This window comes from Niveispirillum sp. FG148, assembly GCF_057809655.1.
Genome location: NZ_JBMDKJ010000010.1, coordinates 115,343 through 173,013, shown reverse-complemented (window position 1 = coordinate 173,013; position 57,671 = coordinate 115,343). Strand labels below are relative to the sequence as shown.

The following is a 57,671-nucleotide window of genomic DNA, read 5'->3' as shown; positions in this document are numbered from 1 at the left end:
ACGCACGCCCAGGACCGACATGCTGATCCCACCTGCGGCGATATCCGCCGCTTGAGCTGAGGGAGATTGGTATGGAAGACGAGGTGAACCGGGCTGCCCAGGCTAGGAAGGGCAGCCCCTTTCTCAATACCGCACAGGCTGCTTTCTATGTCGGCCTGTCGCACCGAACCCTGGAAAAGATGCGCCTGACGGGTGGTGGTCCGCGCTTTCGCAAGCATGGGCGATACGTTCGCTATCATATCGATGACTTGGATTCATGGTCGCAGGGCGAGCGTCGCGACAGCACCTCGGACAAGGGGGGCTTGTTATGAACAGCCTCCCGAGAGCTGGCCGTCGGCCATCGCGCCGGCGTCGTCTGCCACGCGCCATGCGCCACAAGGTGCTGATCCTGGCGGGCCTCGGGTTGGCGGCGCTGGGCTTCGCCAGCCTGGGTCGCCCGGCGCCAATCCTAGTGTGGAACAGCAGCGCATCGGCCCCTGTCGGCCTCTATCTGGTGCTGCCGGAAACCCGTTCACGCACTGGCGACATGGTCCTGGTCCGCCCGCCCGATGCCATCGCCGATCTGGCCGCTCGGCGGGGCTACCTGCCGCGAGGCGTGCCTCTGATCAAGGGGGTAGCGGCCGTCGGTGGGGACGAGGTTTGTGCCCGTGGCGACGAATTGTCGATCAATGGCGATGTGGTTGCGCAGCGGCTGAAGACCGACAGTTTGGGCCGCCCGCTCCCCTGGTGGGAAGGATGTCGCCACCTGTCGGCTGGTGAAATCCTGTTGTTGATGTCGGCCGCAGGCTCCCTGGATGGGCGCTATTTCGGGCCGATCCCATCGGTGCATGTCATCGGCCGGCTGGTGCCGTTATGGCGGCGCTGAGATTGGGTGGCGTGCTGCTGGCAATGGTGCTGGCAGGGCCCGTCCTGGCGGTCGAACGGTCGCCCTACGAGGCGGAGATGGTTGTGGCAGCCGAGCGTTTCGATCTGCCGGCGGCTTGGATCAGGGCCGTCATCAAGGTGGAAAGCGGCGGTGATCCAGGTGCTGTTTCGTCCAAGGGGGCGTTGGGCCTGATGCAACTGATGCCCGATACCTGGGCGGAAATGCGCGACCGTTACGGCATTGTCGGCGATGTATTCGATCCCGCCGCCAACATCATGGCGGGTGCCGCCTATCTCGCCGAGATGCGGGACCGCTTCGGCTATCCCGGCCTGTTCGCGGCCTACAATGCCGGTCCCAGCCGTTATCAGGCGCATCTACGCCAGGGCGTATCGCTGCCCGTCGAAACCAGCACCTATCTGGGCAGGTTGGACATTGTCGGGGCGGAGCGCCACGAGATCCAACGGCTCTTCATGCCCATGGGCACGGCGGACAAGCGCCTGTTCGTACCAATTTCCCGGCCATCGGACCGACATTGATGGTCCCCGATGCCCGGCATGAGTGGGGTTCTCTCATCTCGGTCAGGCCCATCGTACCAGCCAGACCGAGACGCCCGTCAAGGATGCGCGGTCCCCCCGAATTGCGGTGCAATTCGGCTCCCCCGCGCCCCGCTCCGCGGCGCCTTCGGCGTCCTTGACCGCCGCCTCTCCGGCTGAGGAGGGAACCCCGTCCTCGATGATGGGGACGCCAGCCAGGGAGGTTCCCATGTCCTTCATTGCAACGCATCCGCAGGCCGCAATCGACCGTTTCGCTGCCTTGGTCGATGACGTCCGGGTCGAGTTCGGCGAGGAAGGCCTGATGGCCAATGTCGAGCGTTTCATCAGTGCCGAACGGCCCGATTTCATCTGGGATGGCCGCTTCCAGGAGCATTATCTGGGCGAATGGATGGGCAATGATGACGGTGCAGAAGGCCTCTACTGCATCCTCATCCTGAGCCATTTCCGGGGCGAATTCATCGTCGCCAGCTGTGTTGTTGATGGCGATGAGCGTCTCCATTCGATGACCCGCCAGCGTGCCTATGCCACGCGCGACGCCGCCGAGAAGGCCTTCCAGAGTGCCGCATGTCGATAGGCGGCGCTGATCGGGGAGCGGCGGTTCAGGCCGTCGCTCCCTTTTTTTCCAGCATGAGAACGTAGAAGGGCGTGGATAAGCGCGGGTGCTGACCAGGGGCGCTGTAGGGCAAGATGAAGCGGTGGCGCCAGCGCCCCCGTAACCCTCTGTCTGCACATCCTTTTAGGGGTTCGGCGGTGGCGCCACGGCGGTTGGGCCGGTGCCATTCTGGCGCCATGGCCCCGGGATGCCCCATTTCAGCTTCGGATCGGGAGGTGCCGCGATGTTCGCTGACGATCATGATTTCCAGCCCCGTCTGGGCCGGATGCGCAGTGTCTCCGGGCGTCGCGGCAAGCGCTTCCTGAACCGGGTGCTGGCGGCGACCGTTCTGGCCAATGGCGGGCCGGTCAGCTTCAGGGCGCGGAAGACCCACTTCGATGGCAGTCGGATCGGGCGGGGTGCCGGCGTCGGCCGGGTGCTGGCATCGCGCGACCAGTTCGCCGCCTTGCGGCAGCGGCGCGTGATCATCAAAGCCCGCATCGTCAAACTGGCGGGCAAGGGCATGGCCGGCGCCCGCGCCCATCTGCGCTATATCCAGCGCGATGGCGTCACCCGTGACGGACAGGCGGGTCAGCTCTATGGAGCCGACCAGGACAAACTGGACGGACGGGCGTTCCTTGACCGTGCTGGCGTCGACCGCCACCAGTTCCGTTTCATTGTCTCGGCCGAAGATGGCGACCAGTACGACGATCTGAAGCCCGTGGTCCGCCGCCTGATTGCGCAGATGGAACAGGACCTGGACACGCGGCTCGATTGGGTAGCGGTCGATCACCACAATACCGGCCATCCCCACAGCCACGTCATCCTGCGAGGTAAAGACGAACGCGGCAAGGATCTGATCATCGCGCGGGAATATCTGGCCCAGGGCATGCGCGAGCGCGCCGCTGAGATCGTCAGCCTGGATCTTGGCCCCCGCACCGACCTGGAGGTCCAGGAAAAGCTGCGCCGGGAGGTGGAACAGGAACGGTTCACCAGCCTGGACCGGCGTCTGCTGCGGGACCGGACGCCGGATCAGCTGGTATCAGGCAGCGACGAGGACTCGTTTCAGCAGGCCCTGCGGACAGGCCGTCTGCGCAAGCTGGAACGGTTGGACTTGGCCGAGGACTTAGGCGCGGGACAATGGCGGCTCGCTCCTGACCTGGAAGCCACCCTGCGCCGCATGGGTGAGCGTGGCGATATCATCAAGACCCTGCATCTGGAACTGGCCGCGCAGAACCTGACCCGCGGGCCGGGTGACTTGTTTATCCACGACACAGGTATCGCCAATGCCCAACCCATCACAGGCCGTGTCATCGCGCGCGGTCTGTCGGAGGAGGTGAATGACCGACACTACCTGATCATCGACGCCACAGATGGCCGCGCCCACTATGTCGATATCGGCAAGGGTGAGGCGACGGAGCCAACGCCGGTCGGCAGCATCCTGAGTGTGGAGCCGCGTGCGACAGACCCACGCCCTATGGATCGCCGCATCATAGAGATCGCCGCTGCCAATAATGGCCGGTACATCATCGACATCCACCTGCGCCACGATCCCGCGGCCAGCGAAGCCTTTGCCGACACCCATGTCCGACGGCTGGAGGCGATGCGCCGTCTGACCAACGCCGTCAGCCGCGAGCCAGACGGCACCTGGATCATCCAACCCGACCACCTGGACCGCGTCGCCGACTATGAACGCACCCAGGCCCGATTTAACCCGGTCACCGTCCGGATGCTGTCCACCCTGCCGTTGGAACAGCAGATCGCCACCGACGGTGCCACCTGGCTGGACCGGGAGTTGGTTGCCAGCAACCCAGCGCCGCTGCGCGATGCTGGTTTTGGTCGAGAGGTCCGTGACGCCCTGGGCCGCCGCCGCCAATGGCTGATAGTCGAGGATCTAGCCCGCGAGGAACAAGGCCGAACCTTCTACCGTGCCGACCTGCTGGCGACCCTGCGGCGGCGGGAACTGATGCGGGTTGCCGGCCAACTATCCGACGAACTGGGCCTAACCTATGCCAACCTCTCCCGTGGCCAACCCGTCGAGGGCACCTACCGCCTGACGGTGACCCTTGCCAGCGAAAAGCTGGCCCTGATCGAACGCAGCCGGGACTTCACCCTGGTCCCCTGGCGACCCGTGCTGGACCGGCATCTTGGACAGCAGGTGTCAGGGACGGTCGGTGGGGATGGTGTGACCTGGAATTTCGGGCGACAGCGCGGCGGGCCAACAGTTGGTTAATGGTCCGGGAGGCCGCTGGGATGTGCGGTTTCTTGCCCCAACTGCGACCGGTCTCCCAGGAAAAATCTGCGCGGATGGGTCAATGCCGTCCTGCTGGGCGTGCAGGCCGTGTTTTTTGCTGGTGGCGTATGGCTTGCCGGGTTGCCTTCCGGAGCGGAAGATGTGTTGACGGCCATCCAATTGGGCTACCCGGTTGCTGCCTTCTTGGCATCGTAGCTGGGCGTATATGAGCGGGATTTTTCATTCCACGCGTCGCATCCATCATCCGAGGGGTTCTGCTCTCGGAGGCCCCCATGACCCCCACCAAACTGCTGATCGGCCAGATCCTGGTCGTGTTTGCTATCGTCATTCTGGGCGTCTGGGCTGCGACGCAATGGGCGGCTGCCATGTTGGGCTATCAGGCACAGCTCGGGCCCGCCTGGACTGTCATCGCCGGTTGGCCAGTCTACCGCCCGTGGCAATTGTTCGAATGGTGGTACTGGTATGAGGCCTATGCGCCGCATGTCTTCGACACGGCCGGCATGTTGGCCGGGGCCAGCGGATTCATGGGCTGTGCTGCTGCCATCATCGGATCGCTATGGCGTGCCCGGCAGACGCGGATGGTCACCACCTATGGTTCCTCGCGCTGGGCGACCCGCCGGGAGGTGGAGGGGGCGGGGCTGTTTCGACCGGCGGGGGTCTTTCTGGGTAGGTTGGGGGGACGGTACCTGCGCCATGATGGGCCGGAGCATCTCATGGCCTTTGCACCCACCCGGTCGGGCAAGGGCGTGGGGCTGGTGGTGCCGACGCTGCTGTCCTGGACCGGATCGGCGGTGATCCATGACATCAAGGGCGAGAACTGGCAGCTGACGGCGGGGTGGCGGGCGCGCTTCTCGCACAGCCTGCTGTTCAACCCCACCGATCCACGGTCGGCCCGTTACAATCCGCTGCTAGAGGTGCGTAAAGGGCCGGATGAGGTCCGCGATGTGCAGAACATTGCAGATATCCTGGTGGATCCAGAGGGGGCGTTGGAGCGCCGGAACCATTGGGAGAAAACCTCCCATAGCCTGCTGGTCGGTGCCATCCTGCATGTGCTCTATGCCGAGGAGGAGAAGACCCTGGCGCGGGTGGCGACCTTCCTGTCTGATCCCAGGCGCAGCTTTGCCCACACCCTGCGCCGGATGATGGCCACCAACCATCTGGGCACGCCCGATAAGCCCATTGTCCATCCCGTTGTCGCTTCGGCGGCACGCGAGGTGCTGAACAAGTCGGAGAATGAGCGGTCCGGCGTGCTGTCCACCGCCATGTCGTTCCTGGGTCTTTACCGTGATCCCACGGTAGCGGCCACGACGGCGGCCTGTGACTGGCGGATTGCCGATCTGGTGGATGCGCCAAGGCCTGTGTCGCTTTACCTCGTGATCCCACCCTCGGACATTTCCCGCACCAAGCCGCTGGTGCGGCTGGTGTTGAACCAGATCGGTCGGCGTTTGACTGAGCGGCTGGAAGGTGATCCCGCCAAACGGCGGCGGCACCAGTTGCTGATGATGCTGGATGAGTTTCCGGCGTTAGGACGACTGGATTTCTTCGAGACGGCGCTGGCCTTCATGGCGGGCTATGGCATCCGTGCCTACCTGATTGCCCAGAGCCTCAACCAGATCTCCAAGGCCTATGGCGAGAACAACGCCATCCTGGATAATTGCCATGTCCGCATCGCCTTCAGCAGCAATGACGAGCGCACGGCCAAACGCATCTCGGACGCGCTGGGCACGGCGACGGAACAGCGGGCGCAGCGCAACTATGCCGGCCACCGGCTGGCCCCCTGGCTGTCCCACGTCATGGTCAGTCGACAGGAGACGGCGCGGCCCCTGCTGACACCGGGAGAGGTGATGCAATTGCCGCCCAAAGATGAGCTGGTGCTGGTGTCTGGCTTGTCGCCGATCCGGGCCCGCAAGCTACGGTACTATGAGGACCGGAACTTCATGGAGCGCGTGTTGCCGGCACCAACCCTGTCGGACGGACCCTATGCCGACTGTCCCCCGGCCCGATCCGACGATTGGGGCGGACAGGTGCGCGGCATGGATCAGCGGCTTGCGGAGGATGACGAGGATACCGCCCTGGAAGAACTGACCGAGGGTGGCCTACAGCAGCAGCGTCATCCGGGGCTGCCCGAGGAGGGGGTGGCCAGACCGGTCGACCCTGACGGTGCTGACCTGTTTGGGCCTGCTGATGACGAGACGGATGTGGCGGCTGATAAACGCGCCATGGACCGTTTGTCGAATGTCGCTCGTGCCCATGCGATCAACGAAGGATCGCGCGACGATCTGCTGCCCAGCTTTTGACTGGGCGGGGATGGCGATGCCCGCTGGGTGGGGCATCGCCATCAGCATCAGCCGTTCAGCACATCCTTCAGCGCCTTGGCCGGCGAGAACTTGGCCTTGGTCTGGGCGGCGATGGTGGTCGGTGCCCCCGTCTGCGGGTTGCGGCCCTGACGCTCCGGCACCTGCTGGGCCGTGAACTTGCCAAAGCCAGCGAGATTGATCTCCTTGCCATCCTTCAGGCCCGTGGCAATGGCCCCCAGGATACGCTCCACGGCTTCCTTGCCGCTGACTTTCGTGCTCCCCGTGACCTCAGCCACGATGGCGGCCAGGTCGTCCTTGCTGATCTTTTCCGTCATCTCTCATCCCGTTCTGCGTTGCAGGCACCGACAGAGTGCCCGATTTCCAAGCCTTTACCCTGAATGAACGGCGTCTGACCAGTTACCTGGATGGACAGGGGGATAGTCGGCTTTGGTGCAGATCGCGCAAGAGCGTAGGTAACGGCCATAAGAGATTCCGCCGCTCTGTCCCACGCTTGGCACCAACGATCCTGACGTTGGAGCCGGGCCATGAAACCCCGCCATCACCTCTATCTCGATGACGAACTATCGACCCAGCTTGAGGCCCTGGCCGCCAAGCCGGGCACGACCAAATCGGCCATCGTTGCCGATGCTCTGCGCCAATACCTGTCCCGGCGGGGGGCCAATGGCATCGAGGAGGCCTTGCGCATCCGGCTGGACCGGCAGGGGCGGCAGTTGGAGCGGATCGAGCGTGATGTGCAGGTGCTGCTCGAAAGCCTGGCGCTGTATGTCCGCTACCAACTGACCGTCACGGCCCCGGTACCCGAACCTGACCGGGCTGCCCATGCCGTGGGCAAGGAGCGGTTTCAGAAATTCATCGATCAGGTGGGCCGCCAGATGGCCGCCCCCACCCGCACCCTGTCCGCCAGCCGGGAGGGCACAGCATGAGCCCCAAGCGCGAGGCGGACGAACGCCGCCATTCCATGCTGCGAACCGCCCTGGGGCCGGATATCGCCGCCGCCTTGGATAACCCGACCGTCACTGAGGTCATGGTCAATCCTGACGGGATGTTGCGCCTGGAACGGGCCGGGCAGGGGATTGCCGCCACCGGTATGCAGGTGCCGCCCGAGGAGGTGGAGCGGCTAATCCGGCTGGTGGCCTCGCATGTTGGTGCCGAAGCCCATGCCGACCGGCCCATTCTGTCAGCGGAGTTGCCTACGGGTGAGCGGTTCGAGGGGCTGCTGCCGCCCGTGGTGACGGCCCCCTGCTTTGTCATCCGCAAACCGGCGGCGCGTATCCTGACCCTGGCCGACTATGTCGCCGATGGCATCCTGTCGCCCTTGCAGGCCGATGCCCTGCGCCGGGCCGTGCGGGCGCGCCGTAACATTCTGGTGGCGGGCGGCACTGCGTCGGGCAAGACCACGCTGACCAATGCCCTGCTGGCCGAACTGGCCGAGACCACCGAACGGCTGGTGCTGATCGAGGATACGCGCGAGTTGCAATGCGCCGCCCCGGACTGTGTGGCGCTGCGCACGCGACCGGGCGTGGTCAGCCTGCGCGACTTGGTGCGCTCCACCCTGCGCCTGCGGCCCGACCGGATCATCGTGGGTGAGGTCCGGGGCGGCGAAGCGCTCGACCTGCTCAAGGCCTGGAACACCGGCCATCCCGGCGGTATCGCCACCCTCCATGCCAATTCCGCCCAGGCCGCCCTTTATCGGCTGGAACAACTGGCGCAGGAGGCGGTGGTCACCGTGCCCCGCCGCCTGATCGCCGAGGCGGTGGACCTGATCGTCCATATCCAGTCCCGCGGCGGTCAGCGTCGGGTGGATGCCATCGCCCGCACCGATGGCCTCGACGCCCATGGCGATTACCGGACCGTCACCTTGGGTCCGGCCGACCTTCAACAGCTTTAACAGGAGATCAATATGCGACCGTTCCGCGTGTCCCGTCTGCGTTCCCTGGCCTTTGCCGGCATGGCCCTGCTGCTGACCACGCCTGTGCAGGCGGCTGGCTCCGGCATGCCCTGGGAGGATCCCCTCCAGCGCATTCTGGATTCCGTCCAGGGCCCCGTCGCCAAGATCGTGGCGGTGATCATCATCATCACCACCGGCCTGACCCTGGCTTTCGGGGAAACGTCGGGCGGCTTCCGGCGGATGATCCAGATCGTCTTCGGGCTGTCGGTGGCGTTTGCCGCCTCCAGCTTCTTCCTGTCCTTCTTCTCGTTTGGCGGTGGGGCGCTGCTGCCATGAAGGACTTGCTCGAAGGTTTCACCGTGCCGCTGCACCGGGCGCTGACCGAGCCGATCCGGCTGGGCGGTGCCCCGCGTGCGCTGGCCATCCTTAATGGCACCATCGCCGCCGCCGTCGGTCTCGGGCTCCAGCAATGGCTGGCCGGGCTTCTGCTGGCGCTGGGCGGGCATAGCCTTGCCGTACTGGTCAGCCGCCGTGATCCGCACATCGCCGCCATCCTGGCCCGCCATCTGCGTCAAGCGGGAGGCTGGTCATGCTGAACCTGCGCGAATACCGCCCCCGGCCCGACCGGCTGGCCGATCATCTGCCCTGGGCGGCCCTGGTGGCTCCCGGCACGATCCTGAACAAGGATGGCAGTTTCCAGCGCACCCTGCGTTATCGCGGGCCGGACCTGGATTCTGCCACCGAGGCCGAACTGGTGGCGCTGGCCGCGCGCACCAACAATGCCCTTCGGCGGTTGGGATCGGGCTGGGCATTGTTCTTTGAGGCCGAACGGGTGCCGGCGTCGGGTTATCCCGACGGTACCTTTCCCGATGCCGCGTCTTGGCTGGTGGATCAGGAACGCCGCGCCGGGTTTGAACGGGAGGGTAGCCATTACGAGAGCGTCTACCACCTGACAATCCTCTATCTGCCGCCGCCCGACACACAGGCCCGCGCCAGCAGTGCTTTGCTGGATGGGGGTAATTCGTCTGTCGGGCGGCGCGATTGGCGGCGGGACCTGGATCAGTTCCAGCAGGAATTCTTCCGGCTGGCGGGGCTGCTGCAAACCATCCTGCCTGAACAGCATGATCTGGATGATGCCGAGACGCTGACCTACCTGCACGGCTGCATTTCCACCCGGCGGCATCCAGTCGCCGTACCGGATGTGCCGCTGTATCTGGACGGCGTGCTGGTGGATACGCCGCTCTTGGGCGGGCTGGAGCCGATGTTGGGTGACCGGCATCTGCGGGTGCTGTCGGTACTGGGCTTTCCTAACCAGACGCGGCCGGGCCTGCTGGATGGGCTGAACCATCTGGATTTCCCCTATCGCTGGGTCACGCGCTGGATCCCGCTGGACAAGGAGCAGGCCACCCGCGCCCTGAACCGGTTGCGCCGCCACTGGTTCGCCAAGCGCAAATCCATCGGCGCGCTGCTGCGGGAGGTGATGACCAACGAGCCCTCGACCCTGCTGGACAGTGATGCTGACAACAAGGCGATGGATGTTGACGAGGCGCTGCAATCGCTTGGCGCGGACCATGTCGCCTATGGACACCTGACCACCACGGTCACGGTCTGGGATACAGACCCGCAGGCGGCAGACGATAAACTGGCCGCTGTCGAGCGGGTGCTGACGGGGTTGGGTTTTACCGTCATCCCCGAGCGGATCAATGCGGTGGAAGCCTGGTTGGGCAGCCTGCCTGGCCATGTCTATGCCAATGTCCGCCAGCCGCTGGTTCACAGTCTGAACCTTGTCCATCTGATGCCACTGTCGGCCACCTGGGCAGGGCCTGCCCGAAATGGTCACCTCAATGGCCCGCCGCTGTTCCAGGCGGAGACCAGCGGAGCCACGCCGTTCCGCTTTTCCACCCATGTCGGCGATGTTGGACACATGCTGGTGGTGGGGCCGACGGGGGCGGGCAAGTCGGTGCTGCTGGCCCTGATGGCGATGCAGTTCCGCCGTTATCCCGGTGCGCAGGTCTATATCTTCGACAAGGGCAACTCTGCCCGAGCCGCCACCCTTTCCATGGGTGGCCGCCACCATGCGCTGGGACAGACGGGCGACCTGTCCTTCCAGCCGCTGCGCCGCATTGACGATCCCGACCAGCGGGCCTGGGTTGCCGATTGGATTACGGCCCTTTTGGACCATGAACAGGTCGTGGTGTCGCCAGAGATCAAGGACCTTGTCTGGTCAGCGCTGAACAGTCTGGCCGGAGCGCCGCCGGAACAGCGCACGCTGACCGGCCTGTCTCTGCTGCTACAATCCAACCCGCTGAAGGCTGCCCTTCAGCCCTACACGCTGGAAGGGCCGCACGGTGCTTTGCTGGACGCCGCCGAGGACGGACTGGACTTGGCGACCGTGCAGTGCTTCGAGATGGAGGCGTTGCTGCACCGGACAGGTGCCGTGCTGCCGGTCCTGACCTATCTTTTCCATCGGCTGGAGGAGCGCTTCACGGGCGCGCCCACCCTGCTGATCCTGGATGAGGCCTGGGTCTATCTCGACAATCCCGCCTTCGCCGCCCGTATCCGGGAATGGCTGAAGATCCTGCGCAAGCGGAACGTCGCGGTGCTGTTCGCCACCCAGTCGCTGACTGACATTTCCGGCAGCAGTATCGCCCCGGCCCTGATCGAAAGCTGTCCGCAGCGCGTCTTCCTGCCCAATGACCGCGCCATCGAACCGCAGGCCAGGGCCGTCTATGCCGCCTTCGGGCTTAACGACCGCCAGATAACCCTGATCGCTCAGGCCACGCCCAAGCGGGACTATTACCTGCAATCCAGGCGGGGCAACCGACTGTTCCAACTGGGGCTTGGGCCGGTGGCCAAGGCCTTCTGCGCTGCATCGGACCCCGCCTCCCCTGCGCTGATCGACAAGGTCCTGGCCGAGGCGGGGCAGGGCGGCTTTGCCGTCCCTTGGCTGCGTGCCAAGGGACTGGATTGGGCTGCGGAGCTTCTGGACCGCTATCGTGAGGAGTTCCGACCATGAGCGCCAAGCTGTTCGCGGCCCTAGTGGCCGTTACCCTGTTCATCGGCAGGGCTGAGGCCTTTACCGTCTATGACCCCGCCAACCATGCCCAGAATGTGCTCCAGGCCGCCCGTGCCCTGGAACAGATCAACAACCAAATCCGCACCCTGCAAAATCAGGCCACCATGTTGCAGAACATGGCCCGGCAGCTTCAGCGGCTGGATTACTCGTCCCTGGGCCAGATCACCAGCGCCCTGAACCGGATCGACGGGCTGATGATCCAGGCCGACAGTATCGGCTTTGACCTAGCGGGCAGCGATACCGCCTGGCAACGCACCTATCCCGGTACTTACCGCGATGCCGATGCTGCCAGCCTGGATCAGCAGGCCGACATTCAGTGGCGCAGCGCCAGGGCTGCGTACCAGCAGACCATGCGGGTTCAGTCGGGCATCGTCACGGCCATCCAGTCCGATGCGCCCCTGCTGGCCGATCTGGTCAATCGCAGCCAGGGGGCCGACGGCAGTTTGCAGGCACAGCAGGCGGGCAACCAGCTCCTGGCCCTGTCCATCAAGCAGCAGATGCAGCTGCAAAGCCTGATGGCCGCCCAATACCGCGCCGATGCCGAAACCCAGGCCAACATTGCCGAGGCCAATGCCATGGCGCGGGAACGCACCCGGCAGTTCCTGGGCGATGGCCGCGCCTATCGCCGCTGAGGACAACCATCATGGGCGACCTTGGCATCATTGACCGGTTCACGGAAACCTTCATCCGCTACATCGACAGCGGCTTTGGGCTGTTGTCGGGTGATGTAGCCTATCTGACCGCCACCCTGATCACCATCGACATGGTGCTGGCCGGATTGTTCTGGGCCATGGATGGCCATCACGACGTGATGCCGCGCCTGATCCGCAAGGTGCTCTATGTCGGCTTCTTCGCGCTGGTGCTGGGTAACTTCCAGGCGCTGTCGGAGGCTGTTTACAGCTCCTTTGCCCAACTGGGGCTGCGGGCAGGCAATTCAGGCCTCTCGGCCAGTGACCTGCTGCATCCGGGCCAACTGGCTGCCGTGGGGTTTGAGGCGGCCCATCCGCTGCTCAAGCAGGCAGAGACCATGATCGGGTTTCCCAAGATTTTTGGAAACGCGCTGCATCTCACCATCCTGGTGTTGGCATGGTTCTTTGTGGTGATCGCCTTCTTCATCCTGGCGGTGCAGCTCTTTATCACGCTGGTGGAATTCAAGCTGACCTCGCTGGCCGGGTTCGTGCTGGTGCCCTTTGCCTTGTGGAGCAAAACGGCCTTTCTGGCGGAGCGCGTGCTGGGCCATGTCATCTCGTCTGGCATCAAGATCATGGTCCTGGCCGTCATTGTCGGCATTGGCTCCAGCTTCTTTCGGGAATTCACCGAAGCGCTGAATGGCAAGGTGCCAGGCATCAATGAGGCGATGACCATGGTGCTGGCATCCCTGGCGCTGCTGGGGTTGGGCATCTTTGGTCCCGGTATCGCCGCTGGGCTGGTGTCTGGTTCACCCCAACTCGGCGCGGGTGCTGCGCTTGGGACCGCTGGGGCCGCCGCCGGCACTGTTTTGCTTGCCGGTGGTGCTGCGGTTGCTGGTGCCCGACTTGCCGGTGGGGCTGGTCTCTCCGCCGTGCGTGCGGGTGCCAGTCTCGGCGGTGCCGCTACAGGTGCCTACCAGTCTGCGCAGGCCGCTGGACAGTCGGGTGTGGGCGGTATCGCCCGTGCCGCCGGAGAGGCCACCTTGCGTAAGGCCAAGGATGCCGGTCATCGCATGACCGAACCGTTGCAGGAGGCCTATCAGTCCGGTCGCCAGTCCACCCATCCCGACCCTTCGTCTGAGACAGGTGGGGAGGGGGTAGGTGCCGCATCGTCTGCTTCCACCGACAACGCCCCGGCTTGGGCTCGCAAGCTGCGCGCCGAGCAGGCAGCCCGCGCCCGCCGCCACAGCACCGAACAGGCCATCAAGGATGGGGACCGGTCCAGCGGCAGCGCTGCCCCGTCCCTCGATCAGAAGGATGACTGACCATGTTCAAGCGCACCCTGCAACGTTACGGCATCATGCCGGAACCGGTGACACCTTATCAGAAGGCGGCCCAACTCTGGGATGAGCGGATTGGCAGCGCCCGTGTCCAGGCCCGGAACTGGCAGCTGATGGCTTTCGGATGTCTGGGGCTGGCCGTTGGGCTGGCGGGCATCGTGGCCTGGCAATCGGGCCAAAGCCGGATCATCCCCTATGTGGTGGAGATCGATCGGCTGGGCGAGGCCCGAGCCATCGCACCGGCGACCAGCGCCTATCAGCCCACCGATGCCCAGGTCGCCTATTACCTGGGGCGCTTCATCAGCAATGTCCGATCACTCTCCACCGATCCGGTGCTGGTGCGGCAGAACTGGCTGGCCGCCTATGATTTTGTCGCTGACCGTGCGGCCCTGTTCCTCAATGAGCAGGCCAAGATCAACGATCCTTTCAGCCGCATCGGCACCAACAGCGTGACGGTGCAGGTGACCAGCATCGTCCGCGCGTCCGATCAATCATTCCAGATCAAATGGACCGAGCAGCATTTCGAGCGCGGCAGCCTGGTCCGCACCGACCGCTGGACCTCGATCCTGGCGGTCAGTCTGCGGTCCCCCAGCACGCCGGAAGCCCTGGCCCACAACCCTTTGGGCGTCACCATCACCGCCATTGACTGGTCGCGGGAGTTCGACGCCCAACCCACGCCGAGGAACACGCCATGACCAAGCTGATCCTGCCGGTCCTGATGGCCGGGCTACTCTCCGCCTGCGCGGTCCAACCCAAGAAGCCGCCCGTCATCGCCTATGACAGCAGCGATTTCCGGGCTGCGACGGTTGAACCGGAAGGCCCGTTGCCGGTCCAAATCGTTGAGAAGCCCGTCCCCTTGCCGCTGCCCGGTCAGTTGCAACCTTTGCCAGCCGCGCCGACCGTTGTAACGCCCGACAATCGCCTCCCGACCCAGCGTGTCACGGACGCCAACAAGGCAGCCACGCTGGAGCCTACCCGCGGCGGCTATCTCAACGCCATGCAGGTCTATCCCTATACCGAGGGGGCCCTGTATCGGCTCTACGCTGCCCCGGAACGGGTGACCGACATCGCCCTCCAGCCGGGGGAAGCCCTAGTAGCCGTGTCCGCCGGCGACACGGTGCGCTGGATCATCGGTGACACGAGCAGCGGGGCAGGGGAGGCGAGCCGGGTGCATGTGCTGGTCAAACCGATTGCTGCCAGCCTCACCACCAACTTGGTCATTACCACCGACCGGCGCGCTTACCACCTGCTGCTGGAAAGCACCCTGCAGACTGCTATGGCCTCGCTGTCCTGGATTTACCCGCAGGATCAACTGCTGGCCCTGCAACGCCGCAACAGTCAGGCAGCGGCAACGCAACCCGTCGCCACCGGCCTGTCCTTGGAAAACCTGCATTTCCGTTACGCCATCACCGGCGACAATCCGCCCTGGCGGCCGCAGCGGGTTTTTGACGATGATGCCAAGGTCTATATCGAGTTCCCCAGCCGCCTGGACCAGGGCGAGGCCCCACCCCTGTTTGTAATCGGCCCCCAGGGTGAGGCGCAATTGGTGAACTACCGCGTCCGCGGACGGCACTACATCGTGGACAGGCTCTTCGCTGCGGCGGAATTGCGTCTGGGCAGTGAGCCGCAGCAGGTTGTGCGGATCGAACGCACGGACGGGAGGCCATTATGACGACGGCCCCTGCCGACACGAAGCAGCCGCCCGAAAAGTTGGAACTGCGGGCTGCCCCGCGCCGGGCTCTGCGCCTGCGACGTGGGGTGATCATTGGCGGCAGCGGCATTGCCACCGGTGCCATCCTGACCCTGACCATGTTGTCTCTCCAGACTCCGTCCGGTAAACACGACGCCGGGCGTCAGGAACTGGCCCAACCGACCAAGCCACCTGCACCGGAAGGTCTGGCTGGCCTGCCCACCGACTATAGTCAGGTCAAACCCGACACGCCGCTGCTGGGGCCACCACTGCCCGGTGATTTGGGTCGCCCCATCCTGGAGCAGCAGCGCCGTCAGGCAAGCAGCACGCCATGGTCACCCGATGGGCCTCCAAATCAGCCAAGCCCGGAGCAGGTCCAGATCAACCAGGCTCGTCAATCCGGTCTGTTCATCCGCACGGAACCGAAAGCAGCGCCAGCCATTCCAGAAAGTCGGAATGTGGTCGTTCCGAGGCCCACGGACACTGACGCGGAAAGTGCCGCACCTGACGCCCCCCAGCGCAAGCTCGACTTCCTGGCCCGTCCCGACAAAGTCGGAATCTACAACCCCTACGCCGAACAGCAACCTCCGTCTCCTCATCAGGTCATGGCGGGCAGCATCATTGCTGCCGCCCTTGTCACAGGCCTCAACTCCGACCTGCCGGGCACTGTGACAGCCCAGGTGACCGAGAATGTCTACGACACCGTCACCGGCCAGATCCTGCTGATCCCCCAAGGTACGCGCCTGATTGGCACCTATGACAGCCGCGTCAGCTTTGGGCAGGAGCGTGCGTTGCTGGTCTGGCAGCGCCTGATCCGCCCCGATGGCTCATCCCTGCAACTGGACAACCTGCCCGCCAGCGATACCCAGGGTAGGTCTGGCCTCTCCGACGAAGTGGATTTCCATACAGGCCGCCTGCTGAAGGGCATCGCCATGGCGACGCTGCTAGGTATCGGTACCGAACTGACCTTCGGGCAGCAGGAAAGCGAATTGGTCCGGGCGGTCAGGGAATCCGTCCAGCAAAACGCCGACCGCGCTGGCCAGCGTCTGGTTGAACGCAATCTCGACATCCAACCAACCCTGACCGTCCGCCCCGGCTGGCCGCTGCGCGTCATCGTGCACCGCGACCTGATCCTGTCGCCCTACCGTGGAGGCTGATCCATGTTAAAGCTCCCCAAGCTCCCCGACCGCACACCAGTGAAGCTGACCATCACCCTCAATCCGGAACTGCACCAGCGGCTGCAGTCCTACGCTGCCGTTTACCGGGAAACCTATGGCACGACCGAGCCGGTGGCCGATCTGATCCCCTACATGCTGGACGCCTTCCTGGACAGCGACCGCGCCTATGCCAAGGCCCGCAAGGAAGACCTGCCACCCATCAAGGAAGCCACCCGCCGCCGAGGTCACCGTAAAGCCAATGACGACATCCCCGCCACTACCAGCACGACGGAGGTCTGAGCCATGAACACCATCGGTCACTTCAAGCTGGCCAAGGACGGCGGCTGGATTGGCACCATCCGCACCCTCACCATCAACGCCAAGGTCCGCCTCGTTCCCAACGATAACCGGGACCAGGAGAATGCACCGATTTACCGCCTGCTGATCGGCTGCGACCGCGTCGGTGACGCTTGGGAGGCGGAGACGACGGGTGATGAACCCCGCTCTTATCTCCGGGTGCTCTTCGATGACCCCGCCCTGGCTGACCCCATCAGTGCCGCCCTGTTCCCCAACGAAGATGGGATTTCGGCAAAGCTCATATGGAACCGCCACCGCCGATAATTGGCAAAGGCTTGTTGTGGCTGCATGGGGCCGGGAGCGGAAGGGGTGGTCCTCTGTTGCTGGACAGTTTGGTAAGCTTGGTTCGCCCGGAGGAAGGACGACCGACACGACGGGACAGAGGAAGCGATAGTCAACGGAATTCAAGGCGAAGGTGGCGTTGGAGGCGATCCGAGGTGAGTCGGCCACAGCGTCGCAAGATTCCCGTTAATCTGCGGATGACCCGCTCCCCAATGTGTGTCCGGCTATAAATAGAGTCCTCTGGTTTGATTTGTGTGTTGAAGGACGTTCAGGAGCGGGGGCATGCCCCCGCTCCTGAACGTTGCGAACTGGGCGGGCGACATTCCGCCCAGGGTGGAATGGGGTCGAATATTGTTGTAGTCTGCTCGCCAGTCGGCCAGCACCTGCCGGGCGTGGAACAGACCGTGGAACAGGGTTTCATTCAGGCATTCATCGCGCAAGCGTCCGTTGAAACTTTCCACGAACGCATTCTGGGTGGGCTTGCCGGGCTGGATATAGTGCCATTCAACCCCAGTGGCCTGCGTCCAGGCCAGGATCGCCCTGGAAATGAACTCGCTGCCATTGTCGCTGACAATCATCAGCGGCTTGGCCCGAACGGCGATGACGGCGTCCAGCTCCCGCACCACCCGCTTGCCGGACAGCGAGGTGTCCGCCACCAGAGCCAGGCATTCGCGTGAGAAATCATCCACCACGGCCAGGATGCGGAACCGCCTTCCATCGCTGAACGCATCCGACACGAAATCCAGGCTCTAGCGCTGGTTGGGCGCTTGCGGCACGCTCATCGGCGCCCGCGTGCCCAGCGCGCGTTTGCGGCCACGCCGCCGGCGCACCGCCAGCCCTTCCTCCCGATAAATCCGCAGCAGCTTCTTGTGGTTCACCGCCATCCCCTCCCGGGCCAGCAGATATCCCAGACGCCGATAGCCGAACCGGCGCCGCTCCGATGCCAGCTCCCGCAGCCTTTGCCGCAAGGCACCGTCATCGCTGCGCCGCGACCGATAACGGATCGTCCGGCGATGCACCTTCAGAACAGAGCAGGCCCGCCGCTCGCTGACACCACACGCCGCCCGCAGATAGGCGACCGTCCGGCGCAATGCCGCGGGCCTCACCACTTTTTTCCGGCCACCTCGCGCAGCATGGCGTTGTCCAGCATCGCCTCCGCCAGAAGCTTCTTCAGACGGCTGTTCTCATCCTCCAGGCCCTTCAGACGCTTGGCCTCAGACACCTCCAACCCGCCATATTTCGACTTCCAGGTGTAGAATTTCGCCTCCTATATCCCCTGGCGGCGGCAAATGTCCGCCGTCTTATGACCGGCCTCCTGCTCCCGCAGGACCCCGATGATCAGCTCCTCACTGAAACGGCTCTTCTTCATCGCATAGCCCTCCTCGGTCAGGAGAACTCTACTTCACAGCGGACACATTTCCAGGCAGCAGGTCACGGAGCTTCTATCCAACATCCAGTCTGCACAGTAGGGATGAGGGACATTGACGTGAACACGATCGATCGCTTAGAGGGAGGTGTGGAAACACTGACACCAAGGATGGTTGGCAACATCATGTGCACCTTTGAGGCCAATGGCATCGTTTTCGTGAGAGCCGATGCTGAAGGTCCTCTTGAGACAACTGGCGGACGAAACATAAATGCCGGGCAAACCCATCTATCTCGATTACCACTCCCATTCGCCCGTTGAGCCACGCGTCCTGCAGCTCATGATGGATGCATATGTTCATGTCGACGCCAATCCTCACTCCACGCACAAGCATGGCGAGGCGGCTCACGCCGCCGTCGAGGGAGCGAGATCTCAAATTGCCCAGCTTCTTGGCTCACGCAGATCAGAAGTTCTGTTTACATCCGGCGCAACAGAGTCGAACAACTTGGCGTTGGAGGGATTGGCAGAGCATCTGCGGGGTCTAGGGAAGAAGCGCATCGCCGTCTCGGCCATCGAGCACGCGTCCATCATCGAGAAGGCGGGCGATCTGAACCATCAAGGGTGGATCGTCGACGTCCTGCCGGTCAAGAACACTGGACAGCTGGATCTCGAGGCTCTCGAAGCAATCCTGGATGAAAGCACAGGGCTGGTCTCGGTCGCCTGGGCTAATCATGAGATCGGCGTCGTCCAGCCGATGGACGAGATATCTCGCATTGTGCGCAACAAGGGCGCCTTGCTGCATTCCGATCTAGCGCAGATCGCCGGCAAGTTGCCGGTCTCGACATCTCCGCTCGACCTAGCCAGCGTCTCGGCGCACAAGCTGGGGGGGCCGACCGGTATTGGTGCGCTGTACGTCTCCCGCCGCCTACGTCCAAAGCTGTCGCCCATGCTGTTTGGCGGTGGACAAGAAGGTGGTGCGCGATCAGGCACGTTGTCGCCGCCTCTTTGTGTCGGCTTTGGCGCTGCATGCGAGATCGCTAGGGTGGAGATGGCTCAGGAGTCGGTGCGCGTGGCTCGCCTGAGGGACAGGTTGCGATCACGCATTCTGGCTCTGCAGGGTGTAGTCCAAAATGGAGATGACCAAGCCAGATTGCCGGGGAATCTCAACCTTCGCTTCGAAGAAGTCGATGGCGAAGCGCTGGTCCTTCGGCTACAAGAAGAGGTGTCCCTGTCCACGGGTTCTGCTTGCAGCGCTAAGACACTTGAGCCCTCGCATGTCTTGCTGGCAATCGGCTTGTCGAGGCCGCAGGCCGAGACGAGCGTACGCATCGGCCTGGGGCATGGCACGACTGCCCAGGAGGTTGAAAAAGCGGCAGATGCAATTGAACGTGCGGTCGCGGCATTACGCTCGGCCAGGAGAAGGACGTGACGATGGCCAGTGCGATGGAGCGGAATGTCTTGCCGGGCGACCAGTTGGGTGATCGGCTGAAGACCATACTCGCTGATCTTCGAGAAGAGTACCTTCAACCGCATTCGACGCCATGGATACTCGGTTTCTCGGGGGGCAAGGATAGCACCCTGCTGGCGCAGTTGGTTTGCGAGATGCTTCTGTCGCTTCCCCCGCGGAAGCGTCAACGAGCCCTTCACATCGTAGCCAATGACACACTCGTCGAATCCCCTGTAATTGCAAACCACCTCGATATGGTGCTGGAGCGCATGCGCCAAGCGGTAGAGCCCTTGCGCCTGCCGATTATCGTTGCCAAGACCGTTCCTGACGTCGAGCAGACCTTCTGGGTTAATCTCATCGGTCGGGGATATCCATCGCCAAGCCGAATGTTCCGCTGGTGCACCGATCGCATGAAGATCGCGCCGACCACCACCTACATTAAGACGCAGGTCGATGAATCGGGTGAGACCATTCTGCTGCTCGGCGTTCGCAGCGCAGAGTCTGCCCAGCGACGGCGCAGCGTTGCTCGCTATGACAATGGCCAGCGCCTTAATCCCCACAACAGCCTGCACAACTGCTTCGTCTACAAGCCAATCGTCGATCTCACCACGGACGAAGTGTGGCAGACGCTGCTGCAGTCGTCGCCGCCTTGGGGTGGTACGCATCGAGATCTCGTCACTATGTATCGGAATGCCGGCGGCGGCGAATGCCCGCTGGTGACCGACAAGTCCGAGGCGCCATCCTGTGGCACGGCCTCGTCGCGTTTCGGTTGCTGGACTTGCACGGTGGTGGAGAAGGACAAGAGCGCCGAGTCGTTCATCGAAGCGGGCTACGGGAATCTGGAGCCCTTGCTGGAGTTCCGAGACTGGCTCAAGGCCCTTCGCGAGGACGGAGCCATGCGCATGGCTACGCGTCGAAACGGTACGCTCAACTTCGTCGGCGAGGGACGTCTCATCCCTGGACCCTTTACGTTGGAGGCGCGCCGGGCGATCCTTGATCGCCTAATCGCAATTCAGGATGAGGTCGACATGCAGCTAGTATCGCCGGTCGAGATCGATGTGATCCAGCGGATATGGGCCGAGGACACTATCGCGATGTCGAAGCTAGAAACGGCATGAGCGATCCAGCAATTCATTCCGCCGACGGACTCTCTGCCTTCCTCGACCTTTTGATCGCGGCTCGCAACCTCTACGGCTCAAGCGGCAATCGCAGGCGTCTGTTCAATCGCTTCGATGAGGTTCTTTCCGCCTCCACCAACTGGTCCGCCATCGAGTGGAACCCAACCGTCACTCGCTCTGCCCGGCCATTCCGCTTCCGGCGCATCCTCCTGCGCAACTGGAAGGCTTTTGAACGCGCCGAACTGGACTTTTCAGCGCCTCAGAACAGGCCAGTGGCGCTGATCGGCGGGAACAACGGCAACGGCAAGACCAGTATCCTCGAAGCCATGGCTATGGGCCTCTATGGAATTCGTGCGCATATTGATCGGTCGCGCCTAAGCCGCGACGGCGGGGACGCAGCCGCCCCAAGGCGTTCCGACTATCGCCAGACGATCGAGCGGGCGATGCATCGGCATGCATTCGAGCGCGGCGAGCGGGATATGTCGGTCGTGATCGAGGTCGATTGCGAGGATGGTCCCTTCGAGATTGAACGACACTGGTACTTTGGCGACGATGGATCGTTCGTCGAGGACGACGAGGAATTAGTGCTCAGACTGGGCGACGACCGCCACATCCTGAGCCCGCCGGCCGACGTGCCGGGAACTGAATACGCATTCTACGAGATCGAACGTCGCATCGCACCGGCCAGCATGCTCCCTTTCCTGTTGTTCGACGGCGAGCAGATTAGGAGCCTCGCCCAACGCGAATTGGGCGAACAAGTTCGTTTCGGCTTGGAGAGCGCCCTTGGGGTTGGAGTCATCAAGGCCTTGCTCGACGACCTTTCGGACTATGCCCGTGATCGCAGCAAGGACGCGCAGGCTGATGGGCTCGAAGCGTCCTTGTCTGCGCAGATCACAACCTTGACGGACGAACTCTCGAGAACGCGGACTGAACTCGATAAAGTGGAGTCTTCGCTCAAACCCTTGCGCCGTCGACGTGATGAGATCGTTCGATCCATCGGCTCCATCGGCGACGGCACGTATCAGGAGCGCCACGCCGACTTAGAACTGCGAAAGAGGCTCGAAGCTGAATTGCACGCGGCGAGGCATGAACTGCAGGTATCGGGTGTAAGACTGCTTCCGTTCCTGCTGATCCCAGCAAAGCTATTGCAGGGCGTGGAGACTGCTTTGGATTTCGCAGCGCGATCCACCTCGCTGTCGCGAGGTCAAGAAGAGCGGATGCTGCGTGAATTGGTCGCGGCACTTGCCCAAACGAAACCTCCGCTGCCGAGCACCCGCCTGGCGGATTTCGCGCGGCGGACCAAAGAAGCTTGGAAGAGCTCGGTTGGCGCCAAGAACGACTCGATGGATGCGACTGTACACGGTTATCTCACGGGCCATGATGTTCGCCGGGTTCATGAAATGGTTACTGCCTCCCGGGCTTCCGCGCGCAGTGGGATCGACGCGATGCTCCGCAGAATTCTTGAACTGACGGAATCGTTGGCTCGCATGGACGAGCAGAATCAGAAGCGAATCCGTGCGGAGGAAAGCCGGTCCGGGCTGGTAGCGGAGTTGGAACGGACCAGCCATGAGATTGTTCAACTGGAAAGCCAGCGTCGACTTCTCGATCAGGTCGCCGGCAAGCTCGAAGCGCAGATCGAACCTTTGGAACAAGACCTTAACCGACGGAGGGGGCTGCGGCGTGGAGCAGGTTCCGGCGCTGTGGGCGCTGATGCCGCGAGGGCCGTCGTACAAGCCGTGCGGGGAGCCATTGCGGCCGCAATGCCGGCGCACTATGAGGGCTTGGCAAGAGCTTTGACGGATGCCTATCGAGGCTTGGCGCACAAGGGGATCGTTCAGACCATTGCAATCGCGCAAGATGGCAATGTGGCTCTGCTCGACGCTCAGGGCCGAAATCTGCGCGACACAGATGCTTCTGCAGGGGAGAACCAGATCTTCGCTATGGCGCTGATCGCTGCAATCTCGGGCTTGGGGGGAGAACCGCTGCCGCTGGTGATCGACACCCCTCTGGGGCGTCTTGACACCGACCACCGCGACCGAGTGCTGGATTATGTTGCCTCTCGCAGATCTCAAACCATTCTGCTGTCCCAGCCGGAGGAGGTCTCCGGCCGTTACTACGACCGCATCGCTGCCCGCATCGGCTCCGAGCATCACCTTCTTTACTGCTCAGAGAGCGGCGCCTTGGGCAAGACCGTCATCGAGAAAGGGTATTTCCCAAGGAGGGCGGCATGAGCCATACGCGTTCACCGCTCCAGATAGGCGATATCTCGCGAGCCGACTTCCGGACATCGTTCGCCGCCGATGCCGAGAACTCGCGCATCCAAAAAGCCTTCGACCTCCCCTATCGATATCAACCCGCGCGCTTGGCGATCTCGTTATCCCTTCGACAGCCCGGACCTCCCAAGCCCATCCCGGATAATGGAGGACGTCCGATCAAAGGGGACACGCTATTCGGCCAGGACGAGGCCGACTTGACGCTTTGGATCGCACTGATTGTAGAGCATTCTGGTTTGGTTGGGCTTACCCGCCGCGACTTCCAGGATCTGGTAGCAGCCCACTGGGGACAAGGCATGACTCTGTTGTCGAAGTCAGTCGGCACGGCGTCATCGATTGAGGACGCATTCGCGCGGTTGATGCTCGCGACGCCCTCCGGAGGTGCGGATTGATACCGGTCAGCGAATAGATCAACCAAAACCCATGGATTTGCATCGCCCGAGCGAGTAGCTTACTATTCTTTTTCGCCGATGTTGTGCATATTTAGCGCTTTGGGGGGAGCACATGAAGAACAAAGCTTCCAGGGCGCAGATCATAGCCGATGTCTGTGCCGAAGAGGGCGTCGATCAATCCTTCATTGAGGCACTGCTGGACTTGGAAACCCAGCACGGTGATCTCTTAGCCTGGGGTGCCAGACCGCATCTGCGCCGGGACGTCGCTGCGATCGTAGAGACAGCATTAGCCAAGCACCGAGCAGAGGGTGGCGATGAAGCTCCTCGGGGTTAAACTTCAGAACATCTTCGCATACCGTGACGCCGATTTTGATTTCTCGGGTACGTCACCGGCCCAAAATATCGTTTTGATCTGGGGACGGAACGGCATGGGGAAGACCAGCTTCCTCAATGCGATGAAGCTGTTGTTCACTGGACACGACAAGACCGATTTGCGTCGCGTGGGGTTTCCCCCCGTATCGCTCAAGGACCAGCAGTATGTCCTGGGCGATGGTTCGCGTTGGACTGGGGTCATCAATCGGGAGGCACGACGGCGTGCGTTGATACTTGGCGAGCCGGTCACAGCGCACATCATGGTTTCCTGGCTAGACAACGCTGGCGAAAGGGTCACCGCAACTCGATGGTGGACTGCGGAGGGAGAGAGCTATCAGACTGGCTTGGTGGTCGAGCGCGATGGCAAGCGGAAAACTGGCGGCGTTGCGCAGGACATTCTCGAAGACACAATTCCCTCAGATCTAGTGAAGTTCTTCTTCTTTGACGGCGAGGATATCAAGAGTCTTGCTGAAAGTTCGGGTTCTCATCAGGCTGATTTCAATCGACTATTGCAGATCACATTCCTCGAAGATCTTTCGCGAGAGCTGGTGGCCTTGTCGGGCGACAGGAAGCGCAGCGGCCTCGAGTCCAACCTGCGGCACACTCTCGATGACGCGCAGGCCAATCTCGCCAAGGCCAAATCCCTCCAGGTCACTGCTCGAGAAGAGATTGAGGCGATTGATGCTCAGCTAGGCATCGATGGTATCGAGCTCAGGCGGATTCAGATACGTCGAGCTAACTTGAGCTCGGGTGCCTCGGAAGCGCAGCGCAAGGTCCTGGATGATCAACTCAAGGCCGAGCAGAAAAGACTGGACGACGTCACCAATCAGATTGTCCGGGACCTGCCAAAGGACGCGCCCATTCTTGCAAATCTGAACCTAGTCGGCCAAGCGCTTAAGGAGATCGTAGCGCGCCTGACCCAGGGTAGTGGTGTTGAGTCAGCTTTCGCCAACAGCGTGTCGGAAAGGCTGCGGGATTGGATCGCCGAAGGGTGTCCAGCGCTATCGGAGAGCGAGACCATCAAGCTTTCGGCCTTCTTGTCCGATCGGATGCGCAGTCTTCTTCATGTCGATGGCAGTGGCGGCCTCTTCTCCAACGTAAGTCTGGCGGTGCTCGAGCGCATCGTTGGGCGCTTTGAGAGCTGGGGCGCTGCGGGTGATACGCTACGCTCGGCTCGTAGCCGAATGTTGATCGAAGCTTATGGGTATAGCAAGACCGTGCAGGAGATCACCCGCAGCCTGTTTAACCTCGAGGTTGGTGCCAACGGCAATGCTGACGAATTCCGGGCCGTTTCGAACAAGCTCGTCGAACTGGAAGAAGGCATCGCCAAGCAGAATCAGATGAAAGGTCAGTGGTCCGCGCGACTGACGGAGGCCGGTTTGGCCGAGAAGAAATGGGCCGCAGAAGTCAAGCGCCTTGAGGAATCGCAGGATCAGGTCTCCCAAGCTGCGCGTGATAGCAGGTTCGTCCTCAAAGCCGCCAAGGCGCTCAACGAGATCAGCGAACGAATAAAGACGGCAACGCGAGCCGAGCTGGAGGCGACGCTGAACGAAAAGTTCAGGCTCATCATCCAGCACCCCCTCATCGATCGAATTGTGCTCGACGAAGGATATGTGCTTACGTTCTACGAGAAAAGTGGAAAGACCATCGGCCGGACAAGTCTGTCGAGCGGCATGAAGCAGCTTGCTGCGACGGCCTTACTATGGGCGATGAAGGACAGCGCGGGTAGTGATGTCCCGGTCATCATCGACACTCCACTGGGCCGTATCGACCGTGAGAACCAGGAACATTTGCTACGCGCGTACTATCCGGCGCTTTCCCATCAGGTTATCATTCTGCCCACTAATGCCGAGATAGACGAACGTAAGCTTGGGCTGCTCACCGACAAGGTGGCCAAGCACTACCGCATTCGCAACGACAGTGGCGACGCGGCCAGCGTCGAGGACAAACCGTTGGTGGAAATCTGATGGTCGCACGGGTTCAACTCACTGAGAAGGACAAGGACTTTATCGAGCGCGTGCGGGGTGAGGGGTGGCGGCGCCCAGGTGCTGACTACTGGACCGTGGCTCGACTGGCTCTTGCTCGGTCCTTGCAGCTACCGTCGCCTCCTGACCCGGAGGCGTTTCCTGTGCTGTCTGTGCAGGATCAGGGTATCCAGCTTCACCCAGCCCAGTTGATCGGTGAGACCAAGCCGGGCGAAGAGGACTATTCCGACGTCTACCGCGCGATGATCTCGGTTTACGAGGGGGTAAATCTGTTTACGGACGACGGCGCGTTTCACGCGGCTCTGCAGCGTCATGTCCGTCGTGGGCTGGCCACGCTGGCTGCTGAGTGGACGCATGGCACCGACTTCAACCGTTATCTTCTTCAGAGCATGTTCGCCGAGGGGCCTGAGAGCGAAGAACTTGCCAATGAACTGGGTGAGCAGATAACGAGGGTGATGGCAGAAATGGGGGTGGACGGTCGTCTTATCAGCACCGCACAGGGGCCGCGGCTTTCCAGGTTTACATATCAGCTCGCACTTCTTGACGACTTGAGCCGGCTGAAGCGGGGCGAAGATAAGCTCGCGTTCGGTCTTGGGCTCGGGAACCGAGCGGCAACCGTTTCCAGCGCCTCGGTCGAGCGTCAGGTTTGGGTTGATATTCCGCGCTCACCAAATCAGTGGCGAACGGTTGACTGGAACGATGTCAAAGGATCGCTCCGTTCAAACCAAGCCCAGGAGATGATCCTACCGATCTGCCTCGGCACCGATGTTCTCGGTGCCCCCATGCTCATCGACTTGGCCGAGGCACCGCACTTGTTCCTGGGCGGTACAACGGGCAGCGGCAAGAGCATGACGCTGCACGCCATCCTTCTCTCCCTTCTCGCCGGCCGCCAAGTTCCCGATTTCCTGCTCATCGATCCAAAGGCGGTCGAGTTTGCCGGCTACAAGGGGTTGAAGAACCTTCTCGCCGGCGGTGTCGTGACATCTTCTGGGGATGCACTGGTGGCACTGAATGGGTTGATCGAAGAGATGCAACGTCGCCAAGAAGCATTCGCTGAGCTGGAAGTGCGTGATCTCACCGAGGCACAGGAGGCCGGCTCCGACTTAAGACGAATAGTTGCCGTAGTCGACGAACTCGGTGATCTGTTTATGCAGTCGGAAGACATCGAGATCCCGTTGATCCGATTGGCGCAGAAGGCCAGATCAGCAGGCATCCATCTGGTGCTAGCCACCCAACGGCCGGAGGCTGCTACCTTTCCAGGGATGCTGCGATCAAACGTGCCCAGTCGCGTGGCATTGACGGTCCAGAAAGGCACTGAGTCTCGCATCATTCTAGACGAAGGTGGAGCCGAACACCTGCTTGGTCGCGGCGATATGCTGATCAGATTCAGCGGCCGGCCCATTGTGCGAGCGCATGGGCCTAGAATTCTTGCATCGGATATCAGCGGAGCGGTGAAATAAATGGCCGACTTGACCATCGTCGAATGGAAACTACTCAGAGTGACAGTGGATGAACTCGGCCCTTTTCGCCAAGGAAGGCAGAGCTTCGACATTGTAGGTGCCGATTCCGACGACCCAGGGTCCGAAACGACCGATGCCGCCAACATGTATTTGATCCTGGCCGCGAACGGTTTCGGCAAGACGACGATCCTAGAGGCGATCTTCGGAATTTATGGGTTGCTCAATTCGGACGTTACAGGGAAGTTTGCGGACGGCTCGTTTAAGGGACGCGCTCAGCTCGACATTCGCACGTCGTGGATATTGGATGGTAAGCCGCAGACGTTGATTGTTTCGCTCTGGACCGGAAGCGAGGAACCCGTTGATCCTCTGTCAATGATCGATCTCGAGACGTTTGGGAAGACCGATATCTGGGCCAAACTCGGTCTCTCCGCCAATGGCACCAGCGTTGCAAGACTCGCGGGGACGAATGAACTCGGGATAGTGCTGCATCAAGCCGTGCGACAGGCTCTGAATGTGCCACCCACTGATCTTTTCGGCCTATCGCAGAACATGCCATCGGTTCTCTATTTCCCCGCAGATCGACGTATTGTCGCGCCCAATCGGCATGAGGCGGTCACCAGACCGGATAATTGGGGCTATCAGCCCGCTGTCTATCTCAGTTCGGACGGGCCGGAATGGGGGACGTCGATCGACAACATGCTCATCTGGCTGGAGTGGTTGGCGGCTAGGGAAAACGAGGTTAGGGATCGGCGCATTGATGATCTGCTGGCGTTTGTTAACCGGCTGATCTTCCAGGATTCTCCAGATAAGCGGATTGAGCGTCCTCATCGCGAGGAGCTTCGATCCTATGTAAAAACGCGTTACGGCCTACATCCGCTCAATGCACTTAGCCACGGCGAACGTGCTATGCTGCACATTCTTGCCCGAACGCTCACGCATATGACATCAAACACGATCGTGCTTATCGATGAATTCGAAATCCATCTTCATACTCGATGGATGAGCCGGATGTTTGAAGCGCTTAAAGACCTTCTCCGATCCTATCCGGCAGTGACAATGGTCTTCACGACACACAATCTGGACTTGATAGATCTATATAGATTTGAAACAAAAGAGGACGGCCTGATTAAGGGCGGCTATTTAATCGAGACGGATATCCTCTGAATGCCCGATCTATCCTCACTTAGGGACACGACTGCACTCAGGCATCGCTATGTGCGAAAGGTGATCGTCTATGTGGAGTCGGACAGCGATGCAAACCTCTTCCGGACCATAGTCGGGCCAGGATACAACGAGCATATCCAGTTCGAGACACCTCCGGAAAAGGGCAGGGGCTGCGGCCCCGCTAAGGCATGCGCCGAAAAATATCGCAAAGACAATCCGCAGATTTACGCGCTACTGGACGGCGAGGCGGCAGTTCCCGAAGCCGATGGGTTCGAGCAGTTCGTTAAATCCGATGCAGCCATCTTCTCACTCGGCAAGTCGGATGGCATTCTATATCTGGCAGATCACGAAGCAGAGAACATTCTTTTGCGCCAGGCAGATATCGTAACCTACATCGTGGATCAGACGACGCTGGCGGAGCTCGGCAAGAACAAGCCCGAAGAGGTGAATGAGAAGGTCTCCTCAATCGTGGAGCGTCAATTCCTTGGAGCCTTATACAAATACGCAAGCTATCTGTTGCATGCTGGTGGTAAGATCGCTGGAGTGCTCGCCGGCACGCATGCCAATAACGTGCCAGAAGCAGAAACCAGGAGGCTCTTGGAAGAGCGGGTTCTCAATGGCAGCTGCGATTGGCAGACCTTTGAGGCCGAGTTCAATAAGGTACAAATGCACGTCGTCCTTCACATGGAAACAATGGACGCAAACGACAAGACCACGACGAAGTGGCGTCTAGCTGACGGGAAAATCGCTCTGAAGAATGTACAGCATACCTACCACATCAATGCCACTTGGGAGGTCCCGTTAGCGAAAGAAGTTGCGCAGTCTGACTATGCAAGGCGGTTCAGGGAAGATCTTTTCAGGTTGACCAATATCCGAGTGGCCGCATAGCCCTGTCATGGAGCGCCTTCTCTCGAGCGGACGCTCGCTCTATGAGCTGTTACCCTGTTACCGAACCGTTTTGGGCGGCGTTGAGCGATCATTGTTCCGCTTGCCGTTTGTGAACAGGTTCGCGCACTCGAAGCCACGGTCGACGTCAGCCTCTCGGTCGTGGCATCCTCCGACAACATATAGATGCTGGAATGTACGCCTACGGTGAGGGCCGCTTTGTAGGGCATGGGTGATCTGGGGATGTTTGTGTGGTGCGTCATCGCGCGGACGCAAACGAGTAGCAAACGTCATGTCTTATCAGCGTGTGGAGTTTCTGACGGGGGCGGAGCGCCGCCGGACACCCTGTCCGATTTCTGGGGGCCACCTCTATGATCAGCTTTTGCGAAGCTGTACTTTGTTATCGGCATTGAGCCCGAATCTTGGAACGCAGTTTGAAACTGTGCTATTTTGCCAAGCATGACTGGACAAAGCATATCAAAGCTAAACTTGCTGGAGCGGACGCTCCCCGACGGGCTGCTGGTGGATGCAGCCTGGATGGAGCGGCACGGCTATTCGACCAGCCTCCGCAGCCAGTATGTCGCAGCCGGCTGGCTCGTGCAGCCGGTTCGTGGCACCTACAAGCGACCAATTGGTAAGCTGACCTGGGATAGGGCCGTCATCTCATTGCAAGCATTGATGAAGCATCCCTTGATCGTGGGCGGACGGACCGCGCTTGAACTGCAAGGGCTTGGTCATTACGTCTCCGCCAGCGGGCCGGGGAGCATCCACCTCTATGGTGACGAACCCCCTCCAGGCTGGCTTGCGAAACTGCCTTTCAAGGAGCGCTTCATCTTCCACAAGGCCCAGACCCTGTTCAGTGCAATGACTGCCGCGGAGGATCCGCTCAGCTTGGCAGGTGGCGACGACGGCGATGACCATGAACGAACCGGAGACCATGTTCGCCCGCTATCCATGAACGCGCACTGGCCTCTGCTAGTTTCCACACCTGAGCGGGCCTTTCTGGAATTGCTGGATGAACTGCCGAGACGCGAGACATTCCACAATGTCGATGTGATTGCGGAGGGGCTGCGCACGCTCAGCCCAACCCGTCTCCAGAAGCTGCTGGAAGATTGCCGCAGCGTGAAGGCCAAGCGGCTGTTTTTCTGGTTTGCTGAACGACATGGCCATCGCTGGCTCACCCGGATTGACCGGGACCGTGTGTCGCTCGGCAGCGGTAAGCGCATGTTGGTCAAGGGTGGCCGGCTTGATCCGAAGTACCTGATAACCGTTCCGGAGGATCTTGGTGTCCCTGTCTGATCGCTACCGGGCGCAGGTCGCACTCCTGATCGCCGTGATGCCGTTCGTCGCGGCGGAAGAGGATTTCGCGCTGAAGGGCGGCACGGCGATCAACCTGTTCGTCCGCGACATGCCTCGCCTGTCGGTCGACATCGACTTGACCTACCTGCCGGTGGCCGGGCGTCCTGAATCCCTGTCTGCGATCGATGCCGGCATGAAGCGGATTGCTGCTGCCATCCGCAAGGGACAGCGCGGAGCGCACGTCACCGAAGTCTTGAACACGCGCGAGCCGGTCGTCACGAAGCTGACCGTGCAGCGGGGGGATGCCCAGATCAAGATCGAGGTGACGCCCGTCCTGCGTGGCTGCGTCTTCGCTTCGGAACTGCGCTCGGTATCGGCTGCAGTGGAGGAGGCGTTCGGCTTTGCCGAAATGCAGGTTGTCTCGTTCCCTGATCTTTATGCCGGAAAGATCGTGGCTGCACTCGACCGGCAACATCCGCGGGATCTGTTCGACATCAAGGACCTGCTGGCCAACGAGGGCATCCATGATGAACTGCGCCGCGCCTTCATCGTCTACCTGGTCAGCCATGACCGCCTGATATTCGAACTGGTGGCACCCCGTCGCAAGGATTTGACCCAGGAATTCGCGCAGGGTTTCGAGGGTATGACGACGGAGCCCGTCGCCCTTGCGGACTTGGCGGCGGCGCGGGAGGCGTTGATTGCCACGATCATCGGCGGAATGCCGGCCGCGCATAGGGAGTTCCTGTTGCGGTTCAAGCGCGGTGAGCCGGATTGGAGCCTCGTCGGGCTCCCTGAAGCTGCGAACCTGCCAGCTGTGCGGTGGAAGCAGTTGAACCTGGACAAGCTTGCCAAGACTGTCCGGGCACGTCTTGTTGATCAACTGGGTACAGCACTGTCATCCTGACCATAATGTCCCGTAACGCCTGCCGGAGATGCAAAAGCAACTTTGAAGGACGAAGGGGCAGGGGCACCCTGCCTCTACGGGGCTGATTTCGCGCTCGCCCAGGATTCCAAGGGCTGGACTGTGTATTTGTGATTGCGCCGCCGCTTTGTACTGATCGTCGCCTGCTTGGCAATGAAGTCCGAGACCTTCTCCATGGCATTCTTGACCGGATCGGCAGCCAGATGGGCGTACCGGGCTGTGGTCTGCACTTGGGTATGTCCGAGCAACTTGCCGATCATCGGCAGCCCTTCGCCCAGGAACAGGGCGCCGCTGGCGAAAGAGTGCCGCAGGTCATGGATGCGGACATCATCCAGCCCGGCCTTCTTGCGGATACGGCGCCAGGGCGGCTGCAGGTCCGTCAGCCGGGCACCTTCCTTCATGCCGGTGATGACCCAGGGATTATCCGTCAGCCGGGGGATCGACCGCAGGACGGCGGCCACGGCTTCCCCGAAATGCACAACCTTCGCACCCGTTTTGGAATCCGGTAAACGCAATGCCCGCGCCTGCCAATCCACATAGGACCATTTCAAGGTCATGACCTCGCCCAAGCGGCAACCTGTCAGCATCAGCAATCGGACGGCGGCCACCACGGCTGGAGGTTCCGAGCCGTCCGCCTCGACCTCGGCCAATGTCCGGCCCAGGGAGGCGTACTCATCGGCGCCCAGGAACCGCTCGCGCTTCTCCTCACGATACTTTTTTACATGCAGGCAGGGATTGCTGCCATCGGGCCGCAGCCCCCAGACCTCTGCCAGATTGAACATCTTCGACAACACCCCCAGGGTCCGGTTGGCCTGATAGGGGATGTGCTTCAGGGATTGATGCAGTTCGGCGATGTCCCGGCGTTCGATATCCAGGACCTTGCGGGTGCCGATCTCGGGATTGATGAATAGTTCGACGGAGCGTCTGTATTCATACTGGGTGGAAGGCTTGCAGCGGACGGAGACATGTTCCTTGAGGAAGCGTTCGCCGAGCCCTTTGACCGTAGGCGATTTGCGAGCCACGTCCAGTTCCTTGACCGGGTCGTTGCCAGCTTTCGCCTGTGAAATGATTTCGTGCGCCCTTATCCGCGCCTTGTCGGCGGTGACGGGGCCATGCGTGCCGATCGTCACCTTCCGCAGCCGGCCTTTGACCCGCGTCATGGCGACATAGACCTTGCGGCCCGACGGCCAGACCCGCACGCCGAAGCCACGGAGTTCATCGTCCCAATACACGGTTTCGACCGCTCCGGGTTCCAATTGGTCGACCACACGCTTTGTCAGCTTTGCCATGGTGGGCCTCCATGCCTGCCAACAAACCGTGGCTGAGCCAGCGTTCCGCAGGTAGCACATAGGTAACAAATGAGAGTGAAATCAGGGTAACGTGGTCGTATTTGGGGGGGCAATGGAAAATTAGTATTAGTGTGTCTAAACATGAAGTTAGCGTATTAAAGTTTGCGGTGCCGTATTTCGTCGTATGAATAATTTTCAAACTCATAACCTGAAGGCCGCAGGTTCAAATCCTGCCCCCGCATCCAACATAAGCCCGCTAACTCAATGAGTTGGCGGGCTTTTGTCTTTCCAGCCCTTGGAAGCAGCCCACAGCCTGGAAGCAGGGTGGAAGCGCAAGGGCAGAAATCAACGTCCGCTGTACGGCCCCAGATTGATCGTTGGACGCTGAACTGGCCCCCGTTTGGACCGGACATTCAGGCCTAGCCTGGGAGGCTTGGGGATATCCCTGAGCATGTGCTTATGCCTGAGATCGAGATCATCACGGATGGCGGTCGCCGTCGCCGCTGGACGGCATCGGAGAAGCTGCGGATCGTTGAGGAGACGCTGGACGGCCGGTCGAGCATCTCTGTCGTGGCCCGCCGTCATGGCGTAGCGCCGAACCTGCTGTATCGTTGGCGGCGTCTGATGCTGAAGGGCGGTTCGCGGTGAAGGCGGTGGCCCAAACGCTGGGTGTAGCCCGGTCCAATCTGGTTGATCGGCTGGCGGGCCGGACCCGGCCGCGCGGTCGCTACCACAAGGCCGGGGACGCGGTGGTCGTGCCCATGATCACCGCCCTGGTGGCGGCCCGGCCGACATATGGCTATCGCCGGATCACGGCGCTGCTGAACCGGCAATTGCGGGAGAGTGGCGCCACACCGGTGAACCACAAGCGGGTCTATCGCATCATGCAGGCCAACAACCTGCTGCTGGCCCGCAAATATGAGGAGCGGCCCGATCTGGCGCATGACGGCAAGGTGATCGTTATGCGCTCCAACCTGCGCTGGTGCTCGGACGGGTTCGAGTTCGCCTGCTGGAACGGCGACATCATCCGCGGCGCGTTCATCATCGACGCCCATGACCGGGAGATCGTCGCCTGGCGGGCCGTCGTCAATGCCGGCATCAGCGGTTCCGACATCCGCGACGTGATGCTGGAAGCGGTCGAGGTCCGGTTCGGCGCCGTGCGTGTTTCCCAACCCATCGAGATGCTGTCGGACAACGGCTCGCCCTACATCGCCAGGGAGACCCGGATCTTTGCCCAGCAGCTCGGCCTGAAACCTTGTTTTACCCCGGTGAAAAGCTCGCAGAGCAATGGCATCGCCGAGGCCTTCGTTAAAATCCTGAAGCGTGACTATGTGCAGGTCACGCCACTGCCGGATGCCGAAACCGTCCTCGGACAGATCGGCGGATGGATCGATGACTACAACAATAACCATCCACATTCCGGCCTAAAAATGCGCTCGCCCCGCGAGTTCATAAGGGCCTATCGTGAAACCGCCTGAATGTCCGGCCAAACGGGGGCCAGTTCACGCACCCAGGCCCGGGTTAACCCGGTCATCGTGCGGGTTCTCTCCAGCCTGCCGTTGGAACAACAGATCACCACCGACGGTGCCACCTGGCTGGACCGCGAGTTGCTCGCCCCAAACCCAGCGCCGCTGCGCGATGCTGGTTTCGGTCGGATGTGCGTGATGCCCAGGACCGTCGGCGGCAATGGCTGATAGTCGAGGATCTAGCCCGCGAGGAACAAGGCCGAACCTTTTACCGTGCCGACCTGCTGGCAACCCTGCGGCGGCGCGAGCTGCTGCGGGTTGCCGGCCAACTGTCTGACGAGCTGGGCTTGCCCTATGCCAGCCTCTCCCGTGGCCACCCCGTCGAGGGCACCTACTGCCGGACGGTGCCCCTTGCCAGCGAAAAGCTGGCCCTGATCGAGCGCAGCCAGGACTTCACCCTGGTCCCCTGGCGGCCGGTGTTGGACCGGCATATCGGGCAGCCTATGTCGGGGATCGTCAGCGGTGATGGTGTGACCTGGAACTTCGGGCGGCAGCGCGGGGGACCGGCGATTGAGTGAAAAAACCATCGCTCTCAGATGCTCAATGTTGGTCGCCCAGTCCCCGCCTGTAGGTTTCAGGGTGCGCGGCCGGAATGGGCCAGCTTGGGCTCCGACTCATCCGCCGCCTATAACGAGCCGTTGTGCGGCGACCTTTAGACCAGCCCGACTGAGATATCGCGCTCAGGAGATCGGCACTTGGGCGGTCCCGGCATCAATCCACGCCCGTGTCTGGTCCAGGATTTCGTCGGAAAGCACAGGATCATCAATGGCGCGGGCCAGGATGACGGCCCCCACCATCGCGGCCCAGCTTCCAATGGCCGCGCACCGGCTGTCGGCCGGATCCATAGCCGGGAGAGCCTGCTGGATACGGGCGATCTGCGAGCGGAGGCCTTCCGTCATGGCCGCGCGCGCCAGGGGCGTTTCGTGGCGGACGGACGCGGCCAGTCCTGCTGTCGGGCACCCACCGGCGGGGTTGTCGCGGTGACGGGGTGACAGATAGGCATCGACATAATGCCGAAAGTCACCGCCTTCACCTGCGTTCGCCCCAAGGGCATGCGCCAGGGTTTTCGCGACCAGATCGTCCTTCGAACTGAAATGACCATAGAAACCGCCATGCGTAAGGCCGGCGGCCTTCATCACCTCGGACACGCTGACGGCGTCGAACCCCTTCTCGCGGAACAGCCTGCTGGCAACGTCCAGAATCCGACGGCGGTTTTCCGCCATCTGCTCTCGGCTGACATTCATTGCAAATTTCTCCACGAGCCATATTGACATAATCATGATGACCATCATATTTAGACAATCGTGATGATCGTCATGATTATAGGCATCAACAGAGCAGAGAGCAATCCCATGGCTGCCCTTCCTTCAGTGTTGGTTACAGGCGCTTCCACCGGCATTGGCGCCACCTATGCCGACCGTTTCGCGCGCCGCGGCCATGACCTTGTGCTGGTGGCGCGGGACCGCAAGCGCATGGAGGCGCTGGCCGACCGGTTGCGGCAGGAAACTGGCGTGGCCATCGACATCATCCAGGCCGATCTGACGCAGGCCGCCGATCTGGCGGTGGTGGAGGCGCGGCTGCGCGACGATGCGCGCATCGGCATCCTGATCAACAATGCGGGCACGGCCCTGGGCGGCAGCTTCATTGAGCAGTCCACCGATGATGTAACGCGGCTGGTCGCGCTGAACACCACAGCCCCGCTGCGGCTGGCCAGCGCCGTTGCACCGCGCTTCACGGTGGCGGGCGTAGGGGCCATCATCAATATCGGCTCGGTGGTCGGGCTGGCACCCGAATTCGCCATGACCGTCTATGGTGCGACCAAGGCGTTCGTGCTGTTCCTGTCGCAGGGGCTCCATCTGGAACTGGGACCGAAGGGTGTCTATGTCCAGGCCGTGCTTCCTGCCGCCACGCGCACCGAAATCTGGGAGCACGCCGGTGCCGACGTCAGCACCATGAGCGGGGTGATGGAGGTCGATGAACTGGTTGACGCGGCGTTGGTCGGGTTTGACCGTCGCGAACCGGTCACCATTCCGCCGTTGCCCGATGTGGAGCAATGGAACAGCTATCAGGCTGCACGTCAGGCCATTCTTCCGAATGTGGGTCAGGAACATGCCGCCGCACGCTACCGGCAGGCCGTCTGACTCTGTGCGCCAACATTTCTCGGCCGAATGGCTGCCGTGACCCGGCAGGTCGCTAACAATCATCTGAAGAGCGGGTCATCATGAAGGCCTTCATCGTCGATAAGTACAAGAAGGGACGCGCCCTTCGCCTGGGCGAGATGCCGGCCCCCGTGCTGACGGATAGGGATGTCCTGGTCCAGATCCATGCGGCCGGGCTCAACCCCCTGGATGCGAAAATCCGCGATGGGGTCTTCAAGCCTCTGCTTCCTTATCGGCCGCCGTTCATCCTGGGACATGACATGGCAGGGGTCGTCACCCGTGTCGGGTCAAAGGTCCGCAGGTTCAAGGTGGGGGATGCGGTCTATGCCCGCCCGCGCGACGGCCGCGTCGGGACCCTGGCGGAAGCGATCGCCATTGATGAGGCCGATCTTGCCCTGAAGCCAAAGAACCTGAACATGGCTGAAGCCGCCGCCATTCCGCTGGTGGGGCTGACGGCCTGGCAGGCATTGGTGGAGCAGGCCAAGCTGCAGAAGGGCCAGAAAATCCTCATCCATGCCGGTTCGGGCGGTGTCGGGACGTTCGCCATCCAGTTAGCCAAGCATCTGGGCGCAACGGTTGCCACGACGACGAGCACGGCCAATGTCAAACTCGTCACCAGCCTGGGCGCTGATGTCGTGATCGACTACAAGAAACAGGATTTCTCCAAGGTCCTGTCGGGTTACGACGTCGTCTTGAACAGCCTGGAAGGCGACACGCTGGAAAAGTCCCTGGACGTGTTGAAGCCGGGTGGCAAACTGATTTCCATCTCCGGTCCGCCTGACCCGGAATTCGCCCAGCGACAGGGGCTGAACTGGCTGCTGCATCAGCTTATGCGCCTGCTGAGTTTCAGCATCCGACGCAAGGCCAAGGCCCGAGGGGTGGACTATTCCTTCCTGTTCATGCAGGCCGATGGTGGGCAGTTGGCCCAGATCACTTCGCTGATCGAAGCCGGGATCATCCGCCCGGTCATGGATCAGGTCTTCCCGTTCGAAGCGACCAATGACGCCCTGGCCTACATTGAAACGGGGCGATCAAAGGGCAAGGTCGTCGTCGCCCTGCGCTGACGATGGCGACGCGCTTACTCCACTTCATGCTCAGCAAACCAGAGCGAAAGCCATGCACGCAAATTCCCCCAAAACGGCGCTCGTGACGGGTGCCTCCTCCGGTATCGGGCGGGCCACCGCCGAGGTTCTGGCACAATCGGGCTTTACCGTCTTCGGCACCAGCCGCAAACCGGGCAGCATCAGCCCGAGCCAAGTAACGATGCTGGCCTGCGACGTGACAGAGGATGCCTCTGTGTCTGCCCTCGTTTCAGAGGTCCTCGCCCGCACCGGGCGCATCGATGTTCTTGTCAATAATGCCGGCCTGGGCCTGTTCGGTGGGGCCGAGGAATCCTCGGTCACCCAGGTTCAGCGCCTGTTCGACGTTAATCTGTTCGGTGTCATCAGGGTCATCAACGCCGTGATGCCGTCGATGCGGGCGCAAGGGCACGGTCGCATCATCAACCTGAGTAGCGCGCTCGGTATCGTGCCAGCGCCCTATTCGGCCCACTACGCCGCCAGCAAATTCGCCCTTGAGGGCTATTCAGAGTCGCTGGATCACGAAGTCCGCGCCTTCAATGTCCGCGTCTCATTGATTGAGCCCGGCACAGTCAAAGGCAATTTCGATCAGAACGCGCTGGACCCTGACAAGAAGATGACTGAGTACGATGATGCCCGTGCCTGGGTGCATGGCTTCTTTAAGAAGGCGCTGTTGACGGCGGTCACACCGGAACAGGTGGCCGATGCCGTGCTGCTGGCTGCTACGGCTCCGCGCCAGCAACTGCGCTATCCTGTCGGCAAGGTTGCAAAGCAAGTCAGCTTGCTGCGCCGCCTCATGCCCGCGCGGATGTTTGACAAGACCTTGCGCCAGGAATTCGGTCTGCCGGGCTGATGTTCGCGCTTCGGGTCCGCAGCCCGAACTTGTCCCCTCGGCCCCTGGCGGGAAAGGTCGTATATAAGGGACATAGTCTGTTCTTCATCTAACTTTCACCCTTCGTTGACCGTTTTGTCGTCCGCGGAGGCCCCTATGACCCCCACCAAACTGCTGATCGGCCAGATCCTGGTCGTCTTCGCCATCGTCATCCTGGGCGTCTGGGCGGCGACGCAGTGGGCAGCTGCCATGCTGGGCTATCAGGCCCAGCTCGGCCCCGCCTGGACCGTCATCGCCGGTTGGCCCGTCTATCGACCCTGGCAGTTGTTCGAGTGGTGGTATTGGTACGAGGCCTATGCGCCGCATGTGTTCGACAAGGCTGGCATGCTGGCCGGGGCCAGCGGGTTCATGGGCTGTGCTGCTGCCATCATCGGGTCGCTATGGCGCGCCCGGCAGACGCGGATGGTCACGACCTATGGCTCGTCGCGCTGGGCGACCCGCCGGGAAGTGGAGGGGGCGGGGCTGTTTCGGCCGGCGGGGGTCTTTCTGGGGCGGTTGGGGGGCCGGTATCTGCGGCATGATGGGCCGGAGCATGTCATGGCCTTTGCCCCCACCCGGTCGGGTAAGGGCGTGGGGCTGGTGGTGCCGACGCTGCTGTCCTGGACGGGATCGGCGGTGATCCATGACATCAAGGGCGAGAATTGGCAGCTGACGGCAGGCTGGCGGGCGCGCTTCTCGCACAGCCTGCTGTTGAATCCCACCGACCCGCGCTCAGCTCGTTACACGCTACCGCAACTTGGCGGTCTCCACCAAGGCGTCGAGCGACATTGTCTCCGGCAGCGTTGACAACCAGAACTTGGTCGGCTTCTCTTTGTCCTCGGGCCATTCGATCAGCAGCCACTCCTCTGGGCGACGCTCCGCCCGCTCCTTTTCGCGGTGCGCGGCGTGAACGCGATCGGCGGCGAACCGGGAGACCAGCGGCGCGTTCGTGCCCTCCCGCCACGTTACGGAGCGCCAAGCCTCCGGAGCCAGCCCTTCGGCCAGAGCCTTTGCTGAGATCGGTTCATGCCCAGGGGGGCGGCGGCGCAGGAGCTTCGACGGCCGCCCCTTGCCGCTCCATGGCTTGGGCGGCAGCGGTTTCACACCAGGCGGCCAGACGGCCAGCGAGGATTGGACACCGGCGAAATAAGTCAGCCCCAGCGCGGTCACGCACTCGCGCAGGGCGGTGTCGTTGCCATAGCCTGCGTCCATCAGGACCATGCCCGGCGCTCCGCGTTGCCGGCCCATGTCTCCGGTAGGTCCAGTTGGCAGGCGACGGGAAGGCTGGCGTGGTCGGTTGCCAGCGACAGCGACACGGCGACTTGGCAATTGTCCTGCTTGCCGATCTGACCGCAGTACTGGCGCGTCACGCCAACGGAATGGCGCCCCTTCTTCGGCATGCCAGTGTCGTTAATGATCCAGGCGCGGACGGGGCCGCGTTCCGACAACGCTGGCAAAACCAGATCGCGCACCCCGGCCAGCACAGCGGCATCGTCCCAGGCTGCGTTGGCAACAAAATGGTGTAAGGACTGATGCGCAGAACCGAAACGTTCCGGCTCCACCCGAGCAGCCATCAGTTCGACGCTCTTGCTGTCGCCAGGAAGGATCAATCCGGTGCAATAGGCACGAAAAGGTGCCGCGCGATCAGCATGACCCACCCTAAGCCAACGCCAGACTCTCGACATATGCTGCGAACCGTGATTCGATGCCGCTTCCGGTGCCAAGGGGATACATACCGCCTCTCCGAACAAAGCATGAATCCCCTGATTACAACGAACCTCTGTTCCATTTCAGATTTTGTCACAAAGTTGAATTAGAGCCGTGCCAGCCTCAGGCAAGCCCGAACGTCTTGCGCAAGCCCTTCTCGACCGGACCGGCGGGCATGAAACGGCGCAGCTTGGCCAGAAGAGAAGCCTCGCCCTTGGGTGTGCGACGCATCTTCCATGGCCCCAGTGCGGCCTCGACCAGGGTGTCGACAACGCCGTCGGGGGCTGGTGCCTTCTGGACATTCTGCTGGATCGCGCGGGAGACGATGCCAAGCTCCTGGCTGTAATCGGGAATCTTCAGCGCCGTTTCGGGCGCGTTGAGATCCAGGTTGGTCTTGGTGAAGGAGGGTTCGACCAGCGTCACCCGGATGCCGAACTGACGAACTTCGTGATCCAGGGTTTCGGATAATCCCTCGACGGCGTGCTTGGAGGCGGCATACAGCGCCATGTAAGGGGCCGGCAGAAAGCCCAGGACCGAGCTGATACTGACAATGCGGCCGGAACGCTGCTGGCGCATATGCGGCAGCACGGCCTTGATCGTGCGCAGGATGCCGAACAGGTTGGTGTCGAACAGGGCCTGGGCTTCCGCGATCGAGGCTTCTTCCGCAGCACCCAGCAAGGTTCCGCCCGCGCTGTTGACCAGCACGTCGATGCGCTGGGCGGCGGCGATGATCGTTTCAACACCGCGTTGAACGGACGCCTCATCACAGACGTCCATTTGAACCAGTTCGACACCGGGGATGGCCTGGGCTTTCGCGATATTGCGTACAGTGCCGAACACCCGGCATCCCTGCTTGGAAAATCGGATCGCGGCACTGCGACCGATGCCTGATGACACGCCGGTGATGAGGACAACTTTTGTATTCGACATGATCGTTTCTTTCATAAGGGATCGGCTGCTCAACCTTGTGAGGCGACGGGCCTGATCTTGAACCAGATGGAATACATTGCCGGCAGGAACACCAGGGTCAGGACAGTACCCGCCAAGGTGCCGCCAATCAGGGTGTAGGCCAGCGTTCCCCAGAACACCGAATGGGTCAGCGGGATGAAGGCCAGGATGGCCGCGAGCGCCGTCAGGATCACGGGCCGCGCCCGCTGTACCGTCGCCTCGACCACCGCGTTGAACGGGCTCAATCCTTCCTGTTCATTGTGATGGATCTGCCCGATCAGGATCAGCGTGTTGCGCATCAGGATGCCGGACAGGGCAATCAGGCCGACCAGGGCATTGATGCCGAAGGGCTGCTGGAACAGCAGCAAGGTCGGCACCACGCCGATCAGCCCCAGCGGACTGGTCAGGAACACCATGACCATCGCCGACATCGACCGCACCTGGAAAATGATGACCAGCAGGGTCAGCGCGATCATGATCGGGAACAGCGGCAACAATGCCTTGGTGGCTTTGCCGGCTTCCTCAATGGAGCCCGCCTGTTCGATGCGGTAACCGGGTGGAAGCTGGGCGATCACCGGCTGCAACTGTTCCAGGATCACAGTGGAGACGTCGGGCGGCTGCAAACCATCGGCAATGTCGCCCCGCACGGTCAGCGTCGGCGTGCGGTCACGACGGCGCAGGATAGGGTCTTCCATACGCACGTCGACAATGCCGACCTGCGACAGCGGAAGGCGCTGTCCGGCCGATCCGACCAGGGTGAAATCAGCAATCCTGGCCGGGTCCAGGCGGATGTCGCCGGCCGCGCGGCCGACCACCTGCACCGAACGGATATCTTCGCGCACCTGCGTCAGCGGCACCCCGCTCAACAGGAACTGCAACTGCAAGGCCACGGCGTTGGAGGTCAGCCCGACAGCCTGCAGCCGGTCCTGATCAAGCGTGAAGTGCAGGGTCGGGACACGCGATCCCCAGTCGGTGTTGACGGTGCGCATCATCGGGCTGGCGCGCATAACGTCCTCGACCTGTGCCGCGATCAAGCGCAACTGATCGGGGTCCGGGCCCATGACGCGGTAAGCGACAGGAAAGGGCGACGGCGGGCCAAACACGATCTGCGTCATGCGCACCCGCGCCTCCGGTGCCAATCCGTCGGCAGCGGCCTGGCGCAGACGATGCTTCAGGGTCTCCCGCTCCTCCTCGTTACCGGTCAGCACGACGATCTTGGCAAAGGACGGATCGGGCAGTTCCGGCGACATGGCCAGGAAGAAGCGGGGGGCACCCTGGCCGATATAGGCGGTCACAACCTTGGCCTCCGGCTGCGTTGCCAGCCAGGCCTCCACCTTCGCCGTCGCGGCACTGGTCTGCTCAATCGAAGTGCCATAGGGCATCTGTACTTCGACAAGAACTTCTGGCCGGTCAGAGGTCGGGAAGAACTGTTTCTTCACAATTCCCATGCCGACCACAGCCAGAACGAACGTCCCCACAACCGCCCCCGCCACCAGCCATTTTGCAGCGATGACACGGCCCAGTACCTGCCGGAAGCGGTTATAGTTGGAGGTATTGTAGATGGCGGCGTGGCCACCCTCGACCGGCTTGATGTCCGGCAGCATCTTCACACCCAGATAAGGGGTGAACGCCACCGCCACCACCCAGGACACGATCAGGGCAATGCCGACGATCCAGAACATGTTGCTGGTATATTCGCCCGCCGTAGACCGTGCGAAGCCATTGGGCATGAAGCCGATGGCGGTGACCAGCGTGCCTGACAGCATGGGGGCCGCCGTGTGGCTCCAGGCATAGGCGGAGGCTTTGACCCGGTCATAGCCCTCCTCCATCTTCACCACCATCATTTCAATGGCGATGATGGCGTCGTCCACCAGCAGGCCCAGAGCCAGGATCAGGGAACCCAACGTGATACGGTCGAAATTCTTGCCCGTCGCCGCCATGATGATGAACACGGCGGCGAGCGTCAGCGGCACCGCCGCCGCCACAACGATGCCGACCCGCCAGCCCATGCTGACAAAACAGACCACCATCACGACCAGCAGGGCGACAAAGAATTTCACCATGAACTCGTCGACCGCCGAACTGATGTTGACGGCCTGATCGGTCACTTTGGTCAGCGACATGCCCAAGGGCAGGTCCGCATTGATTGCAGAAACCTCTGCTTCCAACGCCTTGCCGAGGTCCAACCCGTTCCATTCGTCGCGCATGACGATGCCGAGCAGCAATGTCGGCTCACCGGCGTTTCGCACCTGGAAGGTGGTCGGATCTTCATAACCGCGTTCGACGGTCGCCACATCCGACAGCTTCAGGGTCCGCCCCTGGGCATTGATCGGAGTCTGCCGGATCTTCTCCAGCTTGTCGAAGGCACCATCGACACGGACGAAGACCTGTGCGCCCTTGGTTTCGATGGAACCGGCGGGCGTCAGCACATTCTGATTGTTGAGGGCGGCGAAGATATCCTGCGGGGCGACGCCCAATGTCGCCAGCTTTTCATGGGAGAAGGAGACGAAGATGCGCTCGGGCTGTTCCCCGATGATATTGACCTTCTTGACGCCAGCCACATGCAGCAGGCGCTGGCGCAGGGTCTCCGCATCACGCACCAGCAGGCGCTGCGGCTCCCCCTTGGCCTTCAGGGCGAACAGCGCAAAGGTCACGTCGGCATATTCATCATTGACCAGCGGGCCGATAACACCGGCGGGCAGGGTCTTGGCCTCGTCAGAGAGCTTTTTGCGGGCCTGATAAAACTCCTCCTGCACCTCCGACGGCGGGGCGTCGTCGCGCAGCACCACCATGGTGAAGGCCAGACCAGGCCGGGTGAAGGTCTCAGTCCGGTCGTACCAGCGCAGTTCCTGCATGCGCTTCTCCAGCGGCTCTGCAATCTGGTCCTGCATTTCCTGCGCCGTGGCACCGGGCCAGGCGGTGACGACCGTCATCTGCTTGATGGTGAAGGGGGGATCTTCCGCGCGTCCCAGTTGGAAGAAAGCGAGAATGCCCGCACCCGTGATCAGCAGGATCAAAAACAGGGTGATGGAACGCTCCCGCACGGCAAGGGCGGAGAGGTTGAAACGGCCTATGCTCACGGACGGTCTCCCCCGTTGACAGCCGGGGCCTGACCGGCGACACGCACCGGCTCGCCATCGCGCAGCATATGTGCGCCCAACGAGACAATCAGGTCGCCTGATTTGAGTGGCCCGGTAATGCGCGCGCTATCATCGGTAAGGTGCTGGACGGCGACAGGTTGCCATTTCACCTTTGTCGGCTTTCCGTCGATGACCCAGACCCCCGGCCCCTTCCCGGCATCAAACAGGGCCCCGATGGGCACCTGCATATCGTTCTGCGTGGATGGAATGCCGTCGGCAATACGGATGGTTACGGTGGCCCCCAGGGGAGCGTTAGCCAACTCCCCCTCCAGCACATACCGCGCCTCATAGGTGCGGGTCAGGCGGTCGGCGGCATCAGAGAGAAGGCGAAGTTTGGTTGGAACCGCAACACCATCCCGGCCGAACAATGTGGCCTGCCCGACGGAGCCGATGGCCGGGCGCAGCGTTTCCGGCAGTTGGACGACCGCCTCGCGGCGTCCGGCATGGGCCAACCGCACCACCACCTGCCCAGCACCGACAACCTGTCCGGGTTCGACCAGGGTTTCCATGATCACGCCGTCGGCATCCGCCACCAGTTCGGCATAGCGGTTGGCGTTCTGGGCCACCTCCGCCTGGGCCTGGGCGGCCTTTAGCTGGGCACTGGCGGCGTCGGCCGCCGCCTTGACCTGATCATAGGCGGAGACAGAGATGGCGCCGGTTCCGCGCAAGGCGCGATAACGGGCTTCATCCAGCGCGGTCTGCTGTGCCCGCGCGCGAGCGGCGGTGACCGCTTCCTGTTGCGCTTGGACGGCAAGCTTCAGATCAACCGGGTCGATCCGCAGGAGGACCTGCCCGCGTTTGACCGTCTGCCCGGTATCGACAAGCCGTTCCAGCACCTTGCCAGCGACGCGGAAGCCCAGATCGCTCTGGACCCGGGCCGCGACAGTGCCGGTAAAGGCGCGCGAGGCAACGCTGGCGTTCTGCACAGCGGCGGCGCGCACCAGCGGCGCTTCGGTACGGGGGTCGGCATGCGATTCTTCACCACATGCCGTCAACACAAGGGGCAACGCACAAAGGAGGGAGGAAACAAGAAGGTGACGGCGCAGCATGAGAGACCCATCAGCAAGGAGTTCTGGGATCTCATACTGAATCTAGTGACCAATTTAGTCAATAGTCACTGTCCATGCGCCAGCGTCATGGGGACAGGCTGCGCAGCACAAGGCTGGACAGCTGCAACGGCGCGTCGTCGGCATGGTTGACGCTATATTGCAGGAACAGCGGGTTCAGATAGGGGCGCATGACCAGATAGATCGCCCTGGCCGTCTCATCGAGCGGTGTCTTGCGCTCAAAGTCACCAGAGGCCCGACCTTCCAGCACGATCTCCTGAAGCAGCTTCTGAAGCCGGTCCTCATAGGCGACCACGGACTGCCAGCGCTCCGTGGCTGCTGATACGGCAATCTCATAGAGTTTGCGATCCTGGGAAAACAGGCGGAGGCTGGCCTCAATACCAACCTTGAACATACGCCGCAGCTTCTCGGAGGGCTGCGGGGCTTCCACCACGGCGACCCTGATCTCCGCCTCGATCCCGCACAGGCAGTTGGCACAGATACTCTCGCCAATGGCCTGCTTGGACTCAAAGAATTTATAGATATAGGCCTTGGAGAAGCCGATGGCCTTGGCAAGATCGGAGACCGTGGTCTTCTCATAGCCGTACCGGCTGAAATGCTCGGTAGCAGCGCCAACGATCTGAACCCGAACATCATGGTCGGCCGGACCACGGGCCGAAACAGGATAGGTGGCTGCTTTGTTCATGGCGCGAGGCTTTTCCCACGTTTGGAAATTGCGGAACGTGTGACCATTTGATAATTTGGTCACAATACCCCATTCTAGCCCTCCGTCACGGAAAATGTCCATGCCGCCCAAACATCTTGTCACCACTCTTATGGTTTCCGGCCTTCTGGCCGGCTGTGCCGTCGGCCCCGATTATGTGAAACCGGAAGCAGCCCTTCCCGCGCACTATGTCGGCCAGACCGCAATGACCCAGCGGCATGCAGTGGCCAGCGCCGATATTGCCACTTGGTGGACGGGTTTTGGCGATCCGGCGCTGACCCGATATGTCGCGCTGGCCCTGGAGCAGAACCTTGATCTCGCACAGGCGGCCGCGCGGGTAACCCAGGCGCGGGCGGGGCTGGGTGCCGCCAATGCCGCCCTGTTGCCGTCCGGCAATCTCAGCGGTCAGGCGACCCGGGCTTATCAATCCGTTGAAACACCCCTGGGACAGGTCCTGAACTCAACACCCGATTTCGACCGTTCAGGCAGCGCCTATGACGTTAATCTGGGTGCCAGTTGGGAACTGGACATTTTCGGGGGCCTGCGCCGGGGACGTGAAGCGGCGCTGGCTGATTACCAGGCATCGGAGGCTGGGTTGACAGCCACCCGCCTTGCCGTGGCGGCCCAGACTGCCGACATCTATATAACCATTCGGGGCTTACAAACCCGCCTCGCGGTCGCCCGCCGACAGGTGGAAACACAGCGGGATCTGCTGACGACCGCCAATCATCTATACGCCAAGGGCCTTGCCCCGGAACGCCAGGTACAGCAGGCCGAGGGCGCGCTGGCCCAGGCCCGTGCCGCCGTACCAGTGCTGGAGGCCGGTCTGGTTGCCGCCATGAACGCCCTGGATGTGATGCTGGGCTCGTCCCCCGGCACGCATCAGGCCGAGCTGACCGACGCCCGCGCCATTCCCATCGCACCGCAGATAACGGGGGCTGGATCACCCGGTGATCTGCTGCGGCGTCGGCCCGATTTGATTGTGGCAGAGCGGCGTCTGGCTGCGGCGAACGCCCGCATCGGTGCTGCCATCGGCGAGTATTATCCCAAGCTGTCCCTGAGCGGCCTGGTCGGCAGCACATCGCCGTCCGGCGGCAACCTGTTCACCGGCGATGCCACGCAGGCGACGGGTGTGCTGGGCCTGCGCTGGCGGCTGTTCGATTTTGGCCGCATCAATGCACAGATCAACCAGGCCAAGGGCCAGGAAGCCGAGATGCTGGCAGCCTATCGGCTGGCTGTGCTGCGGGCGACAGAGGATGTGGAGAACGCATTCTCAGCGCTGGTCAAGCGGGAGGAACAAGCCGACGCCCTGACCCAAGGCGTGGACTCAACTGTCCGCGCGCGGAACGCTTCGTTCGCCGCTTACCAGAACGGCGTCGTCAGCCTGATCGAGGTTCTGCAGGCCGACGAGAGTTTACTGCGCGCTGCCGACGGGCAGGCACAGGCACAAACAGAAGCGGCGCGCGCAGCCGTTGCAGCATTCCGCGCCCTGGGTGGCGGATGGCAGGCAACGGAACTCGAACTGGCTTCCGGCAGATGACCCAAACAATCCGACCTTATTTGCGCACCGGCCAGAAACCTATCCTCATTCGGCTCCAACAAACCGCCACGCTGGTGCGCCCAACTTGCGAACCTACCCAGTTAGGGGCGTCCGTGGTCAGAACAAATGGGATATCGGGTTGATGTTAGGCAGCCTGGCTTTGGTGGCACAAGCGCCTGTGTCGGATGGTCTGCTTCTCTGCTTTGGCGCGTCGTTCCAGGATGGCGGTAACGCAGCCATGGTACACATCGGTCGGCGTCAGGTTGCAGATGCTTTCATGATATCGGCGGTGGTTGGAGGCGCCGCGAACATGGTCCATGCCCTTGTCTTCCAGCCAATCAGCTCAAACGGGCGTGGTAATGCTGCCGACAATGCTGGTCATATAGACGGCAGCGTCAGTGACCAGCCTGTCGATTTTCGGGTGCCATGAAGCGGGAGCCAATGTCGCGGCTGCCCTTCGCAGCGTCAGCATTGGCTCCCTTGACTGTCAGAAACTGTAGCCCAACTTTACCCCATAAATGCTGGGCTGGCCGGCAAAGCCGATGATGGTGTTGCCCAGCGCGTTGACAGTACGACGGTACTTCTTGTTGGTGACATTAGTGCCGTATAGGTTGATGCGGAAAGCATCCACCTGATAGGTCGCGCGCAGGTCGAGCAGGCCGTACCCCGCCTCACGGGTCAGCGGGATGCCGGAGCCGTAGATGGCGTTGCCCTCGCCGGGTTCGTGGTAGAATTTGGATAGAACCGCATAGTCCGCGCGCAGGGTCAGCCTGTTGTCATCCACCGGGATGGTCCATTCGGCCCCCAGGTTCAGGGTATTCTTCGGCGCACGGACCAGTGCCGTTCCGTCGAACACCAGGTTCTGGCCCAGATTGAAGACATACTTATCGTATGTCGCATCCAGATAGCCATAGGTGGCGCTCAGTTCGACATTGCGGATGGGGCGCAGGAACATCTCCACCTCGATGCCCTTGACGGTGGAGGTGGCGGCGTTGCTGATCAGGGTCTGCGGGCCGCTGGGTGTGTCGATGATGCGGGAGACCTGCAGGTTCCGGTAATCATAATAGAAGCCGGCCATGTTGACGCGCAGGCGCCGGTCCAGCCAGTCCGACTTCAACCCCACTTCATAGGTCTTGATATCCTCCGGGTCGAACAGGGTGTTGGCTGAGGCGGCGTTGAAGGGCACATACTGGAACCCGCCGGATTTGAAACCCGTAGAATAGCTGGCATAGACATTCACGTCGGGCGTGAATTTGTAGGTGGCGACGACGCGCGGGTCGAAGGAGGAATATTCGGCCCGGTTGGTCACGTCGAATGCTGCCGGGATGATGGGCAGGGCGTCGGTGGTGGCACCGGTCTGCCGCGCGCGCTTCTTGTCCTTGCTGTAGCGGCCGCCCAACGTCACTTCGAACTGTTCAGTCGCGTGCCAGGTGGCCTGGCCGAACAGGGCATAGCTTTCGATGCGGTAATCGGACGACGCGGTGTCGAAGGCCGGGGTGCCGGCCGCCGCGCGCACGGCGCTGTCTACGCCCACGCGGAACATATCGGTGCGGTCGCTGCTGTCATGGTAATAGAGCGTCGCGCTGTAAGTCGGAATCTGGGATTCCCTTTTGGTGCATGTGATTCACCGTTGTTGGAGGTGGATCATGGGCAAAGCCTATTCTGGTGATCTTCGGGAACGAGTTGCGGCCAGGATTTTGGCCGGCCATTCGCGTCGGAATGCGTCGCGGCATTTCGGGGTCAGCCCGAGCTTCGCGATCAAGTTGGCGCAGCGCGTTGCGGTCACCGGCTCTGTCGCGCCTTCCCGGATGGGGCGGCCGGCCGGCAGCGGCAAGCTTGCGCCATACCTTGCCCGGCTGATCGGCTGGGTTGAGGCGCAGCCGGACATCACCATGCCGGAACTGGCGGCGAAACTGCTGGAGGCGACGGGAGCCGTCGCCCATCCCGCCTCGCTGTCGCGGGCGTTGTTGAATGCCGGTGACCTGCTCCCCAATGTGTATCCGGCTATAAGTAGAGTCCTCGGGTTTGGTTTGTGTGTTGGTGGACGTTCAGGAACTGGGGGCATACCCCCGCTCCTGAACGTTGCGAACTGGGCGGGCGACATCCCGCCCAGGGTGGAATGGGGTCGAATATTGTTGTAGTCGGCCCGCCAGTCGGCCAGCACCTGCCGGGCATGCCGCAGGCCGTGGAACAGGATTTCATTCAGGCATTCATCGCGCAAGCGTCCGTTGAAACTTTCCACGAACGCATTCTGGGTGGGCTTGCCGGGCTGGATATAGTGCCATTCAACCCCAGTGGCCTGCGTCCAGGCCAGGATCGCCCTGGAAATGAACTCGCTGCCATTGTCGCTGACAATCATCAGCGGCTTGGCCCGAACGGCGATGACGGCGTCCAGCTCCCGCACCACCCGCTTGCCGGACAGCGAGGTGTCCGCCACCAGAGCCAGGCATTCGCGCGAGAGTCATCCACCACGGCCAGGATGCGGAACCGCCTTCCATCACTGAACGCATCCGACACGAAATCCAGGCTCCAGCGCTGGTTGGGCGCTTGTGCACTGCATCCTCATCCTGAACCATTTCCGTTTTGTGTTGTGGAGTGCAGCCAAGGCGGCGAGGCTAATGCTTCCCGCAGCGATTGAAGAAATACGTTGGCGCGGCTGCTGCGGCCCCGGCGCGCGTGCACCAGCGCTACCACATCGGCTGACGGCAGGGACCATTGCGGCAGAAGCCGATGCAACTTTTCAGTAGCAAGGTCCCTGGCCACGTCCCATTCGCTTCTCACGATGATGCCTGACCCTGAAAGCGCCCAGTCGCGAATAACCTCGCCATCGTTGGTCGACATGGTTGGGTTGATCCTTACCGTCGCACCGCCCCGTGTCGGGTGCGTAAAACGCCACAGCGTCACATCTTCATTATTTTCCCGCAGGGCCAGGCAGCGATGCAGGGCAAGATCCTCCGGCCTTTCAATGGGCGGATGACTGGCCAGATAGTCCGGTGCCGCGCAAAGAAAGCGGCGATTGGGGGCCAGGGTCGTCACCAGCCGGTCACTTTCCGGCAAGGCGCCGATATGGACGACAATGTCCCAGCTTTCCGACATCTGCCTTATCGGGCTGTCCGACAGTTCAAGGGTGACGGCAGCGGCCGGATGGCACTGTGCGAATTCCTGGACAATGGGGGCGATATATCGCCGCCCGAAACCGTGAGGAGCGGCGATCCGTAGATGCCCCCGGACTTGCGTCGTCCGCCGGGCGAGGCGTTCGGAAAGGTCATCCATCGCTTCAATGATCGTGCGCCCCTCCGATGCCAGGAGTTCACCCTCGTCGGTGAGATTCAGTCCGCGTGAGGTGCGATCGACCAGATTGACTCCGACGCGCAGTTCCAACGCGCGCAGCCGTTGGGTTACCGCGGGCGCGGTGACATTCAGCCGCCGCGCAGCCTCCGCTAAAGACGGGGAAGCGGCGATCATGGCGAAGAAGGTCAGATCCTCTGTGGAGATCATAAGGTTGGCCTTAATCAAACATAAAGCGATAGTTAATTGTCGAGTTCATGTTTTTACATGATCCTTTCCTTGACGCAATGCCCCCGGGACCCACGGTTCCGTTCTCCGTCGTTGGCATCAAAAGGTGGATTATGGCGTTTATGGTCTGCGATCGGCATTATATTGGGGGCTGCTGGGCGGCCCCGGCCATATCCGGAGATCTGATGCCGGTCGTCGATCCGGCGACACAGCGGGAGGTCGGGCAGGTGGTGTCCGGCAGCACCGATGATGTCGATCTTGCCGTGGCAGCGGCGCGTGCGGCCTTTCCAGCATTCTCCATCACGCCGGTTGCCGACCGTGTGGCGCTGCTGGGCAGGATCCTCCGGCTGTTGGAGGAACGGGCCGAGGATATGGCGCGGGCCATCAGCCGGGAAATGGGCGCGGCCATCAGCTTTGCACGCGCCTCCCAGGTTCCTTTCGGCATTGCACATGTCCGGGCCGCCATCGAGGTGCTGGGAACCTATGCCTTCATCCGCCGGCAGGGCACGACGGCGATCATCAAGGAGGCGATCGGCGTCTGTGGGCTGATCACGCCGTGGAACTGGCCGCTGTATCAAATTACGGCCAAGGTGGCGCCGGCCATCGCGGCGGGATGCACGATCATACTGAAGCCCAGCGAGTTGTCGCCGTTCAGCGCCAATCTGTTCGCCCGGATCATGCATGATGCCGGGACCCCGCCGGGCGTTTTCAACCTTGTCCATGGTACGGGACCGCAGGTGGGTGCCCCGCTTGCCGCGCACCCGGATGTGGACATGGTGTCGATCACGGGGTCGACCCGTGCCGGCATTCTGGTGGCCCAAGCTGCGGCCCCCACGGTGAAACGCGTTACCCAGGAACTGGGCGGCAAATCGCCCAACATCCTGCTGGACAATGCGGATTTTGACCGTGTCGTGCCGTTGGGCGTGGCGGCGGCCTTCCGCAATGTCGGTCAGTCCTGCAGCGCGCCCACCCGTATGCTGGTTCCGGCCGGCCGGTTGGCACAGGTTGAGGCGTTGGCCGCGAAGGCCGCAGCCGCCATGACGATTGGCGACCCGATGGATGAGGCCACGGTCCTGGGGCCCGTCTCCACCCCGGCACAGTTCGACAAGGTGCAGGCCATGATTGCCATCGGCCTGGCGGAAGGGGCGAAGCTCATCTGCGGCGGGCTCGGGCGGCCCGAGGGGCTGGAACAGGGATATTTCGTTCGGCCGACAATCTTTTCCCAGGTCCGGTCAATCATGCGCATCGCCCAGGAAGAGATATTCGGGCCGGTCCTCTGCCTGATCCCCTATGCTGACGAGGAGGAGGCGGTAAGCATCGCCAACGATACGGTTTATGGCCTGGGCTCGCACATCCAGTCCGCCGATCTTGATCGCGCCCGTCGGGTCGCGTCGCGGATCAGGGCCGGACAGGTCCACATCAACCATCCGGCTTGGGACGCGCACGCCGCCTTCGGTGGCTACAAACAGTCCGGAAATGGCCGCGAATATGGGGAATTCGGCATGGAGGAGTATCTGGAGACCAAGGCGGTTCTCGGGTATTTCCAGCCATGAGCGGGGCCCAGATCACCCGCCGGGTTCTGCTGGGCGCAGCCGGTGCCGGGCTGGCCGTGGCCGGAACCAAACTGCTGGACCGGCCAGCCAAAATCATACACCCGCCGGCCGCCGGTTCATCCCAGCCGCGTGTTGGCGGCCGGATCCGTGTGGCCGGTACCTCATCATCGACGGCCGATACACTTGATCCCGCCAAAGGGGCGCTGGGTACGGACTATGTCCGGCATTTCATGCTGTATAGCGGTCTGACGGAACTGGACCGCGACCTGAATCCCTATCCGGCACTGGCGGAAACGATCGTTAGCGATAATCAGCTCGTATGGCATGTGAAACTGCGCCAGGGCGTACAGTTTCACGATGGCAAAAGTCTGGATGCCGCCGATGTCGTCTTCACCCTGATGCGGCACAAGGATCCAGCTGTTGGCTCCAAGATGTTGCAGATCGCCAGACAGTTTAAAGAGGTCAAGGCCACGGGGCCGCTGGAACTGTGGATCGAGTTGTCGGGCCCCAATGCCGACTTGCCGACGATCCTGGCCCAGTCGCATTTCCTGATCGTGCCTGAAGGGCAGACGGATTTTTCCACTGCCAACGGCACTGGCCCCTTCCGGCTGGTCGAGTTTCAGCCCGGCATCCGTACCATCGTCCGCCGCAACACGAACTTCTGGAAGCCGGGCAAACCCTATCTTGACGAGATCGAGCTGATCGGCATCCCGGATGAGGTCAGCCGGGTCAACGCGCTGCTGTCGGGTGATGTTCATCTCATCAATGCCATGAACCCCCGATCCGCGCGGCGCGTTCGGGAAGAACCGGGATATGGGATCATTGAGACCAAGTCCGGGCTCTACACCAATCTGATCCTGCGACAGGATCATCACCCGACATCGAACCCCGATTTCGTGACGGCGATCAAATATCTGCTGGACCGGCCCCTGATCAACAGGGCGCTGTTCCGGGATTACGCGACAATCGCCAATGACCACCCGATACCGCCATTCCATCCCTATTATCGCGATGACCTGCCGCAGACGGGCCTGGATCTCGATCGTGCAAAATGGCACCTGCAGCGGGCCGGTCTGGTTGGCGTGCGCCTGCCGGTCTACGCGTCGCCTGCTGCGGAAGGGTCGGTGGACATGGCGTCGGTTCTTCAGGAGTACGGGGCTCGCGTGGGCCTGCGACTGGCGGTGAACCGCGTGCCGGCCGATGGCTACTGGTCCACCCACTGGATGAAGCATCCGATGGGCTTCGGGAACAGCAATCCGCGCCCGACGGCGGATATGATCTTCAGTCTGTTCTACAAATCCGACGCGGTCTGGAATGAGTCGGGTTGGCAGAACCCCCGGTTTGACAGCCTGCTTCTGGAAGCGCGTGGGGAATCAGACCACGCGCGGCGAAAGCAGCTCTACGGCGAGATGCAAGGTCTTGTGCGGGATCATTGCGGCAGCGCCATCCCCGTCTTCATCAGCCTGCTGGATGGCTACGACCAGCGTTTGAAAGGGCTGTATCCCGTCCCGCTGGGCGGATTCATGGGCTACACCTTCGCCGAGCATGTTTGGTGGGATACCTGAGACATTAAGCTCAACCTTATCCAATCATGCAGATGCCGTTAATTGCCTCGCTCTCTTCGAGAGAGCAAAAATCTCATTACCCTACTTGCGAGGACCTATCTGTGACGTACACGGACATCCCAACGAACCCCGATATGGCTTCAGTGCCGGTTCGGTTGTCGGATCTCGAAACCCCCTGTCTGATCCTGGATGCCGACCGCATGGAGCGCAACGTTGCGCGGTTGCGCCAACGGCTTTCATCCTTGGGTGTTTCGCTGCGCCCACATCTCAAGACCGCGAAGTCGGTCGATGTGGCGCGTCGGGTGATGACAAGCCCGGAGGGTCCGGCAACAGTCTCCACGCTGAAGGAGGCGGCATATTTCGCCGCAGCAGGCGTCAAGGACATGATCTATGCCGTCGGCATCGCGCCGGCCAAGCTTGCCAAGGTGCTGCAGCTCCGTCGGGACGGCGTCGATATCGCCATTGTCCTGGATACGGTGGAGCAGGCCGAAGCCGTGGCGGCAGCGTCGCGGGCGGCGGATCATGCCATACCGGCGCTGATTGAGATTGATTGCGACGGCCACCGGTCGGGCGTCCTTCCCGGTGATGCCGACCGTCTGGTGGCGATCGGGCAGGCGCTTGTCCAGGGAGCGGAACTGCGCGGCGTGCTGACCCATGCCGGTGCCAGCTATGGTGCCCGCACTGAACAGGCGCTGGTCGATGCGGCGTCGCAGGAACGCCGCGCCGTTGTCCAAGCGGCGGAGATACTGCGCGATGCCGGCCTGCCGTGCCCGGTGGTGAGCCTGGGTTCCACGCCCACGGCGCATTTCGCCACCGACCTTGCCGGTGTCACGGAAGTGCGGGCCGGGGTGTTCGTCTTCTTCGACCTGGTGATGGCCGGTATCGGCGTCTGCAAGGTGGATGATATCGCCCTGTCGGTCCTGGCCACCGTGATCGGGCATCAGCGCGAGAAGGGCTGGGTTCTTGTCGATGCCGGCTGGATGGCGATGTCGCAGGATCGCGGCACCGCCAAACAGCCTGTCAGTCAGGGGTACGGGCTGGTCTGCGACAGCAGCGGCACCCCCTATGCCGACATCATTCTGGCCGATGCCAACCAGGAACATGGGATCGTGACCGTCCGGCCCGGCTCCGGGGCGACGTTGCCTGACCTGAAGATCGGTGACCGCGTGCGTATCCTGCCCAACCATGCCTGTGCCACGGGAGCCCAGCATGCCGGATATCAGGTCGTGCGTGGCGCATCCGATATTGTCGAGGCCAGTTGGCCGCGCTTCGGAGGCTGGTGATGGCCGGTATTGACACCATCCTGACGGATACGGCACCGGCGCCCGCGGGGCATTATGTGCAGGCTGTGCGTGCGGGGAATACGCTCTATATCTCCGGACAATTGCCGATCCGGGCCGATCGCCAGCCCCTGGCCGATACCGGTTTTGAGACGCAGACCCGTCAGGCCCTGGCCAATATGCTGGAAATCCTGAAGGCGGCAGGCGGAACACCGGCGCAGCTGGCCCGGGTGACCGCCTATATCGTGGGCGTCGCCAACTGGCCGGAATTCAACCGTATCTATGCGGAGATGCTGCCCGATGCGCGGCCGGCGCGGACCGTCGTGCCGGTGCCCGAGCTTCACTACGGCTTTCTGGTGGAAATCGATGCCGTTGCGTATCTGCCGACGCCTGTCCATACGCCCTGATCCATAAAAGGAAATCGACCATGACCAGCACCGAATGCCCTTCCTTTGTGGATTTGGAATCCCTGGCCGCAACGCTGGCGTCGGACGCCGGGCTGGAGCCCTTCGGGTCCGGGGCAAGGCTGCTTCCCGTGCGCGCCGGTCCCTGCGAAATCTTCGTCACATCGGTTGCCGCCAGCGAAGGCGCGCATGTCGAGGGTCGTGGTGATACCTGGATTTTCGTCAGGAAGGGCACCCTCACCCTCGACGCCGGGCCGCAAAGGGCCGTGATCGGCCCGGGAACCAGTGCCGTGATCTCCAAAGGCACAGTGTTCCACTGGCATGCCGCCCAGCCGGTTTCCATCATCGGTATGCGATATCTGGATGCGGTTGAGGAGGGCAGGGGGATCAGCGTGATCGACAATGCCGCGACCCTGGTTGCCTCCAACCCGCCGGCGGATGAGGTCCTGACCAGCGAGAGACCGTCTTGTCGTTCCCATAATGCCTTCCGTTCCGCCAGCGGGGAGTTCCTCTGTGGCACCTGGGATTCCACGCCTTATCAGCGGATACCCATCTTCTTCCGCCACTGTGAACTCATGCATCTGCTGGAGGGTGAGGTGACCTTCACCGATGAGTCCGGACGGACGGGCACCTTCCGTAAAGGTGATACTTTCATCATCGAGCAGGGTGCCCGCTGTAGCTGGGCCAGCTTTGTGCATGTCGCCAAGATCTATGCGCAATTCAAGCCGGTCGCGTGACGCCCGGCGCTCGACCGGTCCGATATCAGATATTGAGGCTATCCATGGTTCCCGCCGTTCGAACCGTTGCCAACGACGAAACCCTTCCCCAGTCCGTCGATGTCGTGGTGATCGGCGGCGGCATCGTCGGCACGGCGTCCGCCTATTATCTGGCAAGGCGCGGCCTGTCCGTGGCGTTGCTGGAGAAAGGCCATATCGCCTGCGAACAGTCCAGTCGGACCTGGGGCTGGTGCCGTCAGCAGAACCGTGATCCCCGCGAAATGCCCCTGTCGGTCCTGTCCATGTCGCTGTGGGACGGGTTGGCGGGGGAAATCGGCCAGGATCTCGGTTTCCGGCGTACCGGTCTGGTCTATGCGACCCACGATGCCGCAATGCTGGCCGGGTGGGAGGCTTGGGGGCCGACGGCACAGGCGTTTGGTGTCGAAACCTATATGCTGACCGCGGCGCAGGCGGCGCGGCGCATCCCGGAAACCCGTCGCAAATGGGTGGGGGGACTGCATTCCGTCGCGGACGGAAAGGCAGAACCCGCCCTGGCGGCACCGGCACTGGCCGAAGGGGCCCGCGCGCGGGGCGCCAGCATCCATCAGAATTGTGCCGTACGCAGCCTGGACATCACGAATGGCCGCGTGACGGGTGTGCATACCGAAAAGGGCAGCATCCGGGCGGATGCGGTCCTCTGCGCCGCCGGAGCCTGGGCGTCCACCTTCCTGGCCCGCCATGGCGTGGTGTTCCCCCAGGCCAGTGTGCGACAGACGGCGGTGCGCACAAAGCCGAGCCGGGATGTTGGTGATGTGATCTACTGCCCGGATCTGGCCATGACGCGACGCCTGGATGGCAGCTACACGTTGGCGATCAGCGGGCGGGCGACGCTGGAACTGACAGCGCAGGGCATGCGCTTCGCG

The 57,671-nt window shown here is 62.1% G+C and carries 49 protein-coding genes and 5 pseudogenes (1 of these 54 cut by a window edge); 42 read left to right on the top strand and 12 right to left on the bottom strand.

The window, feature by feature from the left end; all coding sequences use genetic code 11:
* The first annotated feature begins 71 nt into the window (after positions 1-71).
* From ACODTW_RS13325 to ACODTW_RS13300, 6 genes are all read left to right on the top strand, one after another.
* Positions 72-311: a helix-turn-helix transcriptional regulator gene (locus ACODTW_RS13325; protein WP_488946501.1), complete on the top strand. Its 240-nt coding sequence runs from the start codon at positions 72-74 to the stop codon at positions 309-311.
* On the top strand, positions 308-865 hold the full coding sequence (locus tag ACODTW_RS13320) for a S26 family signal peptidase (RefSeq protein ID WP_488946500.1): 558 nt from the start codon (positions 308-310) through the stop codon (positions 863-865). The genes ACODTW_RS13325 and ACODTW_RS13320 overlap by 4 nt, the downstream gene beginning before the upstream one ends.
* Positions 853-1,401, top strand: a complete 549-nt coding sequence (locus ACODTW_RS13315; RefSeq protein ID WP_488946499.1) for a lytic transglycosylase domain-containing protein — start codon at positions 853-855, stop codon at positions 1,399-1,401. Before ACODTW_RS13320 ends, ACODTW_RS13315 begins: the two co-directional genes overlap by 13 nt.
* A 226-nt stretch (positions 1,402-1,627) precedes the next feature.
* The gene (locus ACODTW_RS13310; RefSeq protein WP_488946498.1) at positions 1,628-1,993 is read left to right on the top strand and encodes a hypothetical protein; all 366 of its coding nucleotides are present in this window, start codon (positions 1,628-1,630) and stop codon (positions 1,991-1,993) included.
* A gap of 262 nt (positions 1,994-2,255) precedes the next feature.
* A complete protein-coding gene (rlxS, locus tag ACODTW_RS13305) occupies positions 2,256-4,244 on the top strand; it encodes a relaxase/mobilization nuclease RlxS (protein WP_488946497.1) in 1,989 nt (662 codons plus the stop codon).
* Positions 4,245-4,537: 293 nt separating this feature from the next.
* On the top strand, positions 4,538-6,562 hold the full coding sequence (locus ACODTW_RS13300) for a conjugal transfer protein TraG (protein ID WP_488946496.1): 2,025 nt from the start codon (positions 4,538-4,540) through the stop codon (positions 6,560-6,562).
* 47 nt (positions 6,563-6,609) lie between these two features.
* On the opposite strand, the gene ACODTW_RS13295 is transcribed toward ACODTW_RS13300, so the two are convergent.
* Positions 6,610-6,897: an HU family DNA-binding protein gene (locus ACODTW_RS13295; protein ID WP_292912498.1), complete on the bottom strand. Its 288-nt coding sequence runs from the start codon at positions 6,895-6,897 to the stop codon at positions 6,610-6,612.
* A 210-nt stretch (positions 6,898-7,107) separates the two neighbouring features.
* Between ACODTW_RS13295 and ACODTW_RS13290 the strand changes: the two genes are divergently transcribed.
* Genes ACODTW_RS13290 through ACODTW_RS13235 form a run of 12 tightly spaced genes read left to right on the top strand, consistent with a single transcriptional unit; the run spans position 7,108 to position 16,984 of the window.
* Positions 7,108-7,506, top strand: a complete 399-nt coding sequence (locus ACODTW_RS13290; RefSeq protein WP_488946495.1) for a ribbon-helix-helix domain-containing protein — start codon at positions 7,108-7,110, stop codon at positions 7,504-7,506.
* A complete protein-coding gene (gene trbB, locus ACODTW_RS13285; RefSeq protein ID WP_488946494.1) occupies positions 7,503-8,471 on the top strand; it encodes a P-type conjugative transfer ATPase TrbB in 969 nt (322 codons plus the stop codon). The genes ACODTW_RS13290 and trbB overlap by 4 nt, the downstream gene beginning before the upstream one ends.
* Before the next feature lie 12 nt (positions 8,472-8,483).
* Positions 8,484-8,807 (top strand): TrbC/VirB2 family type IV secretion system protein, encoded by a 324-nt coding sequence (locus ACODTW_RS13280; RefSeq protein WP_488946493.1) that lies wholly within the window; start codon positions 8,484-8,486, stop codon positions 8,805-8,807.
* Complete coding sequence (locus tag ACODTW_RS13275; RefSeq protein ID WP_488946492.1) at positions 8,804-9,067, top strand: VirB3 family type IV secretion system protein; 264 nt, start codon at positions 8,804-8,806, stop codon at positions 9,065-9,067. The genes ACODTW_RS13280 and ACODTW_RS13275 overlap by 4 nt, the downstream gene beginning before the upstream one ends.
* Entirely contained in the window at positions 9,061-11,487 is a 2,427-nt protein-coding gene (gene trbE / locus ACODTW_RS13270; RefSeq protein WP_488946491.1) for a conjugal transfer protein TrbE, read from the top strand. Before ACODTW_RS13275 ends, trbE begins: the two co-directional genes overlap by 7 nt.
* On the top strand, positions 11,484-12,179 hold the full coding sequence (trbJ, locus tag ACODTW_RS13265) for a P-type conjugative transfer protein TrbJ (RefSeq protein WP_488946490.1): 696 nt from the start codon (positions 11,484-11,486) through the stop codon (positions 12,177-12,179). The genes trbE and trbJ overlap by 4 nt, the downstream gene beginning before the upstream one ends.
* 11 nt (positions 12,180-12,190) lie before the next feature.
* Positions 12,191-13,501: a P-type conjugative transfer protein TrbL gene (gene trbL / locus ACODTW_RS13260; RefSeq protein ID WP_488946489.1), complete on the top strand. Its 1,311-nt coding sequence runs from the start codon at positions 12,191-12,193 to the stop codon at positions 13,499-13,501.
* 2 nt (positions 13,502-13,503) lie between these two features.
* A complete protein-coding gene (gene trbF, locus ACODTW_RS13255; RefSeq protein ID WP_488946488.1) occupies positions 13,504-14,211 on the top strand; it encodes a conjugal transfer protein TrbF in 708 nt (235 codons plus the stop codon).
* The gene (trbG, locus tag ACODTW_RS13250) at positions 14,208-15,188 is read left to right on the top strand and encodes a P-type conjugative transfer protein TrbG (RefSeq protein WP_488946487.1); all 981 of its coding nucleotides are present in this window, start codon (positions 14,208-14,210) and stop codon (positions 15,186-15,188) included. Before trbF ends, trbG begins: the two co-directional genes overlap by 4 nt.
* A complete protein-coding gene (locus ACODTW_RS13245; protein ID WP_488946486.1) occupies positions 15,185-16,363 on the top strand; it encodes a TraB/TrbI/VirB10 family type IV secretion system protein in 1,179 nt (392 codons plus the stop codon). The genes trbG and ACODTW_RS13245 overlap by 4 nt, the downstream gene beginning before the upstream one ends.
* 3 nt (positions 16,364-16,366) lie before the next feature.
* Positions 16,367-16,663, top strand: a complete 297-nt coding sequence (locus ACODTW_RS13240; protein WP_488946485.1) for a DUF2274 domain-containing protein — start codon at positions 16,367-16,369, stop codon at positions 16,661-16,663.
* Between the two features lie 3 nt (positions 16,664-16,666).
* Positions 16,667-16,984 (top strand): DUF736 domain-containing protein, encoded by a 318-nt coding sequence (locus ACODTW_RS13235; RefSeq protein ID WP_488946484.1) that lies wholly within the window; start codon positions 16,667-16,669, stop codon positions 16,982-16,984.
* 242 nt (positions 16,985-17,226) lie between these two features.
* Here ACODTW_RS13235 and ACODTW_RS13230 read toward each other — a convergent pair.
* Positions 17,227-18,371 (bottom strand): annotated as a pseudogene (locus tag ACODTW_RS13230) (IS3 family transposase).
* Positions 18,372-18,639: 268 nt separating this feature from the next.
* Here ACODTW_RS13230 and ACODTW_RS13225 point away from each other — a divergent pair.
* The 10 genes from ACODTW_RS13225 to ACODTW_RS13180 all read left to right on the top strand — a co-directional run bounded on the left by ACODTW_RS13225 (position 18,640) and on the right by ACODTW_RS13180 (position 31,667).
* Positions 18,640-19,797 (top strand): cysteine desulfurase family protein, encoded by a 1,158-nt coding sequence (locus tag ACODTW_RS13225; protein ID WP_488946483.1) that lies wholly within the window; start codon positions 18,640-18,642, stop codon positions 19,795-19,797.
* 2 nt (positions 19,798-19,799) lie between these two features.
* On the top strand, positions 19,800-20,933 hold the full coding sequence (gene dndC, locus ACODTW_RS13220) for a DNA phosphorothioation system sulfurtransferase DndC (protein WP_488946506.1): 1,134 nt from the start codon (positions 19,800-19,802) through the stop codon (positions 20,931-20,933).
* Positions 20,930-23,164: an AAA family ATPase gene (locus tag ACODTW_RS13215; protein ID WP_488946482.1), complete on the top strand. Its 2,235-nt coding sequence runs from the start codon at positions 20,930-20,932 to the stop codon at positions 23,162-23,164. The genes dndC and ACODTW_RS13215 overlap by 4 nt, the downstream gene beginning before the upstream one ends.
* Positions 23,161-23,598: a DndE family protein gene (locus tag ACODTW_RS13210; protein ID WP_488946481.1), complete on the top strand. Its 438-nt coding sequence runs from the start codon at positions 23,161-23,163 to the stop codon at positions 23,596-23,598. The genes ACODTW_RS13215 and ACODTW_RS13210 overlap by 4 nt, the downstream gene beginning before the upstream one ends.
* Before the next feature lie 314 nt (positions 23,599-23,912).
* Positions 23,913-25,937, top strand: a complete 2,025-nt coding sequence (locus ACODTW_RS13205) for an AAA family ATPase (RefSeq protein ID WP_488946505.1) — start codon at positions 23,913-23,915, stop codon at positions 25,935-25,937.
* A complete protein-coding gene (locus ACODTW_RS13200) occupies positions 25,937-27,415 on the top strand; it encodes an FtsK/SpoIIIE domain-containing protein (RefSeq protein ID WP_488946480.1) in 1,479 nt (492 codons plus the stop codon). Before ACODTW_RS13205 ends, ACODTW_RS13200 begins: the two co-directional genes overlap by 1 nt.
* Positions 27,416-28,579 (top strand): AAA family ATPase, encoded by a 1,164-nt coding sequence (locus ACODTW_RS13195; protein WP_488946479.1) that lies wholly within the window; start codon positions 27,416-27,418, stop codon positions 28,577-28,579. It abuts the gene before it with no gap.
* A complete protein-coding gene (locus ACODTW_RS13190; RefSeq protein WP_488946478.1) occupies positions 28,580-29,467 on the top strand; it encodes a hypothetical protein in 888 nt (295 codons plus the stop codon).
* Between the two features lie 486 nt (positions 29,468-29,953).
* Entirely contained in the window at positions 29,954-30,763 is an 810-nt protein-coding gene (locus tag ACODTW_RS13185; protein ID WP_488946477.1) for a type IV toxin-antitoxin system AbiEi family antitoxin domain-containing protein, read from the top strand.
* Positions 30,750-31,667: a nucleotidyl transferase AbiEii/AbiGii toxin family protein gene (locus ACODTW_RS13180; protein WP_488946476.1), complete on the top strand. Its 918-nt coding sequence runs from the start codon at positions 30,750-30,752 to the stop codon at positions 31,665-31,667. The genes ACODTW_RS13185 and ACODTW_RS13180 overlap by 14 nt, the downstream gene beginning before the upstream one ends.
* 74 nt (positions 31,668-31,741) lie before the next feature.
* Here the strand turns inward: ACODTW_RS13180 and ACODTW_RS13175 are convergent, their stop codons facing one another.
* Positions 31,742-33,034: a site-specific integrase gene (locus ACODTW_RS13175; RefSeq protein WP_488946475.1), complete on the bottom strand. Its 1,293-nt coding sequence runs from the start codon at positions 33,032-33,034 to the stop codon at positions 31,742-31,744.
* 381 nt (positions 33,035-33,415) lie between these two features.
* Between ACODTW_RS13175 and ACODTW_RS13170 the strand changes: the two are divergent.
* Together ACODTW_RS13170 and ACODTW_RS13165 are read left to right on the top strand one after the other, a co-directional pair.
* A pseudogene (locus ACODTW_RS13170) lies at positions 33,416-34,452 on the top strand (IS3 family transposase).
* Positions 34,453-35,018 (top strand): annotated as a pseudogene (locus tag ACODTW_RS13165) (DUF3363 domain-containing protein).
* Positions 35,019-35,180: 162 nt separating this feature from the next.
* On the opposite strand, the gene ACODTW_RS13160 reads toward ACODTW_RS13165, so the two are convergent.
* Complete coding sequence (locus ACODTW_RS13160; RefSeq protein ID WP_488946474.1) at positions 35,181-35,792, bottom strand: TetR/AcrR family transcriptional regulator; 612 nt, start codon at positions 35,790-35,792, stop codon at positions 35,181-35,183.
* A gap of 60 nt (positions 35,793-35,852) precedes the next feature.
* Between ACODTW_RS13160 and ACODTW_RS13155 the strand changes: the two genes are divergently transcribed.
* The 4 genes from ACODTW_RS13155 to ACODTW_RS13140 all read left to right on the top strand — a co-directional run bounded on the left by ACODTW_RS13155 (position 35,853) and on the right by ACODTW_RS13140 (position 39,416).
* On the top strand, positions 35,853-36,641 hold the full coding sequence (locus ACODTW_RS13155) for an SDR family NAD(P)-dependent oxidoreductase (protein ID WP_488946473.1): 789 nt from the start codon (positions 35,853-35,855) through the stop codon (positions 36,639-36,641).
* Between the two features lie 80 nt (positions 36,642-36,721).
* The gene (locus ACODTW_RS13150; protein WP_488946472.1) at positions 36,722-37,723 is read left to right on the top strand and encodes an NADP-dependent oxidoreductase; all 1,002 of its coding nucleotides are present in this window, start codon (positions 36,722-36,724) and stop codon (positions 37,721-37,723) included.
* Positions 37,724-37,775: 52 nt separating this feature from the next.
* Entirely contained in the window at positions 37,776-38,591 is an 816-nt protein-coding gene (locus ACODTW_RS13145) for an oxidoreductase (protein WP_488946471.1), read from the top strand.
* A gap of 135 nt (positions 38,592-38,726) precedes the next feature.
* Positions 38,727-39,416, top strand: a complete 690-nt coding sequence (locus tag ACODTW_RS13140) for a type IV secretory system conjugative DNA transfer family protein (protein ID WP_488946470.1) — start codon at positions 38,727-38,729, stop codon at positions 39,414-39,416.
* Here the strand turns inward: ACODTW_RS13140 and ACODTW_RS13135 are convergent.
* From ACODTW_RS13135 to ACODTW_RS13115, 5 genes and pseudogenes are all read right to left on the bottom strand, one after another.
* A pseudogene (locus ACODTW_RS13135) lies at positions 39,360-40,343 on the bottom strand (IS701 family transposase); the annotation flags it as partial. The gene ACODTW_RS13140 and the pseudogene ACODTW_RS13135 overlap by 57 nt on opposite strands.
* A 96-nt stretch (positions 40,344-40,439) precedes the next feature.
* Positions 40,440-41,261, bottom strand: a complete 822-nt coding sequence (locus ACODTW_RS13130; RefSeq protein ID WP_488946469.1) for an oxidoreductase — start codon at positions 41,259-41,261, stop codon at positions 40,440-40,442.
* Positions 41,262-41,275: 14 nt separating this feature from the next.
* On the bottom strand, positions 41,276-44,344 hold the full coding sequence (locus ACODTW_RS13125) for an efflux RND transporter permease subunit (RefSeq protein ID WP_488946468.1): 3,069 nt from the start codon (positions 44,342-44,344) through the stop codon (positions 41,276-41,278).
* Positions 44,341-45,345, bottom strand: a complete 1,005-nt coding sequence (locus ACODTW_RS13120) for an efflux RND transporter periplasmic adaptor subunit (RefSeq protein ID WP_488946467.1) — start codon at positions 45,343-45,345, stop codon at positions 44,341-44,343. Before ACODTW_RS13120 ends, ACODTW_RS13125 begins: the two co-directional genes overlap by 4 nt.
* A gap of 193 nt (positions 45,346-45,538) precedes the next feature.
* Positions 45,539-46,156, bottom strand: a complete 618-nt coding sequence (locus ACODTW_RS13115; RefSeq protein ID WP_488946466.1) for a TetR/AcrR family transcriptional regulator — start codon at positions 46,154-46,156, stop codon at positions 45,539-45,541.
* Between the two features lie 100 nt (positions 46,157-46,256).
* Here ACODTW_RS13115 and ACODTW_RS13110 point away from each other — a divergent pair, with 100 nt between their 5' ends.
* Both ACODTW_RS13110 and ACODTW_RS13105 read left to right on the top strand, forming a co-directional pair.
* Positions 46,257-47,714 (top strand): efflux transporter outer membrane subunit, encoded by a 1,458-nt coding sequence (locus ACODTW_RS13110; protein ID WP_488946465.1) that lies wholly within the window; start codon positions 46,257-46,259, stop codon positions 47,712-47,714.
* Positions 47,715-47,856: 142 nt separating this feature from the next.
* Positions 47,857-48,144, top strand: coding sequence for a hypothetical protein (locus tag ACODTW_RS13105; RefSeq protein ID WP_488946464.1), 288 nt, complete (start codon positions 47,857-47,859; stop codon positions 48,142-48,144).
* Between the two features lie 57 nt (positions 48,145-48,201).
* Here ACODTW_RS13105 and ACODTW_RS13100 read toward each other — a convergent pair whose 3' ends face one another.
* From ACODTW_RS13100 to ACODTW_RS13090, 3 genes and pseudogenes are all read right to left on the bottom strand, one after another.
* The gene (locus tag ACODTW_RS13100; RefSeq protein WP_488946463.1) at positions 48,202-49,248 is read right to left on the bottom strand and encodes a TonB-dependent receptor; all 1,047 of its coding nucleotides are present in this window, start codon (positions 49,246-49,248) and stop codon (positions 48,202-48,204) included.
* A 549-nt stretch (positions 49,249-49,797) separates the two neighbouring features.
* Positions 49,798-50,258 (bottom strand): annotated as a pseudogene (locus ACODTW_RS13095) (IS3 family transposase); the annotation flags it as partial.
* An 18-nt stretch (positions 50,259-50,276) separates the two neighbouring features.
* Complete coding sequence (locus tag ACODTW_RS13090) at positions 50,277-51,212, bottom strand: LysR family transcriptional regulator (RefSeq protein WP_488946462.1); 936 nt, start codon at positions 51,210-51,212, stop codon at positions 50,277-50,279.
* A 203-nt stretch (positions 51,213-51,415) separates the two neighbouring features.
* On the opposite strand from ACODTW_RS13090, the gene ACODTW_RS13085 reads away from it, so the two are divergent.
* From ACODTW_RS13085 to ACODTW_RS13060, 6 genes are all read left to right on the top strand, one after another.
* Entirely contained in the window at positions 51,416-52,783 is a 1,368-nt protein-coding gene (locus ACODTW_RS13085; RefSeq protein ID WP_488946461.1) for an aldehyde dehydrogenase family protein, read from the top strand.
* Positions 52,780-54,348 carry an ABC transporter substrate-binding protein gene (locus ACODTW_RS13080; protein ID WP_488946504.1) on the top strand — a complete coding sequence of 523 codons (1,569 nt, stop codon included), beginning with the start codon at positions 52,780-52,782 and terminating at the stop codon, positions 54,346-54,348. Before ACODTW_RS13085 ends, ACODTW_RS13080 begins: the two co-directional genes overlap by 4 nt.
* Before the next feature lie 200 nt (positions 54,349-54,548).
* Positions 54,549-55,631 (top strand): alanine racemase, encoded by a 1,083-nt coding sequence (locus tag ACODTW_RS13075; protein ID WP_488946460.1) that lies wholly within the window; start codon positions 54,549-54,551, stop codon positions 55,629-55,631.
* Positions 55,631-56,035 carry a RidA family protein gene (locus ACODTW_RS13070; RefSeq protein ID WP_488946459.1) on the top strand — a complete coding sequence of 135 codons (405 nt, stop codon included), beginning with the start codon at positions 55,631-55,633 and terminating at the stop codon, positions 56,033-56,035. Before ACODTW_RS13075 ends, ACODTW_RS13070 begins: the two co-directional genes overlap by 1 nt.
* 20 nt (positions 56,036-56,055) lie before the next feature.
* The gene (locus ACODTW_RS13065) at positions 56,056-56,769 is read left to right on the top strand and encodes a cupin domain-containing protein (protein WP_488946458.1); all 714 of its coding nucleotides are present in this window, start codon (positions 56,056-56,058) and stop codon (positions 56,767-56,769) included.
* Between the two features lie 44 nt (positions 56,770-56,813).
* Positions 56,814-57,671 carry the 5' portion of an NAD(P)/FAD-dependent oxidoreductase gene (locus ACODTW_RS13060; RefSeq protein ID WP_488946457.1) on the top strand. 465 nt of this gene lie beyond the right edge of the window, so the window shows 858 of its 1,323 coding nt (coding positions 1-858); it begins with the start codon at positions 56,814-56,816; the stop codon falls past the right edge of the window.

Bases quoted from the DNA above. Each gene is read 5' to 3' on its own strand.
- ACODTW_RS13225 (WP_488946483.1), top strand. From the start codon at position 18,640: ATGCCGGGCAAACCCATCTATCTCGATTACCACTCCCATTCGCCCGTT.
- ACODTW_RS13150 (WP_488946472.1), top strand. From the start codon at position 36,722: ATGAAGGCCTTCATCGTCGATAAGTACAAGAAGGGACGCGCCCTTCGC.
- ACODTW_RS13205 (WP_488946505.1), top strand. From the start codon at position 23,913: ATGAAGCTCCTCGGGGTTAAACTTCAGAACATCTTCGCATACCGTGAC.
- ACODTW_RS13190 (WP_488946478.1), top strand. From the start codon at position 28,580: ATGCCCGATCTATCCTCACTTAGGGACACGACTGCACTCAGGCATCGC.
- ACODTW_RS13290 (WP_488946495.1), top strand. From the start codon at position 7,108: ATGAAACCCCGCCATCACCTCTATCTCGATGACGAACTATCGACCCAG.
- ACODTW_RS13200 (WP_488946480.1), top strand. From the start codon at position 25,937: ATGGTCGCACGGGTTCAACTCACTGAGAAGGACAAGGACTTTATCGAG.
- trbF (WP_488946488.1), top strand. From the start codon at position 13,504: ATGTTCAAGCGCACCCTGCAACGTTACGGCATCATGCCGGAACCGGTG.
- trbG (WP_488946487.1), top strand. From the start codon at position 14,208: ATGACCAAGCTGATCCTGCCGGTCCTGATGGCCGGGCTACTCTCCGCC.
- ACODTW_RS13310 (WP_488946498.1), top strand. From the start codon at position 1,628: ATGTCCTTCATTGCAACGCATCCGCAGGCCGCAATCGACCGTTTCGCT.
- ACODTW_RS13090 (WP_488946462.1), bottom strand. From the start codon at position 51,212: ATGATCTCCACAGAGGATCTGACCTTCTTCGCCATGATCGCCGCTTCC.
- ACODTW_RS13195 (WP_488946479.1), top strand. From the start codon at position 27,416: ATGGCCGACTTGACCATCGTCGAATGGAAACTACTCAGAGTGACAGTG.
- ACODTW_RS13160 (WP_488946474.1), bottom strand. From the start codon at position 35,792: ATGATGGTCATCATGATTATGTCAATATGGCTCGTGGAGAAATTTGCA.
- ACODTW_RS13275 (WP_488946492.1), top strand. From the start codon at position 8,804: ATGAAGGACTTGCTCGAAGGTTTCACCGTGCCGCTGCACCGGGCGCTG.
- trbB (WP_488946494.1), top strand. From the start codon at position 7,503: ATGAGCCCCAAGCGCGAGGCGGACGAACGCCGCCATTCCATGCTGCGA.
- ACODTW_RS13080 (WP_488946504.1), top strand. From the start codon at position 52,780: ATGAGCGGGGCCCAGATCACCCGCCGGGTTCTGCTGGGCGCAGCCGGT.
- ACODTW_RS13325 (WP_488946501.1), top strand. From the start codon at position 72: ATGGAAGACGAGGTGAACCGGGCTGCCCAGGCTAGGAAGGGCAGCCCC.
- ACODTW_RS13130 (WP_488946469.1), bottom strand. From the start codon at position 41,261: ATGAAAGAAACGATCATGTCGAATACAAAAGTTGTCCTCATCACCGGC.
- ACODTW_RS13145 (WP_488946471.1), top strand. From the start codon at position 37,776: ATGCACGCAAATTCCCCCAAAACGGCGCTCGTGACGGGTGCCTCCTCC.
- ACODTW_RS13300 (WP_488946496.1), top strand. From the start codon at position 4,538: ATGACCCCCACCAAACTGCTGATCGGCCAGATCCTGGTCGTGTTTGCT.
- ACODTW_RS13320 (WP_488946500.1), top strand. From the start codon at position 308: ATGAACAGCCTCCCGAGAGCTGGCCGTCGGCCATCGCGCCGGCGTCGT.
- ACODTW_RS13140 (WP_488946470.1), top strand. From the start codon at position 38,727: ATGACCCCCACCAAACTGCTGATCGGCCAGATCCTGGTCGTCTTCGCC.
- trbJ (WP_488946490.1), top strand. From the start codon at position 11,484: ATGAGCGCCAAGCTGTTCGCGGCCCTAGTGGCCGTTACCCTGTTCATC.
- ACODTW_RS13075 (WP_488946460.1), top strand. From the start codon at position 54,549: ATGGAGCGCAACGTTGCGCGGTTGCGCCAACGGCTTTCATCCTTGGGT.
- rlxS (WP_488946497.1), top strand. From the start codon at position 2,256: ATGTTCGCTGACGATCATGATTTCCAGCCCCGTCTGGGCCGGATGCGC.
- ACODTW_RS13085 (WP_488946461.1), top strand. From the start codon at position 51,416: ATGCCGGTCGTCGATCCGGCGACACAGCGGGAGGTCGGGCAGGTGGTG.
- ACODTW_RS13175 (WP_488946475.1), bottom strand. From the start codon at position 33,034: ATGTGCTACCTGCGGAACGCTGGCTCAGCCACGGTTTGTTGGCAGGCA.
- ACODTW_RS13295 (WP_292912498.1), bottom strand. From the start codon at position 6,897: ATGACGGAAAAGATCAGCAAGGACGACCTGGCCGCCATCGTGGCTGAG.
- dndC (WP_488946506.1), top strand. From the start codon at position 19,800: ATGGCCAGTGCGATGGAGCGGAATGTCTTGCCGGGCGACCAGTTGGGT.
- ACODTW_RS13240 (WP_488946485.1), top strand. From the start codon at position 16,367: ATGTTAAAGCTCCCCAAGCTCCCCGACCGCACACCAGTGAAGCTGACC.
- ACODTW_RS13105 (WP_488946464.1), top strand. From the start codon at position 47,857: ATGTTAGGCAGCCTGGCTTTGGTGGCACAAGCGCCTGTGTCGGATGGT.
- ACODTW_RS13070 (WP_488946459.1), top strand. From the start codon at position 55,631: ATGGCCGGTATTGACACCATCCTGACGGATACGGCACCGGCGCCCGCG.
- ACODTW_RS13210 (WP_488946481.1), top strand. From the start codon at position 23,161: ATGAGCCATACGCGTTCACCGCTCCAGATAGGCGATATCTCGCGAGCC.
- trbL (WP_488946489.1), top strand. From the start codon at position 12,191: ATGGGCGACCTTGGCATCATTGACCGGTTCACGGAAACCTTCATCCGC.
- ACODTW_RS13110 (WP_488946465.1), top strand. From the start codon at position 46,257: ATGCCGCCCAAACATCTTGTCACCACTCTTATGGTTTCCGGCCTTCTG.
- ACODTW_RS13065 (WP_488946458.1), top strand. From the start codon at position 56,056: ATGACCAGCACCGAATGCCCTTCCTTTGTGGATTTGGAATCCCTGGCC.
- ACODTW_RS13245 (WP_488946486.1), top strand. From the start codon at position 15,185: ATGACGACGGCCCCTGCCGACACGAAGCAGCCGCCCGAAAAGTTGGAA.
- ACODTW_RS13215 (WP_488946482.1), top strand. From the start codon at position 20,930: ATGAGCGATCCAGCAATTCATTCCGCCGACGGACTCTCTGCCTTCCTC.
- trbE (WP_488946491.1), top strand. From the start codon at position 9,061: ATGCTGAACCTGCGCGAATACCGCCCCCGGCCCGACCGGCTGGCCGAT.
- ACODTW_RS13280 (WP_488946493.1), top strand. From the start codon at position 8,484: ATGCGACCGTTCCGCGTGTCCCGTCTGCGTTCCCTGGCCTTTGCCGGC.
- ACODTW_RS13155 (WP_488946473.1), top strand. From the start codon at position 35,853: ATGGCTGCCCTTCCTTCAGTGTTGGTTACAGGCGCTTCCACCGGCATT.
- ACODTW_RS13315 (WP_488946499.1), top strand. From the start codon at position 853: ATGGCGGCGCTGAGATTGGGTGGCGTGCTGCTGGCAATGGTGCTGGCA.
- ACODTW_RS13235 (WP_488946484.1), top strand. From the start codon at position 16,667: ATGAACACCATCGGTCACTTCAAGCTGGCCAAGGACGGCGGCTGGATT.
- ACODTW_RS13115 (WP_488946466.1), bottom strand. From the start codon at position 46,156: ATGAACAAAGCAGCCACCTATCCTGTTTCGGCCCGTGGTCCGGCCGAC.